The 57,671-nt window shown below is 33.8% G+C and carries 55 protein-coding genes, 1 other RNA gene and 1 pseudogene (2 of these 57 running past the window's edge); 10 read left to right on the top strand and 47 right to left on the bottom strand.

Annotated features, from left to right (window positions below; translation table 11 throughout):
• From argH (O1A01_RS13055) to O1A01_RS13030, 6 genes are all read right to left on the bottom strand, one after another.
• Positions 1-262, bottom strand: the 5' end (the start) of a protein-coding gene (gene argH, locus O1A01_RS13055; RefSeq protein ID WP_270064314.1) for an argininosuccinate lyase. 1,211 nt of this gene lie to the left of the window's left edge; the window shows 262 of its 1,473 coding nt (coding positions 1-262); the start codon lies at positions 260-262; its stop codon lies off the left edge, out of view.
• 1 nt (position 263) lies between these two features.
• Entirely contained in the window at positions 264-1,478 is a 1,215-nt protein-coding gene (locus O1A01_RS13050) for an ROK family transcriptional regulator (protein ID WP_270064313.1), read from the bottom strand.
• A gap of 170 nt (positions 1,479-1,648) precedes the next feature.
• Positions 1,649-3,034: a COG1470 family protein gene (locus tag O1A01_RS13045; RefSeq protein WP_270064312.1), complete on the bottom strand. Its 1,386-nt coding sequence runs from the start codon at positions 3,032-3,034 to the stop codon at positions 1,649-1,651.
• Positions 3,035-3,084: 50 nt separating this feature from the next.
• The gene (locus O1A01_RS13040; protein ID WP_270064311.1) at positions 3,085-4,176 is read right to left on the bottom strand and encodes a PIG-L family deacetylase; all 1,092 of its coding nucleotides are present in this window, start codon (positions 4,174-4,176) and stop codon (positions 3,085-3,087) included.
• A gap of 272 nt (positions 4,177-4,448) precedes the next feature.
• Positions 4,449-6,053, bottom strand: coding sequence for an ABC transporter permease (locus O1A01_RS13035; RefSeq protein WP_270064310.1), 1,605 nt, complete (start codon positions 6,051-6,053; stop codon positions 4,449-4,451).
• Between the two features lie 2 nt (positions 6,054-6,055).
• Complete coding sequence (locus O1A01_RS13030) at positions 6,056-6,964, bottom strand: ABC transporter ATP-binding protein (protein WP_066414233.1); 909 nt, start codon at positions 6,962-6,964, stop codon at positions 6,056-6,058.
• A 151-nt stretch (positions 6,965-7,115) separates the two neighbouring features.
• Between O1A01_RS13030 and O1A01_RS13025 the strand changes: the two genes are divergently transcribed.
• Positions 7,116-7,709 (top strand): TetR/AcrR family transcriptional regulator, encoded by a 594-nt coding sequence (locus O1A01_RS13025; RefSeq protein WP_066414240.1) that lies wholly within the window; start codon positions 7,116-7,118, stop codon positions 7,707-7,709.
• A gap of 150 nt (positions 7,710-7,859) precedes the next feature.
• On the opposite strand, the gene O1A01_RS13020 is transcribed toward O1A01_RS13025, so the two are convergent.
• The gene (locus O1A01_RS13020) at positions 7,860-8,225 is read right to left on the bottom strand and encodes a DUF2512 family protein (protein WP_066414243.1); all 366 of its coding nucleotides are present in this window, start codon (positions 8,223-8,225) and stop codon (positions 7,860-7,862) included.
• Between the two features lie 152 nt (positions 8,226-8,377).
• Here O1A01_RS13020 and O1A01_RS13015 point away from each other — a divergent pair, with 152 nt between their 5' ends.
• Positions 8,378-8,662 (top strand): SdpI family protein, encoded by a 285-nt coding sequence (locus O1A01_RS13015; RefSeq protein ID WP_066414246.1) that lies wholly within the window; start codon positions 8,378-8,380, stop codon positions 8,660-8,662.
• Positions 8,663-8,774: 112 nt separating this feature from the next.
• On the opposite strand, the gene O1A01_RS13010 is transcribed toward O1A01_RS13015, so the two are convergent.
• The 9 genes from O1A01_RS13010 to O1A01_RS12970 all read right to left on the bottom strand — a co-directional run bounded on the left by O1A01_RS13010 (position 8,775) and on the right by O1A01_RS12970 (position 17,523).
• Positions 8,775-8,912, bottom strand: coding sequence for a hypothetical protein (locus O1A01_RS13010; protein ID WP_094366121.1), 138 nt, complete (start codon positions 8,910-8,912; stop codon positions 8,775-8,777).
• Between the two features lie 74 nt (positions 8,913-8,986).
• A complete protein-coding gene (locus tag O1A01_RS13005; protein WP_270064309.1) occupies positions 8,987-9,799 on the bottom strand; it encodes a sulfurtransferase in 813 nt (270 codons plus the stop codon).
• A gap of 3 nt (positions 9,800-9,802) precedes the next feature.
• Complete coding sequence (locus O1A01_RS13000; protein ID WP_066414250.1) at positions 9,803-10,072, bottom strand: YpbS family protein; 270 nt, start codon at positions 10,070-10,072, stop codon at positions 9,803-9,805.
• A complete protein-coding gene (locus O1A01_RS12995; RefSeq protein WP_270064308.1) occupies positions 10,059-10,262 on the bottom strand; it encodes a hypothetical protein in 204 nt (67 codons plus the stop codon). Before O1A01_RS12995 ends, O1A01_RS13000 begins: the two co-directional genes overlap by 14 nt.
• 94 nt (positions 10,263-10,356) lie before the next feature.
• Positions 10,357-11,109 carry a nucleotidyltransferase domain-containing protein gene (locus O1A01_RS12990; protein WP_270064307.1) on the bottom strand — a complete coding sequence of 251 codons (753 nt, stop codon included), beginning with the start codon at positions 11,107-11,109 and terminating at the stop codon, positions 10,357-10,359.
• A 1-nt stretch (position 11,110) separates the two neighbouring features.
• The gene (locus O1A01_RS12985) at positions 11,111-14,776 is read right to left on the bottom strand and encodes a dynamin family protein (protein ID WP_270064306.1); all 3,666 of its coding nucleotides are present in this window, start codon (positions 14,774-14,776) and stop codon (positions 11,111-11,113) included.
• Positions 14,777-15,086: 310 nt separating this feature from the next.
• Positions 15,087-15,653 (bottom strand): isoprenylcysteine carboxyl methyltransferase family protein, encoded by a 567-nt coding sequence (locus O1A01_RS12980; RefSeq protein ID WP_333482938.1) that lies wholly within the window; start codon positions 15,651-15,653, stop codon positions 15,087-15,089.
• Positions 15,654-15,659: 6 nt separating this feature from the next.
• Positions 15,660-16,742: a type III polyketide synthase gene (locus tag O1A01_RS12975; protein WP_066414262.1), complete on the bottom strand. Its 1,083-nt coding sequence runs from the start codon at positions 16,740-16,742 to the stop codon at positions 15,660-15,662.
• A 241-nt stretch (positions 16,743-16,983) separates the two neighbouring features.
• Positions 16,984-17,523, bottom strand: a complete 540-nt coding sequence (locus tag O1A01_RS12970) for a GNAT family N-acetyltransferase (RefSeq protein ID WP_066414264.1) — start codon at positions 17,521-17,523, stop codon at positions 16,984-16,986.
• 240 nt (positions 17,524-17,763) lie between these two features.
• On the opposite strand from O1A01_RS12970, the gene O1A01_RS12965 reads away from it, so the two are divergent.
• Positions 17,764-18,219 (top strand): chemotaxis protein CheX, encoded by a 456-nt coding sequence (locus O1A01_RS12965; protein WP_066414266.1) that lies wholly within the window; start codon positions 17,764-17,766, stop codon positions 18,217-18,219.
• A 121-nt stretch (positions 18,220-18,340) separates the two neighbouring features.
• Here O1A01_RS12965 and O1A01_RS12960 read toward each other — a convergent pair whose 3' ends face one another.
• Complete coding sequence (locus tag O1A01_RS12960; RefSeq protein ID WP_066414269.1) at positions 18,341-19,105, bottom strand: class I SAM-dependent methyltransferase; 765 nt, start codon at positions 19,103-19,105, stop codon at positions 18,341-18,343.
• A gap of 303 nt (positions 19,106-19,408) precedes the next feature.
• On the opposite strand from O1A01_RS12960, the gene O1A01_RS12955 reads away from it, so the two are divergent.
• From O1A01_RS12955 to O1A01_RS12945, 3 genes are read left to right on the top strand one after another with little or no spacing between them, the layout of a single operon-like run.
• Positions 19,409-19,558, top strand: a complete 150-nt coding sequence (locus O1A01_RS12955) for a cytochrome c oxidase subunit 2A (RefSeq protein ID WP_066414278.1) — start codon at positions 19,409-19,411, stop codon at positions 19,556-19,558.
• 16 nt (positions 19,559-19,574) lie between these two features.
• Complete coding sequence (locus O1A01_RS12950) at positions 19,575-20,054, top strand: cytochrome c oxidase subunit II (protein ID WP_066414281.1); 480 nt, start codon at positions 19,575-19,577, stop codon at positions 20,052-20,054.
• On the top strand, positions 20,044-21,687 hold the full coding sequence (locus O1A01_RS12945; protein WP_066414285.1) for a b(o/a)3-type cytochrome-c oxidase subunit 1: 1,644 nt from the start codon (positions 20,044-20,046) through the stop codon (positions 21,685-21,687). Before O1A01_RS12950 ends, O1A01_RS12945 begins: the two co-directional genes overlap by 11 nt.
• A gap of 46 nt (positions 21,688-21,733) precedes the next feature.
• Here the strand turns inward: O1A01_RS12945 and O1A01_RS12940 are convergent, their stop codons facing one another.
• The 16 genes and pseudogenes from O1A01_RS12940 to O1A01_RS12865 form a co-directional block, all read right to left on the bottom strand.
• The gene (locus O1A01_RS12940) at positions 21,734-23,248 is read right to left on the bottom strand and encodes a carboxypeptidase M32 (RefSeq protein ID WP_270064304.1); all 1,515 of its coding nucleotides are present in this window, start codon (positions 23,246-23,248) and stop codon (positions 21,734-21,736) included.
• A gap of 135 nt (positions 23,249-23,383) precedes the next feature.
• Positions 23,384-25,303, bottom strand: a complete 1,920-nt coding sequence (locus tag O1A01_RS12935; protein WP_066414287.1) for an ATP-dependent DNA helicase — start codon at positions 25,301-25,303, stop codon at positions 23,384-23,386.
• A gap of 131 nt (positions 25,304-25,434) precedes the next feature.
• Positions 25,435-25,626 carry a hypothetical protein gene (locus O1A01_RS12930; RefSeq protein WP_066414289.1) on the bottom strand — a complete coding sequence of 64 codons (192 nt, stop codon included), beginning with the start codon at positions 25,624-25,626 and terminating at the stop codon, positions 25,435-25,437.
• A gap of 251 nt (positions 25,627-25,877) precedes the next feature.
• The gene (locus O1A01_RS12925; RefSeq protein WP_066414291.1) at positions 25,878-26,837 is read right to left on the bottom strand and encodes a DUF6612 family protein; all 960 of its coding nucleotides are present in this window, start codon (positions 26,835-26,837) and stop codon (positions 25,878-25,880) included.
• Positions 26,838-27,236: 399 nt separating this feature from the next.
• On the bottom strand, positions 27,237-28,388 hold the full coding sequence (locus O1A01_RS12920; RefSeq protein WP_066414294.1) for a THUMP domain-containing class I SAM-dependent RNA methyltransferase: 1,152 nt from the start codon (positions 28,386-28,388) through the stop codon (positions 27,237-27,239).
• A 133-nt stretch (positions 28,389-28,521) separates the two neighbouring features.
• An RNA gene (rnpB, locus tag O1A01_RS12915) (RNase P RNA component class B) lies at positions 28,522-28,915 on the bottom strand.
• Positions 28,916-28,979: 64 nt separating this feature from the next.
• Entirely contained in the window at positions 28,980-29,279 is a 300-nt protein-coding gene (gene gpsB / locus O1A01_RS12910) for a cell division regulator GpsB (RefSeq protein WP_066414314.1), read from the bottom strand.
• A gap of 76 nt (positions 29,280-29,355) precedes the next feature.
• Complete coding sequence (locus O1A01_RS12905) at positions 29,356-29,922, bottom strand: SLOG family protein (RefSeq protein WP_066414296.1); 567 nt, start codon at positions 29,920-29,922, stop codon at positions 29,356-29,358.
• Positions 29,923-30,174: 252 nt separating this feature from the next.
• Positions 30,175-30,405: pseudogene (locus tag O1A01_RS12900) on the bottom strand (CotD family spore coat protein); the annotation flags it as partial.
• 301 nt (positions 30,406-30,706) lie between these two features.
• On the bottom strand, positions 30,707-31,936 hold the full coding sequence (locus tag O1A01_RS12895; RefSeq protein WP_270064303.1) for a ribonuclease H-like domain-containing protein: 1,230 nt from the start codon (positions 31,934-31,936) through the stop codon (positions 30,707-30,709).
• A gap of 10 nt (positions 31,937-31,946) precedes the next feature.
• On the bottom strand, positions 31,947-34,178 hold the full coding sequence (locus tag O1A01_RS12890; protein WP_412766295.1) for a DEAD/DEAH box helicase: 2,232 nt from the start codon (positions 34,176-34,178) through the stop codon (positions 31,947-31,949).
• Positions 34,179-34,435: 257 nt separating this feature from the next.
• Positions 34,436-35,239 carry a cytochrome c oxidase assembly protein gene (locus O1A01_RS12885; protein WP_270064301.1) on the bottom strand — a complete coding sequence of 268 codons (804 nt, stop codon included), beginning with the start codon at positions 35,237-35,239 and terminating at the stop codon, positions 34,436-34,438.
• Positions 35,239-35,694: a DUF2243 domain-containing protein gene (locus O1A01_RS12880; protein WP_066418897.1), complete on the bottom strand. Its 456-nt coding sequence runs from the start codon at positions 35,692-35,694 to the stop codon at positions 35,239-35,241. The genes O1A01_RS12885 and O1A01_RS12880 overlap by 1 nt, the downstream gene beginning before the upstream one ends.
• Before the next feature lie 105 nt (positions 35,695-35,799).
• Positions 35,800-36,309, bottom strand: coding sequence for a DUF3231 family protein (locus O1A01_RS12875; protein ID WP_066418894.1), 510 nt, complete (start codon positions 36,307-36,309; stop codon positions 35,800-35,802).
• 212 nt (positions 36,310-36,521) lie between these two features.
• The gene (locus O1A01_RS12870) at positions 36,522-37,649 is read right to left on the bottom strand and encodes an MBL fold metallo-hydrolase (RefSeq protein WP_270064300.1); all 1,128 of its coding nucleotides are present in this window, start codon (positions 37,647-37,649) and stop codon (positions 36,522-36,524) included.
• Between the two features lie 47 nt (positions 37,650-37,696).
• Complete coding sequence (locus O1A01_RS12865) at positions 37,697-37,993, bottom strand: rhodanese-like domain-containing protein (protein WP_066418888.1); 297 nt, start codon at positions 37,991-37,993, stop codon at positions 37,697-37,699.
• A 215-nt stretch (positions 37,994-38,208) separates the two neighbouring features.
• Between O1A01_RS12865 and O1A01_RS12860 the strand changes: the two genes are divergently transcribed.
• Entirely contained in the window at positions 38,209-38,772 is a 564-nt protein-coding gene (locus O1A01_RS12860) for an FAD-dependent oxidoreductase (protein ID WP_270066410.1), read from the top strand.
• 33 nt (positions 38,773-38,805) lie between these two features.
• Here O1A01_RS12860 and O1A01_RS12855 read toward each other — a convergent pair whose 3' ends face one another.
• The 4 genes from O1A01_RS12855 to O1A01_RS12840 form a co-directional block, all read right to left on the bottom strand.
• Positions 38,806-39,663, bottom strand: a complete 858-nt coding sequence (locus O1A01_RS12855; RefSeq protein ID WP_066418886.1) for a DUF6671 family protein — start codon at positions 39,661-39,663, stop codon at positions 38,806-38,808.
• Positions 39,653-40,138, bottom strand: a complete 486-nt coding sequence (locus O1A01_RS12850) for a carbonic anhydrase (RefSeq protein WP_066418883.1) — start codon at positions 40,136-40,138, stop codon at positions 39,653-39,655. Before O1A01_RS12850 ends, O1A01_RS12855 begins: the two co-directional genes overlap by 11 nt.
• A 1-nt stretch (position 40,139) precedes the next feature.
• Positions 40,140-41,150 (bottom strand): sodium-dependent bicarbonate transport family permease, encoded by a 1,011-nt coding sequence (locus tag O1A01_RS12845; RefSeq protein WP_066418880.1) that lies wholly within the window; start codon positions 41,148-41,150, stop codon positions 40,140-40,142.
• A gap of 179 nt (positions 41,151-41,329) precedes the next feature.
• Positions 41,330-41,704 carry a Na-translocating system protein MpsC family protein gene (locus O1A01_RS12840; protein WP_066418877.1) on the bottom strand — a complete coding sequence of 125 codons (375 nt, stop codon included), beginning with the start codon at positions 41,702-41,704 and terminating at the stop codon, positions 41,330-41,332.
• Between the two features lie 393 nt (positions 41,705-42,097).
• On the opposite strand from O1A01_RS12840, the gene nagA reads away from it, so the two are divergent.
• The 3 genes from nagA to O1A01_RS12825 are packed head-to-tail and all read left to right on the top strand — an operon-like array spanning position 42,098 to position 44,764.
• Positions 42,098-43,279, top strand: coding sequence for an N-acetylglucosamine-6-phosphate deacetylase (gene nagA / locus O1A01_RS12835; RefSeq protein WP_270066357.1), 1,182 nt, complete (start codon positions 42,098-42,100; stop codon positions 43,277-43,279).
• Position 43,280: 1 nt separating this feature from the next.
• Positions 43,281-44,018 carry a glucosamine-6-phosphate deaminase gene (nagB, locus tag O1A01_RS12830; protein ID WP_174522385.1) on the top strand — a complete coding sequence of 246 codons (738 nt, stop codon included), beginning with the start codon at positions 43,281-43,283 and terminating at the stop codon, positions 44,016-44,018.
• A 14-nt stretch (positions 44,019-44,032) separates the two neighbouring features.
• The gene (locus O1A01_RS12825; protein WP_270066356.1) at positions 44,033-44,764 is read left to right on the top strand and encodes a GntR family transcriptional regulator; all 732 of its coding nucleotides are present in this window, start codon (positions 44,033-44,035) and stop codon (positions 44,762-44,764) included.
• A 45-nt stretch (positions 44,765-44,809) separates the two neighbouring features.
• Here O1A01_RS12825 and O1A01_RS12820 read toward each other — a convergent pair whose 3' ends face one another.
• The 10 genes from O1A01_RS12820 to argJ all read right to left on the bottom strand — a co-directional run.
• Entirely contained in the window at positions 44,810-45,682 is an 873-nt protein-coding gene (locus O1A01_RS12820) for a MurR/RpiR family transcriptional regulator (RefSeq protein ID WP_235858220.1), read from the bottom strand.
• Positions 45,683-45,750: 68 nt separating this feature from the next.
• Positions 45,751-46,701: a GNAT family N-acetyltransferase gene (locus O1A01_RS12815; RefSeq protein WP_066418871.1), complete on the bottom strand. Its 951-nt coding sequence runs from the start codon at positions 46,699-46,701 to the stop codon at positions 45,751-45,753.
• Positions 46,702-46,869: 168 nt separating this feature from the next.
• Positions 46,870-48,243 carry an argininosuccinate lyase gene (gene argH, locus O1A01_RS12810; protein ID WP_270066355.1) on the bottom strand — a complete coding sequence of 458 codons (1,374 nt, stop codon included), beginning with the start codon at positions 48,241-48,243 and terminating at the stop codon, positions 46,870-46,872.
• 435 nt (positions 48,244-48,678) lie between these two features.
• Complete coding sequence (locus O1A01_RS12805) at positions 48,679-49,890, bottom strand: argininosuccinate synthase (RefSeq protein ID WP_066418903.1); 1,212 nt, start codon at positions 49,888-49,890, stop codon at positions 48,679-48,681.
• A 76-nt stretch (positions 49,891-49,966) separates the two neighbouring features.
• Positions 49,967-50,935, bottom strand: a complete 969-nt coding sequence (argF, locus tag O1A01_RS12800) for an ornithine carbamoyltransferase (protein ID WP_066418868.1) — start codon at positions 50,933-50,935, stop codon at positions 49,967-49,969.
• A complete protein-coding gene (gene carB / locus O1A01_RS12795; RefSeq protein ID WP_066418867.1) occupies positions 50,904-54,125 on the bottom strand; it encodes a carbamoyl-phosphate synthase (glutamine-hydrolyzing) large subunit in 3,222 nt (1,073 codons plus the stop codon). Before carB ends, argF begins: the two co-directional genes overlap by 32 nt.
• Positions 54,112-55,185 (bottom strand): carbamoyl phosphate synthase small subunit, encoded by a 1,074-nt coding sequence (locus O1A01_RS12790; protein ID WP_066418865.1) that lies wholly within the window; start codon positions 55,183-55,185, stop codon positions 54,112-54,114. The genes carB and O1A01_RS12790 overlap by 14 nt, the downstream gene beginning before the upstream one ends.
• Before the next feature lie 3 nt (positions 55,186-55,188).
• Positions 55,189-56,343 (bottom strand): acetylornithine transaminase, encoded by a 1,155-nt coding sequence (locus O1A01_RS12785; protein ID WP_066418901.1) that lies wholly within the window; start codon positions 56,341-56,343, stop codon positions 55,189-55,191.
• Between the two features lie 16 nt (positions 56,344-56,359).
• On the bottom strand, positions 56,360-57,163 hold the full coding sequence (argB, locus tag O1A01_RS12780; RefSeq protein WP_066418862.1) for an acetylglutamate kinase: 804 nt from the start codon (positions 57,161-57,163) through the stop codon (positions 56,360-56,362).
• Positions 57,164-57,178: 15 nt separating this feature from the next.
• Positions 57,179-57,671, bottom strand: partial view of a bifunctional glutamate N-acetyltransferase/amino-acid acetyltransferase ArgJ gene (gene argJ, locus O1A01_RS12775; RefSeq protein WP_066418860.1) — the end only. 746 nt of this gene lie beyond the right edge of the window; 493 of the gene's 1,239 nt are visible here — the last part of the coding sequence; its start codon lies off the right edge, out of view; its stop codon occupies positions 57,179-57,181.

The following is a 57,671-nucleotide window of genomic DNA, read 5'->3' as shown; positions in this document are numbered from 1 at the left end:
TCACTTTACTGAGATCATCTTCTAGCATAAAAAACAGATCTTCAAAATTACTATCGTATTTTTTTTCGTAGCCTTGTTTATATAATTTATGAGTTGCTTCTAAAATGGAACTCGCATGCTCTTGCTCGATAATTTTTTGATTTCTTAGCATTAACACATGAGCTAAGTTTATTTCCATTATATGATGATAGTAATGTTTTTTAGTAAATGAATATGTTGGGCCTAAAGTAGCGTCTATATATATTTTTGAGCGTTGGGTCATTCTAAATTACTCCTTCTTCTTTAAGTAATGATTCATGCTCACGTAAAACTAATGCTCCTGCACCTATTAATGACAAACCTTCTAATTCTGAAATGAAAATATCCGTTCGAATGGGAAGATGTTTCTCAATTATTGATTGGACTTTTGGTAGAAACCATTTCCCGGATTTCGATATTCCCCCACCGATTACGACACATTGAGGGTTAAATATACATATTACGTTTACTAATGCAAAGGCTATATGTTCAAGCGTTTCATTTACAACTTGTAGACTAAGAGGATCGTTATTAATTGCATAGTGGAATATTTTTTTTGCAGTTAACTTTTCTCCCTTTAATGGATGATCATAGGTGGCGTTTTGTAAATGCATTTCCATTCTTTTTACAATCGATGGTCCACCAACATGACTATCTAAAAAACCATAACCTTGAAAAATATGGTCATACTCTTCCTTTGCTTCATTTTTATCTGTAACCATATAACCAATTTCACCAGCAGCAAATGCTGAACCGCGATATAATTGACCATTTACAATTATCCCACAGCCTACTCCTGTTCCAAGCGTTATTAATATAACATGATCTTTATTACTCGCTTGCCCTTTCCATTGTTCTCCTAATACAGCTATATTAACATCATTATCAACATAGACTGGGAATTCGATTTTTTCTTCTAGCTTATGTTTAAGTGGATAATTGATCCATCCTAAACTTGGTGCATCTATCACAATTCCTTGATCAGAATCAGTTATACCTGGTGCACCTACTCCGACAGCCATGACAAATTCACTACCAATATTATTTTTCTCCAATAGAGAATAAACTGTTGTACAAATTTCATTAATGAAATCTTTCTTTAGCGCTGCTTGCGTTAATAACTGATCTCTTGCGATAAGTTCCCCAGTGAGATTAACGATACCAACTTCAACATTTGTACCTCCAATATCTATTCCTATTAGAAAATATGCATTTTTATTAAAAAATAGATTAATTGGTTTCCGTCCACCTAGTGCACTAGATTCATTACTCTCCCTCTCAAAAATCCATCCTTCTTGTAATAATTCATCTACTATTAAAGATACAGTAGGCTTACTGATGGAGAGGTTGAGTGAAATTTCTGCTCTTGAAATTTGGTCATTATCTCTAATAAACTGTAAAATTTTCTTTTTGTTTAAATATTTTAAGTAATTTGGAGTATTACTTCTCGATTGTTTCATATACGTGCCCCTTGAAAGAATTCGACGTTAGTTCGTAAACTTTCCTTACCAACTTAAATTCATCTTATTTTCTTTTCATGTTGATGTCAACAGAATTTTCAGAAAAATATAAATTTGTGTATTTTTACCTAGAGAGGTATTACTCATTCCTAATACCTCTCTGTACTATTTTAGTCTTTAAATAACGGGTAACTAATTAAGTTTGTAAAGATGCGATACCCACCTGCAACTTGCCCTTGAATTTGGCGATACCATACTAAATTCGTATATAAATAAGTACCCTCGCCATATTCAGCCATTAAAATTCCACTTTCAAAAGGTTCTTCACCAGGATCAGCCATACTTATAAATGTTTCGTAACGCTCATCCCATTCACTCGGAAAATATAGCGCTCTTTCCTGTACCCAATTTTCCCAATCAGATTCATTTAGGCTATTTGGATGGTTAAAAAGTGGATGTTCTGGGTCTTTAATTTCAACTTGAGCATTTTGATCTGTAACTCTCCAACGAATAGATGGTGTACCTATCGTAAGTGGATACGGAGGATGGTTTTCTCCATGATAACTATCATTAGGTGTATGATACTGTACAACTAAGTGTCCACCATTATTTACATAGTCTAATAGACGGCTATTTAATTGTGGTAACCCTTCTCTTCTATATGCTCTAATTCCTAAAGCGATAGAATCATATTGAGCTAAATCTCCACTTGCAATTTCTTCATTTGATAGTTTTGTTATATCCATGCCAATATTAATTAAGTAATCGGCAATTTGATCAAAACCACTTTCGATATACCCGACCTTTATCCCATCAGGAATAGTTAATTCAAATGAAATACCTGCGGATTTTGCGTTATACAAGTAATACTGAGTACGAATATGGTCATAATTTATTGTTTGAACAGTTGTAGAAAACTCTTTATTATCTACTAGTACTTTACCTAACACTTCAAATGTTTCTGGTGCAATATTATTCGGATTAACAGTAAAAATTACCGTTTCTGTTTGTCCTTGCTCTTCAAAATGCACCGAATCTTGGGAAACAGATACTTCCCATCCGCTTGGCACTTCTAGTAAAGGAGTTGCTACAGACGGGCCATCAACATAATTAGTTAATGTCATTTCTACTTCTATTTCTTCTGGAATATCCAGTTGATTAATTGCAATTTGAACTGGATTTAATGCTACAGCTACGTCTGGTAAAACAGCAACTGTATTTTTAGGTGTTACAGTAAATGAAGCGCTTTCTTTTTTAACCTCATACTGAACGTTTGCTAAAATAATCGCATCTTCATATGGATGGTAGAATTTTTCATCGTCATTAACTGTCACTTCAAATGTTTTTGTAACAGACTCATTAGGTTTTAAAGTTATCTTTTCTACTTCTCCTCTAACTGTCCAACCTTCTGGAATAAGAAGAGAAAGTTCAACATTATTTAACGTAACTTTACCATCATTAGTAACGTTTAGTTCAACTGGAGTTGTAGCTCCTCTAACTAAAGTAGAATTATCAACCGTTACATCAATATTCAACGAAGATGCTATTTTACTCACTTCTACTAACTGCTTTTGTTTAACATTAAGTTTAAATAGTATATCTTTCTTTAACTCTTTTGAAATATTACTTTTTCTACTTTAACAATTGCTTTTTTTACTTCACCTATAGCCCCGTGTGCATTTACTAGTACTTCTTCACGAGATGGGTAACTTTTAACTACTGCATCTAGTGCACTTTGTACATTTTTAAGTACACCTTTTATTTGATTATCGCTTCTTTCTAATCTTTCTGCTACTTCTGTGAAACTAAAGTCGAGGCTATCAAAAATCGTTTCTTCTTTGTCTGGAATTGGATGGACAGACTTAACTAAATCTAAATGCACGTAAAGTGGAGCAACAGGTACTTCTCTTCCCATACCTTGACTTTTATGAAGATAACGAGAATCTTCCCCTAGTTGCGCATAAGTTTTCCCATAAACATCATCAATTTCATTTCCTACTTCAATGGAAACTGTAGCATTACTGTTAGATTGGGCAGGAAAGTATAATTTTTTTATTTGCCAAGGAGTTAATCCTTCTTCTAAATGTTCTGGAAATACGGTAGGATCTGCTGCATCTTCAAAAGCTCTTTCTGTTAAAACATTTATTGCACGATGGTGACCGTGTTGAGAATCAACATCTAAAAATGATGGGAATACAATTTCCGGTCGATATTCTCTAATTTTTCTAATTAATCTTTCGTACGCTATTTCTTCTCCCCATTCATGTAACGTTTCTTCTGTTGATTTAGAAAAACCGAAATCATAGATAGGGTCACTAATGTCTTCACTTAGCATAATTAAGTCTACATTCGTTACATCTGATGCTTCTATTAATTCTTCGGAACGAATAATTCCTAATCCATTTCCTAACTCAGTTCCAATTTCATTTTGTCCACCTTCACCCCTATTTGCGATAAGGCTTCCAGTTCTTACACCTTTACCTAAAGATAAATAGGCTAATAAATGACTACGTTCATCATCTGGGTGAGCACCTGTATTTAGAAAACTTGTTGTTGTCGTTAACGGTGTTACCACTTTCCATAAATCTACATCATGATTCCCGTTTTTAACTGCCATCGTTTTTACACTTTCAGTAAATACGAGCGGTAATAGTAAAATTACTGCCATTAGAGTTAACAAAAGCTTTCTTCTTAACATGTAAACATTCCCCCTAAAAATTAATGGATTCGTAATAAGCCCCCTTTCAGTAAGTTAACTTGTTAGTTAGTAAAGTTTCCTTACCATCTACTAATATACAAAATATTAAGAATTTTTAAAAATGTATTAATACCTATATATCCTACAAGTTTTTATAACGCTTCTTTCCTAGAGAATATGAATTGTACTGTGACAATCGTCATATAACAACAAAAAAGCGCTCTGTCTACTTAACTGACATAACGCTTTTTTATATTATAAAATAACCGCTGTTACACAGAAATATCTCTTATTCTAAAGGCTCTCGCACCAAAAAAAGTGACTATAAGACTAATTAGGAATAAAGTCATTAATGGTGCAACATGAATATTCTCGACCGGAAACTGTGGAATATGACCGAAAGGACTTAACATACTCATCCATTCCGGCAATTGCAATAGTCCTCCTAAATATACGACAAAAAATGAATAGCCTAAGTAGATCCAAATAACCGCTGTAAGTTGAGGTTTAAATCCATATATAAAAATAGTAATACTAATCATTAGCCACACTGATGGTAAATATACCATTCCTGATTTTAGTAAAACAACGATTTGTATAGGCTCCTCCATTACTAAACTACTAGCGAAAAATAATCCTAATATAGATAGTAATAACAACATTACACTACTTAGTATGGATATGAATACATACGAAAATAATAATTGATTCCGTGAAACTGCTTTAGATAATAGATGATCAATTCGGTTCTTTTTTTCTTCTCCCTTTAACTTTAAAAAGAACATCACGGGTGGAACTGTACAAATTAAAGAGATAATACACATTAACATCGTTAAGAATTGCTCCGTTAATGATAATCCGTCTATCGGAGCTAGCATTTCAGAAAGCATTTCATTACTTCCGAAAAAATTTTCAAGATCACCAAAAACAGAACCGTACGATAACCCTAACATTAACATTGCAATGGACCAAGCAATAATACTTGTTCGTTGAAGTGTAAATGCTAAACCTAGAGTTGATAGTAACAAAGGAGAAGCATTCTTTTTTCCGGATTTAGTTCGGAGAAAACTAGAGCCAACATCTCGTATTGCTTGTAAATATAAAGATATTAGGCTTAGTAAAACCGCTAATAAAATCGTCCAAAATATGGGTGTCCAATTGTTTTGCACATAAACTTCAGTAGATAAAATCCAGCCTAATGGAGAAACGTTTGAAAGTAATGGGTTACTAACATCACCAATCGCTCTTATTAAATATCCGAAACCTAACAGCATAAATGATAGCGTGAGTGTTCCTCTACTAGTTTGAGAGAGTTGTGCCATTAATGCTGTAATGGCTGAAAAAATGAGACCTGTCGCCCCTAAACTTGCACCATAAAGAAAAGATCCTTGTGCGTCCATACTAGAAATATTTAAAGACGTTAAACCAACTCCGATAATAATAGCAAGCAAGCAATTTAGAATAATCATTAATTTAAATGTTGCAAGTAAATTCGCTAAACGTCCAACGGGCAATGATCTTAACAATTCAAGTTGACCATCTTCTTCTTCCGATCTCGTAAGACTCGTTACAAATAATATGCTCATAATTGCCACTACTATAGCAGTAAATAACAACATTTGATGTGCCATCATCGCACCGGTTGTGTAATTATCTAATCCGTAACCAGGACCAACCATCGCTATCATTGCAGGGTTTTTCATTGTTTCCGCAATCGCTTGCCTTTCCACATCCGACTTATATAGACCTTCGAATGAACCAGCTGTAGCAATCGATATTAGTAAAAAAGAGAGTATCCATATTACCATCCGATATCGATTACGTTTTAACATAAACTTAAAAAGTAATTCATTATTAGAAAATAGCTGATACCACACTTTTACTCACCCCTATCTCCTCTTGAAGCGGATGAAATATCATAATGTCTCATAAACAGATCTTCTAAAGTCGGTGGTGCACTTTCAAGCTTTACTATACCGTATTGTCCTAAATACTTTATTACGATATCTAGCTGATCAGCATCAACCTGGAAGCTTATAGAATCACGAGAGTTCTCAACTTCATGTACTCCGTTTAGTTTACTTAAGTCGGTAATTGGTTCTTTTGTTTGAACTATTAGTCTAGTTCTTGTTAAATGACGTAATTCTGTTAAACTTCCACTTTCAATAATTTCGCCTTGGCGTATGATTCCTACTCTATCACACAATTTTTCTACCTCTGATAAAATGTGGCTTGATAGGAGGACGCTTTTTCCGGCTAGTTTTGCTTCCATCACACAGTCCTGAAAAGCTCTTTCCATTAATGGGTCTAACCCTGATGTTGGCTCATCTAACAGATAAAAATCTGCATCGGCTGCAAACGCTGATACTAATGCTACTTTTTGTCTATTTCCTTTTGAATACGTACGGCACTTTTTGGATGGATCTAATTGAAACTTTTCAATTAATTGTTCACGCCGGCTAACGTTTATGTCCCCTCTTAACTTCAAAAATAAGTCAATTACTTCGCCACCTGTTAAATTCGGCCATAAATTAACGTCACCAGGAACATAAGCAACTCTTTTATGAATATCAACAGCATCTTTCCATACATCTTTTCCAAAGATTTTAGCATCACCACTTGATGCTTTTAATACTCCAAGCAAAATTCGAATGGTCGTCGATTTCCCAGCCCCATTTGGCCCAATAAACCCATAAACTTCTCCTTCATGCACTTCCATATTTACTCCATTTAATGCTGAAAATTTACCGAAACTTTTTTTTAATTCAGTAATATTAAGTACGGTCATCAGTAGGACCTCCTCTTTAAAGAAGTTTTGAAATATTACACGTTATATATTTCATAATATAGGAGATGATGTCCACTTTCAACACCTTTATGAAATATTATATTTGTTTTATTTCATAACTTTTATTAAACTTATATATGAGGTGAATGTAATGGACGGGTTTCAGCGCCGTAAAGAAGAAAAAATGAACAATATATTAGAAGCAGCTCTCCAACTATTTATGGAGTTTGGGATTCAGAAAGTGTCGATATCACAAATAGCAAAAAAAGCTAACGTATCACAAGTTACCATTTACAATTATTTCGATAGTAAACATAATCTGATTCGCGAAGTGTTTATATATTATACAGATAACGTTACCCTTGAATTTGAAAAGTTAATAAATAGTGAATTGCCCTTTCCTGATAAAATAAAACAAATTATATTTAATAAGAAAAAAGCCGCTAATCAACTACACGAGGAATTATATGAATATTTTTTGAAAGAGTATAGAGAAGAAGGGAATCATTTGCAAAAATTGTACGCGGAAAAAGTACTACCACAAATAATGAGTTTTTTCGAAGATGGTAAGAAGGAAGGTTTTATCAATAAAAATCTGTCAAATGAAGCAATATTGTTTTATTTTCAAATGATGACAGACTACTTTAAAAAGGAAGAAACCTATCAACAACTACTTCCTCTAACGGAAGACATTATGCAAATATTGTTTTACGGTATATTGGGAAAAGACCCAAGTACAAATTAAGAACTAATACAACCCGACTTCTCTTCACATTTCCTGGGGAAGCGCACCAAATGACAAATTTCCTTCATAAACTACAGTTCATTCAACTTATAATTTTGCATTAAAAACTGCCCTTTTTTTAATAAGGTCAGTTTTCTCTTTTCAATGGTATTATGAAATGGGACTAGGATTATTATTTAGTAAGCCATTGGCAACAAATTTGTGGAAGAACCATTCACCAACTCCGATGATTAAAGCCGAAATGAATGCTGCTCCGAATGGTATTCCGACACCGTAAACGATTGGAGCAAGTAACCATAATGCAAAGGTTGTAATTGCTAAGTCAGCAATTGTTGCAATTATGTTATTGGAAATCCTTAATATTCCTAAGTCCCCTATTAGATAACTTATCCCTACAATGAATAGAGAAAGAACAAACGTTCCTCCAATAGGGTAATTATATAATCCTGATAATATAAACCATAAAACAAGCGCTACCATCGCTGTTTTAATTACGATCGCTGATAAATGTCTCAAATGTAGCACCTCCTTTTATTTAGGTTGCTCTGATAAATAATTTTCTTTCTATATACATTTTACAAAAGAAGTAAAGTATTTCTATCCGTATTGAAAATTGAAACTTTAATACTTCTGAAACGTATTTATATTTATTAGGAGGTGTTATTTAGATGGAGGATATTTTGCTTGGATTTATTCTTTTCATGGCAGGACTAGTATTATTCACGTTCCCGCCAAAAAGAATTAACTCCTTTTACGGGTATAGAACTCATAATTCCATGAAAAATATAAATAATTGGAAAACCGCTAATCAATTTAGTAGTAAGCTATTAATGTTGATTGGACTAGTCTTATCTATGGTAGGTTATTTCACATCTCCCATCTGGGCACTCGTTACATTAGTTCCTCTAATCGGGATATTGTTTTTACTTGTTGAATGGCGTATAAGCAAATAATATACAGGATTAATAAGTCATTTAGTAGTTAAATGATACAAAAAACAAGTGGAAAAAAACGCTCGTTTTTCCCCACTTGCTTAACGTCTTATTGGACAAGACTTTGTTGTTTTTATTCTTTATCTTTATGTTGGTTAGTCATTTTAGCTGCTTCAAATTCTGCATATGATGCAAATTCCGTGTTCATTTTTCCTTTTTTCGCGTTATTGTTTCTATTAGCATTTGCATTTCCTTTTTTTGTTCTACCCATTCTTAACCCTCCTCTGCTCAATGGCTTCGGAGTTAGTATGTGAATATAATGCGCTTTCGATTAAGGAAAAATAATCATGAATCTGTACTTACTGGATTATCATTATAGGAAATCCAATCACTCCAACTACCTGCATAAAGTTTTACATTATGAAAGCCAGCTTCTCTTAGTGCAAGAACATTTGGACAAGCTGTTACTCCAGAGCCACAATATACAATAACTTCTTTTGTTGGATCTAAATCTTGAAAAGATTCCTTTCCTTTCTTTATATCTAACCAAAATTTATTAACTGCTCCAGGTATATGGCCTCCGATACGATCGATTGGTTCTTGTATTCCTTTGTATCGTACTTCTTCTCGAGAATCAATAAGGACGATTTCTCCTTTATTAATCGATTCTAGTCGGTTACGGACATCTTCCATCGTGACTAATAAATCCTTTTGTAAATCTACTTCAATCGATACTTCTTCTTTACTAATTTTAGGTAGTACATCTGTTGTTGGAAAGCCTTTTTCTTTCCATTCTGCAAAGCTTTCTTTCATAATAAATGTATTTTTATGCCCTAAATACGTTAATAAAAACCAAAACCTTGAGGCCATTGCTCCTTGCTGGTCATCATAAGCAACAATAGTAGAAGTATTATTTATGCCACACTGCTGAAGATTACTTACAAATTCAATCATGTTGGGAAGTGGATGACGGCCACCATGAGTACTTATATCACTTGACAAATCTTTATTTAAATCAAAATAAAAAGCATTCGGAATATGTTCCTTTTTATATTCTTCTTTTCCCTTAAGTGGATCTTGCAAATGAAAACGGCAATCGATGAGGACAATTTCATTTAAATGATCATTGACCCACTGTGCGTTAATAATATTGGACATAGTTTAACTCTCCCTACGCTTTAACCTCATAACATATTCTTTTACCATTTCAATACTAACTAATTTTCTTTGTGGAGCAATTCCATTTCTTGCAAGATGATTCATTTTCTCTGTTACTGCATTTATCTTATCTGTGGAAAAAGGTTTACCCTCCATACATATTTGAATCGCTTCATCAATATACTGTTCCCTTTTTGCTTCAAGTGTCAAAAATGTAGTTACTATTTCATTTTGTTTTTTTGCATGTGCTGAAATTTCTTTATGTACGCTCATAATTTAATCCTCGCTTTTTCATAAGTTGTAGTACTACGTCTTTCGGATCCCAACAGTGGAATTGATACGCTGGCTTTGTTTCGTATCCGAGCCTGCCGCACTTATACGTAGTTTTAGTTGATTCTTTATTTACTCTAAAATGTTTACAGGTGGCACAAGCGTGGAAGTGACCTACATCATTTTGCTTCATTTCCCCACCTTCTCTTTACAGATATAAAAGAAATTTTCCATTTTCTTTCGGTTATGACCAACTCGGAGTTTAATCATATACAACCTTTACGTTATTATTGTTTAAATCCAATTTGTTCAAGAAAAATATGTTCTAAGCTACTCCACTGCACTTTGTTCGTATCGAGCTGTTCAAGATGGTCAATTAATCGTTTTGCTTCAACAACATAAAGTTGAAGCTCTTTTAATAATCTGTTCATACTATCTTCATTCGATATAGTACCATTCTTTTTTATTTCTATCACTATGTTTAAATCATTTTGCGAGAACATTTCACTACTATTTATTAATTGTGATAATGCTATGGGAGGAAGTTGATGAAACTTCAACATATATTCAATCATAAGTGCAGAACGAAATGAATGATACAAATAAGAGCTCTTCTTCTTTTCATTATACAGCTTTATATTTTTAGCCAGCAGCTGCGTATAATGACTCGCTAATACTTTTTTCGAATAGGTATCATTTATGATAGTCCGAAGCGAACTTACTAAGGATGAATTTGCTACATAATATTCATTCCCATTGATCATTTCATATAGAGAAGGATTTGATTTCTTCGCTAATAGTAGTGCTTTTCTCAAATCCCACCCTTGAATATCAAATTCACCATTTATATAAGTGAATGAATCATTATTGTTAGGTTTTAGAGATAAATATTCCTTTATAGTTCGTTTGTAAATGATTCTAATATCGAAATCACTGTTTTCACCAGCTGTACCATACGTTCTACTGCCGGCTTCGCAAGCGAATAAAATTTGGAAATTATGTTCCTTTTCTAGTTGTGAAAAAAGATTAGAAAAATCCATCTTATCCCTCGTTTGTTTTCTTTATATTCAATAAAACGTTTGACCACATATCCATATCTAAATCTTGAGATAGTCCAGCGATAATTCCATCATAATACTCTTCAACTTGTTTAGTAATTACATTTTGTACATAATAAAATTGTTCATCCAAAACACCACAATAGTATTGAGCTAACTTGCTATTTTGTTCTAATATAAACTGTTCAACAACCGGTTGAAATACTTCCTCCATATAGTCTCTCATTTTTTCTTTCTCATTTTTTTCAAAGAAACTTTTAGAATTTCGGTAAAACGAATAAATATTTTTCTTTTCCTTATCAGAAATTTGCTTTAATCCAGATTGAATTGTTAACGATTTCACACGGTTATTCTCAACTAGTGCAAAGTTGCAGTTTTTATCAAGCTTTTGAATTTCGCTTTTTACATTATGTTGGTAATTATTTAACGTCGTACTAATATACTTTTCAAGTCTTACAGTTGTTGCTCTTACTTCTTGAGTGAGATCATGCTCCATGTCAACGAAGAGTTCATTAAATGAAGATTGTAGCTGCTCTTTAATATTAAGGTCATCACGTAAAACAGACGGATTAAACGCTTCTTTAAAAAATTCACGATAACGTAAAAACAAACGTTGAATTACGTAATAAAGGAGTTCTTTGATTTCTTTTTCTAGTAACACCTTATAATCAGTAACTTGAAACTGATCAATTCTATCTAACATCTTCTTTGCAACATTTCGGTAGTAATTTAACTTTTCTTTTTTCTCTTCATCACTTTCTTGGGCAGAACGAAAAACAGTGTCTACATTTACTATAATACGTTTCAGTTCTTCTTCCGCTGCGTTAATTGACATATGAACAAGATCGTCCTCAATGAAACGATAAAACGCATTTTCAAATTGAGGGAGCTGTGAATCCCTCATAAATGACGGTAGTGACAAAGGAATTTCACCGGTTTTTTCTGTCAATCCATGTAGACTAGAAAGTGCAAATAATCTTGGGTTTCGAATACCATACGAAAGAAGTTGTTCCCCAACATAGTTTTTCACTAATTGTAACTCTTCCGCTGTGTTTGCTAGGTCAGCAGCATTAATAATAAAGAACATTTTATCTAGCGAGAATGCGTCTTTTACGCGTCCAAGCTGGATTAAAAATTCTCTATCAGCTTTTGAAAATGCATGTTGATAGTACGTAACGAAAAGAATAGCATCAGAGTTTTTAATATATTCAAAGGATACTTCTGTATGTCTTGCGTTCACAGAGTCAGCACCTGGAGTATCAACGATTGTTATACCTTGCTGCGTTAAGTGGCAATCATAAAATACTTCAATCCATTCTACAAAACACGCTTTTTCTTCCGTTGCTACGTAATCTTCAAATTCATTTAAGGAAATAGTGAGTAAATTTCCGATATGAGATTTCATGGAAGAATATCCTTTAGCGAAAGCTTGTAAAAAACTTATATGCGGTTTACTTTTTGGATCAACTATATTGATTGATTCTAAACTTTTTATGACTTCCTTCGCTTCTTCCAATGTACTTGCCTGTAGTCGAAATATCGAAAGAGCAAGCTGTACATCTTGTAATAAATGTTGTTCTTTTTTCATTTTAACATGAACAGTTCCGTGGCTATTTTCTGCTGTTACTGGTGAAATTTTATTAATCGATGCTGTAGTTGGATTTGGCGAGACTGGCAAAACTTTTTCGCCGAATAAAGCATTTGCGAATGAAGATTTTCCAGCACTAAATGCTCCAAATAACGCAACCGTAAATTTTTGATTATTTAACCTATTGGACCGTTCCCTTAACTCTTTGGCAATTCGTTTGAATGGCGGTAGCTTGCTTATTTGCTCAGATACTAAATTTAAATTTGTAATGGTATCTGCTAACGTCTTTTGAGATGAATTAATATTTGTATAAGTTTCTAAAGCATTAGAACTGTACTCTTTATTAACAGTGATACTGTCCAAATCATCTCCACTTACTTGCCGTTTTACTTTGCTTGCATACATTGCTGTTGCACTCTTTAACTCTTCAGCACTTGCACTTTTAGAAGGATTCCCTAACATATCTAATAAATTGTTGTGCGTTTGCTGGATATTGTTAACGATTTTTTCATATTGCTCTTGTGCGTTAATTTTTTTCTCTAATTGTTCTAATTCTGATTTTAACTTTTCAATAGTAGCTCTTTCATTCATTTCAAGCTCTTTAAAGCATTCATTCATTAAAGAGAATGTTATATTTTTATACTCTTTTCGAATAGAACTTGCAAGATCCTTTGTGAAATTCAAGACTGCATCACCACTATCGCCCGCTCCATGTTTTACATGCTTTTCAATAAAGTTACGGTCAATTGCAATCGTAATCGTTTGTATTCTTTGCATCCAAGTAGGATTCGTTATCCCTTCTTTTTCAATAAAAGCTAACATATATTCTTGAACATGCTTTTCTACGTGTGTTTGTACTCTGTTTTTTATATCCTGAACAAAAGATGTTTCCCTTTTTTGTCTTTCTTCTTCCGTTTTCTTTTTTGAAAATAACAACCCAACTTTAAATTCCTTTTGCATAGATTGTAAGTATGCTTTTGATAACTCTCGCATTTCATACGGTGTAATATTAGCATTGTCTAATATTTTTTGAACTTCTTCTTGAAAAGAAAGTTGTTTTTTGTTTTGTTTTTCTAGTAAACCATTATACAAATTTTTCTTTTCCGTAAGTTCGTTTTGCAATTGTTTTAACGTTTTATTTTCGTCCAGCTGTTGTTTTAATGAGGCGAGCCTTTCCGCTTCATTTTCATACTGCCATTCAATGTGCTCGTTAATAATCGTTTCTGTCGCCATTTTGATTGTCGTTTTTACAATAGTTTCTTTATCGTTTAATAATTTTGATAACAACAGTTTTACTTTTTTAAGTTCGTTTAATGGATGAGCTTGTTGCTTTAAACTTGTAAAGAACATCGGACATTGTTCTATATTCCACTCATGGAGTGACTGCAATATTCTTTTTTTATAAACAGAAAAAGGCAATTCATTTTCTTGATGTTTATCGATTTGGTTAATAATTAAATAGAGCTTTTTCCCTTTTTGTTGTAAATCTTTAATAAATTGTAAGTTAACTTCCGATTGAACATGATTATAGTCCATCACGTAAAAGGTTACATCTGCTAAATGTAGTGCTGATTCGGTTGATACGCGGTGTGCGTCGTCTGTTGAATCAATACCAGGTGTATCTAGAATTACTAGTGAGTCATCCAAATGTTGAAAAGGAAATTGATATAGAACACTTTCTACTTGGTCTCCAGCTTTGCAATATTCTTTTATTTTACTGAATTCAACAGGAGGAAGTATTTCTAAAGGTTCGTCTTCAAAAAATTGAACAATAGCCTTTTCGTTCCCCTTTTTAATGGTGACAACATTAGCTGAGGTTGGAATTGGACTTGAAGGCAATACTTGCTCTTGTAACAACTCATTTATAAATGTTGATTTACCTGCAGAGAAATGACCACAAAACGCTATCATTAATTCCTTCTTATTCATTTTTTGAAGCAACTGCGCTAATTTTTTGGCACGCTGGCGATCCCCACTATTGTGAATATTCATAAATACGTTCGATGTTTTTTGTTGTAAATCTAATAAAGTTTGCTTTTCTACTTTTGTTGTAACTCCCATATTATAAGTACCCCTTGTTTGCATTTTTCTAATATTATTTTACTTGAAAATTAGTTTTTTTCCTATAATTTCTGCAATGTTTCATAAAAACTAATAAAAAAATAACAAAAAACCACCAAATGACGGTGGTTTTAGTTAGATACTTTACATGTATTATGTAGCACATATTTTAATAAAACAGAATAAGTAATAATTGTTGCTCCAACAAAAAGTATAGTCATGCTAATCACCTTCACTTTTTATAGTTGTGATATTGATAATTATTTTCATTTCAATTCTAACATAGAATGATTCTCATCATCAATACAAATTATTCTGTAAATTTATTAAATGTAGGTGAAAACCTATTTTTGTGCTCTATGTATTCATCATATTTTGTGTTCGCTTCGCTTAATGCTCTCTCTTCTAACGGAATTCTTATTGATAATACCCATGCATTTAAAATAGTAAATACTATGGCCGTCCAGTATGCTTGAAACATAATCGGAATAAGGATAATTTCTAAACAAACAATGATATAGTTTGGGTGCCGTACAAACTTATATGGTCCCCTCATTACGATATTAGCTCCTGGTAACACAATAATTTTGGTATTCCAATAATTGCGTAATGAAAAAAGCACCCATATTCGAATAGCTTGTGTTACTAAAAACAGTGCTAAAATAGCTGGCCAAATTGTCGATAATTGTTTATTATAAAAACTAACCTCTAACAAGAGTGAAAGAAAAAAACTAATATGGATAAGGACAATATACTTATAATGTTCTGGAAAAAACTCAATTGCTCCTTTTGTTTTCATCGATATTTCGTTACGTCTTGCAATTATTAGTTCCACTAATCTTTGCGTAATAACTAAAGATATAATTAAGGTAAACACCAACCCTCAGTCCTCCCATTTAAGAAGTACTTGCTCAGAACAAAATCCAGGTCCTAGCGCTACGGCAAGTCCGGTATCGCCTTTTTGTGCTTCTTTTTCCATTACTTCTTTTAAAACGTAAAATATAGTCGCAGAAGACATATTTCCATAAAGGTTTAAAATAGTTTGAGAGCTCTTTAATTTATCTTTAGATAACTGTAAACTTTTTTCATAAGCATCTAACACTTTCTTTCCACCTGGATGAAATATGCATTGATCTATTTCGTTAGTAGATAAATTATGTTTTAGAAGGAATTTTTGAACATTAGTATGCAACCATGTTCGTATAATGGTTGGAATATCACGTGAAAATACGACGTATAATCCATCATTTTTAATATCCCACCCCATTACCTCCTCTGAATCTTTCATTAACGTTGAAAGTGTATCTATAATGGACGGGCATGTTATTTTGTTATTAAATTCTACTAAATCGCCCACAATACATGCACACGCAATTCCATCTGCAAAAAGTGATGTACCGACGAGATTACTTTTTGAAGGATCCTGTCTTTGAAACGTTAGCGAACAAAGCTCGACTGTCAAAACTAAAACTTTATGTTCAGGAAAAGCTTTACAATATTCAAAGGCTCTCGTTAATCCTGCCGCTCCACCAGCGCACCCTAAACCCCATATTGGAATTCTTTTCACATGTTCAGAAAAACTTAATTTATTCATTATTCTTGCTTCAATACTAGGTGTTGAAATTCCAGTAGATGATATGTAAAAAATAGCATCAATTTCATCCAAATGTATAGCCTCATGTAACATGCTTTCATTATTTAAACAGTTGTTAATTGCTCTAACACCGTAAGAAATTGCTTCTTGTATATATACATCATTTTTTTCTTCAAATGAATGATTTTCTTTAAACCAATCGAGTCCTTTTACAAAATGACGCTTTGATATATTACCGTTAGAAAATATCGATAATAATCGTTCAATATCACTATAAGAATGAGAAAAAAGTTCACGAGCAAACTCAACTACAGTTTCTTGATTTAATGCAAATTTAGGTACTGCAGTCCCAACAGAAACTATTTTTGGCATTTTTTTAAACTCCTACATAATAATTAAGATTATTTTCACCAAAAAATAGTATATAATTCATTTATTTATTTTTATTTTCTTTTGAAAAATTGTTCTTAGGATAGGTTTTTACTAGAAAAAAAGCTTTCCCATAGTTGAAAGGGAAAGCAACGTTTTAAAGGAGTTGTGTTGTTGTGCAGTTTTATTATATCTGAAAACTAACATAACTACATTACTCATTTTATGGAAATTTATTTTTATTTTATTTGTCTGAGTAAAATTGGGCCATTAATATTTCATCTACATATTGGCCGTTAATGTATGCTTGTTCCTTTTGTACTCCTTCTTCAACAAAGCCATAGCGTTCGTATAATTTATAGGCTGGTTTATTCGTAGAGAAAACCGTTAAACATAATTTTCGTAACTTATACTGTTTACACCAAGCATTCGTGTACTCCATTATTTTTTTGCCAATTCCTAGACCTTGAGCGTCCTCTATAATCCAAGTTCTAAACAACCCAGTATGACGCTTCATTTTTATATCTCCTCTAATAATTCGTGCGATACCAATTACTTTTCCTTCTCGCTCCACACCCATATACATATTTTCATTATCCATCATACTTTGGATAAATTGTCTTTCTTCTTCAACAGTCCGAGGTACATCTTTTTGAATATATTCTCCCGCTTCTATTATAGACGTTACAGCTGTAACGATATCTTCTGCGTCTTGTAAAGTTATAGGCCTTAAAACTACTTCAGATTCATCTTTTGCAGTAAATTTCATTGTTAGTTGTGACATGATGAACACTCCTCAAAATTCTTTTAAAGGGAAACTATAAAATAACTAACATTAATTTTCAACTAAAACGTGTTTTTTAATAGTGTTTTTTGTAGAAATTTGTTGAAAAATAATCTGATATTTATGATAATGAAAGAAAGTTTAACTAAATGAGGAAGTTCGGTCTTTATCTCTCATCCCTAATATAGTCTTAATTTACTTTATGTTAGGATAATTAAATGTAGTTGGAGTGTGGTTTAAATGTCATTAGATTTATCAATTCAGCATGTAATTACAGGAGCTATAGAATCCGTTAAAGCGATTATTCCAGCCTCCATTAGCTATGCAGAGCCAAAGCTTTATATACAAGAAACGACTGATATTTCATTAGGTGTATTAATTACGTTAATTGGCGATATTCATGCACAATTAATTATTCAAGGAGAAAGTACAGTATTTCAAAAGCTAGCTGGGATGTTGTTTGGTATGGAGGTAGAAGGTGAGATGTTACTATCATTCACTGGAGAACTAGGAAATATGATTGTTGGAAATTTAACAATGCAAATTTCGGAAATTGGAATTAAAACAGATATTACTCCACCTAATGTTTTAAGTGAACAGAAAGAGTATTATCTACATTCTGAGACTGTTATCACTTCTATATATGTCCAAGATTATGGCAAAATGGATATTTTATTAGGGTTAAAAGCATCTTGATGAAAGAACCCAATAATAATTAGGGATCATTTCCTTTTAAAAGATGTATTGTTATGTACATAGTACGCTACAAAGGCATTCGTTTAACTTATTGCGAACACCTTTGTTTTGTTCATTATATTTAAAATAATTTTTTTACAGTTGCTTCAAACGTAATAGTATCCTCATTATTAGTTGGGTATTTTCCATACTTATAGTTAGCTGAAATAACAATATCTTCGAATCCAACTTTTTCTAAAATCATCTTAAATTCCTCTACCCCGTACCATCTAATCGGAAACTGTTCTAATTCTGTTTGAATTAGTTTCCCATTTCTCCACTTTTCATATCTACCATGCGATATGCTATATTGCTTAACATAATCAATTTTCACGGTATTATATCTTAAAGTAATAATTTCTCCGTTACTTAATTCCCAATATCGTTCGCTGCTATCATTGAGTGACAGATTATCTGGAAGATGTATATCTATTATTAATTTTCCGTTATTCTGTAAATGATTGTAAAAGTTTTTCAAAGCTCTTAATGATTCTTCTCGTTCAAACAACAACAAAAAAGTACCTGTCGGAACGATAATTGCTTCATACTTGGAATCCGATGTAAAAGATTCCATCCTATCAATAAATAATTTAGTAGAAACCCCGTTTTCCTCGCAATTCTTTTGACAAATGGAAAGCATCTCTTCCGAAACATCAAACCCTTCCACTTTAAAGCCTTGTTGTAAAAGTGGTATAAGTATTCTCCCTGTTCCTGTTGCTGGCTCTAATATTTTCCCATTACAATTTTTAAGCCGATCCATGTAATATTCGATATCACCAAAAGAATGTCCAACTGGCTTATCGATGTCATACACTTCCGAAGACAACTTACTATAAAAACTAAACATGTTTTTCACCTCTATTATTAAAATGCTGCTTTGTGATATTTTACGTAGCATATTACTAGATTAGCATACATGAATACATATTGTACCTCGCTTAGGAATAATCATTTTATTTTTCACACTTTTTTCACATTCCTCAAACTGTGAAACTAGTCACTATTATTTACCTATCAATTTTCCCCTATTTTTATAGTGTAAACATTAAGAATGAACCATTTGTGAACATAAGAAAAAGCGCTATCATTTGCAATTTGATTTTGTATGATGAGAGTAAGCAGCAATTAATGACAGAAAGGAGATTGAAAGATGGCGAAACCTGAACTAGTAAAAAAGACGGTTGTGAAGACGGAAAAACCATCTAACTTAAGAGGAACTTTAGTTTCCGTGTTTATCCTTGGTGGTTTCTTAATTATTACTTGGTTTGGCGTTTACTTTTTATTTTTAAGTCGTATATAAGGGAAGGTGAATGGATATGCACATCCATAAGTTTGAAAAAATTTGGTTAATTTTTGGTATTGCTACATTGTTAGTTTTTTTATCAACCATTGGTGTAAGTGCCTTTTACTTAGGAAATCAACCACCTAGTTGTTTAGTTACGATTGATCCAGAAAAAGTGGCAGAAACTCCTCCTTTTAATGAACCTGGCTTAAAGCAAGTTGGGGAAAATGAATATGAATTAACGATGGTTGCTTCTGCTTTTCATTATGAACCGAGTCATGTACAGATTCCACTTGGAGCTACTGTTCATATTAGTGTTACAACAGTAGATGTAATCCACGGTTTCCAAGTACCTGGTACAAATATCAATATGATGGTTGAACCAGGTTACGTCAGTACACTTACAGCTCAGTTTAATCGCGAAGGTGAATTTTTAGTGTTATGCAATGAATATTGTGGTGTCGGTCATCACATGATGACGTCAACTTTCGAGGTGATTAAAAATGTGGAGTAATAAAGTAGACCGTAAAGATGGAAAATTAGCTATGGCTCACTTGTATGTCGCTTTTATCGCATTATTATTAGGTGGTCTGGCAGGATTACTACAAGTGTTAGTTCGAACAGGGGAATTTCAACTTCCAGGAAATATTGGCTATTATCAAATTCTTACTGTACATGGAGTTTTATTAGCCCTTGTTTTAACAACCTTTTTCATCATAGGCTTTCAATTTGCTGGGTTAAGTCGAACTGCTGGTACATTATCCAGTGGTGTAAGAAAAGCTGGTTGGATTGGCTTTTGGCTAATGACGATTGGAACAGCTATTACTGCAACTTTTATCCTTTTAAATGAAGCTAGTGTTCTTTATACATTTTATGCCCCACTACAAGCTCATCCTGGCTTTTATATTGGTTTAACTTTAGTCGTAGTTGGTAGCTGGGTTAGTGGCTTTGGAATGTTTACACATTACTCTAAATGGAAAAAAACAAACAAAGGAAAAGTAACTCCTTTATTAAGCTTCATGGTTATTATTAATATGGTTATGTGGCTTGTAGCTACGTTAGGTGTAGCTGCTGCTATGTTAGTTCAGTTCTTACCGTGGTCTTTAGGCTTTGTAGACACGATAGACGTATTAGTAAGTAGAACGTTATTTTGGTATTTTGGTCATCCGTTAGTATATTTTTGGTTATTACCTGCTTACATGGTTTGGTATGTTATTATTCCAAAGATTATTGGTGGAAAAATATTTTCAGACGCATTGGCAAGACTGTCATTTATACTTTTCTTACTATTTTCCATTCCGGTTGGATTCCATCACCAATTAACAGAACCTGGGATTGATCCAACGTGGAAATTTATACAAGTAGCTTTAACTTTTATGGTTGTCATTCCATCATTAATGACTGCGTTTTCTCTATTCGCAACTTTTGAATTATACGGTCGTTCTAAAGGTGCAACCGGACTTTTCGGTTGGTTTAAAAAGCTACCTTGGGGAGATGCACGGTTTTTTGCTCCGTTTGTTGGGATGCTATTTTTCATTCCAGCTGGTGCGGGTGGATTAGTAAACGCAAGTCACCAACTAAACCAAGTTGTTCATAATACAATTTGGGTAACTGGACATTTCCATTTAACGTTAGCAACATCTGTCATTTTAACATTTTTCGGTATTGCATATTGGCTCATCCCTCATCTAACAGGACGAGTAATGACAAAAGCGATGAACAAATTAGCAATTGTTCAAACAATCGTATGGTCAGTTGGTATGTTCTTTATGTCTAGCGCTATGCATGCTGCTGGATTACTTGGTGCTCCAAGACGTTCATCCTTCTCTACTTATGGTGATGCTCCACAAGCTTTAGAATGGATTCCATACCAAATGTTCCAAGCAATCGGAGGTTCTATTCTCTTTTTAGGCATCATCCTAATATTAATTATTGTCATAAACCTTTCCTTCTTTGCTCCTAAAGGAGAAACGGATTTCCCAATTGGCGAAACTGCTGAGCAAGCTGAAAAAACACCAGCTATTTTCGAAAATTGGAAGCTATGGATAGGTGTAACAATTGCGTTAATTTTATTTGCCTATACTGTACCTTTTATCGATATGATACAAAACGCTCCTCCTGGATCCAAAGGATTTAAATTTTGGTAATGCTTTATAAAAAAAGAGGCTAAACGATAATGTTTAGCCTCTTTAATTATACTAATTTATAAATAGTACGATATTTATTTTCTAAGTAATCAATTAAGTATTGAACGTTTAATTCTTCTCCTGTGACATCTTTCACGATTTCAAGTGGTTTCTTCATCTTACCGTATTGATGAATGTGATCAGCCAACCATTGCTTTATAACCTTAAGTTCCCCATTTTCTAGTAATTGGTCAAAATTTGGAATATCTTTTTTCATCGTGTTAAAAAACTGAGCAGCGTACATATAACCTAATGCATAAGAAGGAAAGTAACCAAAACTACCTCCAGACCAATGAACATCTTGAAGTACACCTTTCGCATTATTTGGTGGTGTAATATTTAAGTATTGTTCGTATTTTTCATTCCAAGCATTTGGCAAATCTTTTACTTCTAATTCATCATTAAAGAGAGCTTTTTCTAATTCATAGCGAATAATGATATGAAGAGCATATGTTAACTCATCTGCTTCAATTCGGATTAACGATGGTTTCGCAACGTTAATAGCACCATAAAAGTCATCTAACGAAACATTTTGAAAAGCTCCAGTCGCATATTCGTTTAATTTATTATAGTGCCTTTTCCAAAATGAATAGTTACGCCCAACAAAATTTTCATAAAATAATGATTGAGATTCATGTATTCCCATGGACGTTCCAGAAGCTAATCCTGTTCCAATTAAATCGGATGAAATGTTTTGTTCATAAAGAGCGTGTCCACATTCGTGAATCGTACCAAATATGGCAGAGCGAAAATCTTCTTCATCGTATTTGGTAGTGACACGGACATCACCTGGATTAATCCCTATTGCGAATGGATGCACCGTTTCGTCTAATCTACCAGCTGAAAAATCATACTCCAACTCTTTTAGTATATCTAAGCTAAAGCTGTGCTGATTTTCTTTTGGAAACGAAAAAAATAACACTGAGTCGTCAGGGTTGTAGTTGGATTCTTGAATTTGCTTTACGAGTGGAACTATTCGTTCTTTCAGTTGATTAAATACTTCATCTAATTTGTCAACCGTCATACCTGGTTCATACATATCTAATAAAGTGTCATATTTATTACCATCGTATCCCCAATATTCAATAAATTTCTTATTAAAAGAAACGAGCTTTTCTAAATATGGTTGTAACATGAAAAAATCGTCATTTGCTTTTGCTTCTTCCCATACCGCTTCTGACTTTGAACTTAGAATTACATATTCTTTGTATTCTTCTTGAGGGATTTTACTATTTTTCTCGTAATTTTTTTTTGTTTCATCTATAGATTTTTGTGTAATTTCATTTAATTGATTATATATTTCAGGTTGCGTTAATTGAGTGATATACTCTAGCATTTCTTCAGATGTTGTTAATTTGAAAACGTCTGATGATAACATCCCTATTACTTCGGAACGCTGTTCTAACCCTTTTTTTGGTGCACCAGTGCGCATATCCCAAAACATAAGTGAAATAGCTTCGTTATAGCTTTCTATTTTTTTCATTAATTGTAAGTAATCTTTTTCTATCGTTTGAATATCCATTATTTTCCCCCTTCATTGCTTTATTATAGGATACAAACATTCTCTTAATTTATCAACTATTTGGAAAAAATTATATAGTTAAAAACCATCATTGCTAGTTATTGAAGTGTTTAACTGCTTTGATGGTTTTTTGTTTTATTTATAGGTTGGGTTAGTTGGTAATATTACCTCTATCTTTTCTAATACGGATGGATCTATTTCTTGTGAGAGAAGAATTGTTACTTCTCCTTTATCTTCGCTAGTTCTTATTAAACGACCTATCCCTTGGCGTAATCGAAGTAACATGTAAGGAACATCTAAGTCCATATATGGATTGTTTAGCCCTTTTCTTTTTGCAGCGAATACAGGGTCATTTGGTGGGAAAGGTAATGACCATATTATTACGTTACTTAAACTCTTCCCTGGAACGTCTAAGCCTTCCCATAGATGATAAGCGCATAATACGCTGTTTTCCTCGTTTTGAAATTTAGAAACTAGTTCACTTATTTCTGCATCACCTTCAAAGAAATAAGTATAGTCCGATTGATTAGTCTTTTCTTTGAATGCAAGTAATTCTTCGCGTGTAGCAAACAGTATAATTGCTCTACCTTCTGTTCGTGCAATAGCTTCCATTGTTTTTTCAAATTTAGTAGCGATATCATCTGAAACTTTCTCTAAATAAATCGTCATATTTTCCTCGTAATCAAATGGTGAAGCAATAGTAAAGGATAGAGCCTTTTCAATTCCTAATGACTGTGAAATGTAATCAAAGGTATTGTTCTCTGAAAGTGTTGCAGAAGAAAAGATAAAAGGTATATTTTTTGAAAATACATTTTCCTTTAATACAGATTCTACTGTTTTTGGCATTACTACTAATGTTGTATCTTGATTTGATTGTTCAGCCCAAAATATTACATCATCTTTTGTCAGCAATAATTTTAATAAAAATTCAATAGAGTCTAAATATTCCTCGACGATATGCAGTTGATAATGATCAATTGTATGCAATTCACCTTCATAAACTAACTCATTTCCAATTTGTTCAATCTTGCTTAATAGTTGTTCGATTGCACTGGTAAGCTCCGCTGATTGCTTTACATCTTTCCTCTCCGAACCAGATACTTCATACAAACTTTGCTCTAATTTTTCAAAGAAGTGTTCATTAACATCTAACGTATCTTCAACTAGTAAAGAAAATTCTTCTCGAAGATCATTCCCTAATAATCGAGTTAACAACTCTTCCACTGTTTGATTTTTCATTTTATATGTTAAAGCTTTTTGAGCAGCAAATTCTAGCAAATGTCCTTCATCAAAAACAACCGAAGACGCTTCAGGTAATAATGGTAGTTGACCTTCTCTCTTTCTCTTCTCAACTGTCCATACATGTTCCATATAAAAGTCGTGTGAACAAATTATAATATCCGCGGCTTTTCGATAATGTTCACGGGATAATGTTTGTCCACATCGATGACGCTTTGCACAACTAAAACAATCTTGAAAACTATCCCACCCAATTAAATTCCACTCTTCATCATTTAATTCAGCATGATCTTTTCGATCCCCGTAAGGAAAGAATGTTTGCATCGTTTCATGTTTGTTCACAAACGCTGGGAGCGTATCATACACAACATCAATTTTTTCATTGTTCTCAAAAGTCATGGCACGATCTAGCTTATTTAAACATATGTATTGATCCGGTGATTTGGCAGTTCTTACATCAACAGTAATATCGAGAACTTTTGAAATCTTTTCAATATCTCCACCTTTTTTGACAAGTTGTTCTATTAACGTTTCGTCTGCACAAGCGATTACTGCGGGTTTACCGATATAGCGGGCGTAGCAAATAGCATATAGTAAATACACGATTGTTTTTCCAGTCCCTACACCAGCTTCGGCAAATATTACCTGTTTTTCTTTGTATGCTCGTTCTAGTTGAAAGGCCATGAAAATTTGTTCATCGCGTAGTTCAAACCCTGCTTCAGGAAGGATGTCATAAAACACATCACCGATCCACTCATTTAATTTATCAAAGAATGATTCTCCTTTATTCATCGTAAAAGGTAAACGGTTATTCATTAATAATATACCTCCGAAAAAAGTAAGACATTTCAACATTATTAAGGAAAGGTTAGTTTATTGTCAAGTATTATTTGTACTCTTACTTTTTCGCCACTATAAAAAAAATCCCTGTTTTCCAGGAATTTTTTTTAGTCATTTAAAAATTTTACTATTTTTTGATCTTTAATAGTTGCGTGTAAGATAGCTTTTTGATATTCTTCTTTCGCTTTTTTTAGTTTTTCCATACATAATTCTTCTGAACTAAACTCTGTTTTTAAGCTTTGAAAACTATTTTCTAATGCCTTTGATATTTTCAAAAAATCCTTCATTTGTAATGTCATAACATTTCTCCTTTCCTATCATTGATTTTTAGTCCATACTAATTATCCCATTACAACGAAGCAGTTTTGCAAAGGATTAAATGGTGGGGAAAATGAAAATGTAAAAAATAAATACCATCAGCACGGTTTCTCAGCTCATGGTTAGTTACATTATATTTATTTTTTTCTAGTATTAGTTTATGCGCTTTACTTTCTTTTATTCCAAAAAAAAAAAAAGCACTCTTCATGCAAGAGTGCTTTTTATCTTTTATTTAGTTTTCCTCTTCTTCTTCTTCATATTCGAAGTCAAAATCAAGGTCTTCAAAGTCATCGAAAGAAAATTCTTGTGCATTATCTAATACTTCTTGAGGAATTACAATTTCGTCAATTTCATTGTAGTTATAAAGGGACATATCCATTTCTTGATACATGCTCATTACTTCACCTTCAATTTCCATTTCCATGTCCATTGTAATAAACATCTTTGTTTGGACTAACGTCTCTTTATCTACATGAATTTTGTAGCTAATATGATTAATTTTCATCATTGATAATACTTCTTCTAACATTTCACCCATATCGTCGCCCATCATAGGAATAGTAGCATTAATTAATTCCTCGTATTGGTCACCATTTCCTTCAAACGTTAAAATGTACTCATTTCCTTCTTCTGTCATGGATAGTTCATCAGAAAAACTTTTCAAAATTTCTAACTGTTCTGCAGGGTTTTGCTGTTGCATTTCAGTTAATTCAATTAGTTCTGCTGTGAATTCTGAAGGAAACTTATACCACTCTCCAAACGTTGGATCATAAGTAAAAAACCCTTCTTCTGTGAAATATGTTTCAGACTCCATTTCAATACCCATAGTAGGATCGTTCATCTTCGTTGATTGGTACATTGCTAATGGACTTAACGTTAGATCCGATTTACTTGTAGTTTTCATTTCAATCGGTTCTTCATCGTTTAATGTGATTTTTTGATTAATATTCATATCCATAGAATAACTTTTAAGTTCAGCTGTTGCCTCTGTCGTTTTTTCTAAAACTTGTTCAGCTGTCAATGCAGGCTCTTCTTCTATTTCATCAGCTGGTTCACTTGCATCAACTTTTTCCTCTTCTGGTGGTAATGAGACATCTTCATTTTTATTAACAGTTTCTGTACTACTCCCACACGCTGCTAACAGAAGTACCATAAATACCACCGTAAATAATTTTAATAATTGTTTCTTCACACAATCCTCTCCTTATTCTCTATTTACTATTTGGCTATGTTAAATGATAATGTTGATTTCTACATTAAGAAATGGATACTTATTGGAGAACACTACTATATTCAAACTTTTCCCCTATTCCCCAGATAATGGTTACCATCTTCTGTTCATCTTTGTATTGTAAAAAATCCACACCATTTTTTAACAAAGCCGCTCCTTTTAAGTGTTCACTTAAAAAGAGATGGCTTTCTTGCCCCATCTAATAGTACGATACAAAAATAAAAATGTATTCAAAAAGTTATATTTTCTTTAAAAATAGGAATAAATAACCATTATTGTTGTTTATAATTTATGACTTAATAACTAAAAAAACTAGTGGACAAAAGGTGTTCCCTCTGTTCACTAGTATCTTTAATTTGATTATTTATTTAATCGCTTCGGCTTTTGCTTTGCCCAATATTGATAAAGATCCGTACGGATAAACCCGTTAAATAGTTTTCTTTTTTTTGTAGCCTGTCTACCGTACAATTCTTCAAAGCCTTCATGAGAAGTTAACATATAGATAGACCATGTATCTTCATATGGTTGAAATGCTTGTCCCATTTGCTTGTACATTTCTTCTACTTGTTTCTTTTCTCCTAAACGTTCTCCATAAGGTGGATTACCTACTATTACTCCAAATTGTTTGTTAGTTGTAAAGTCAACAACTTGCATTTGCTTAAACGAAATTATTTCTCCTAATCCAGCCTCAAACGCATTTTCTTTTGCAATGTTTATCATTCTATGATCAATATCATGTCCGGAAATATCTAACGGTTGGTCATAGTTAGCCCTATCTTCCACTTCTTCTCGAGCTTTATCCCAAACATCGCTACCAATCCAATTCCATTTTTCTGAAACAAAATCACGGTTAAACCCAGGAGCGATATTTTGACCTATTAAGGCTGCTTCAATTGGAATAGTTCCAGAACCACAGAAAGGGTCAACAAACGGTTTATCTGCAGTCCAATTTGTTAACATTATTAATGCTGCTGCTAATGTTTCTTTTAATGGTGCTTCACCTTGATCCGTACGGTATCCTCTCTTATGTAATCCAGCTCCACTCGCATCTAGTGTTATGGTGGCAACATCTTTTAGTAGAGCTACTTCAATACGATAAAGATCCCCAGTTTCCTCTAACCAAGATGTCGAAATGCGATAATGCTCTTTTAGTTTTTCAACTACTGCTTTCTTTACGATTGATTGACAATCCGGAACGCTTGCTAACTTAGACTTTACAGATTTACCGATTACCGGAAACTCCGCATCTTTTGGGAGAAAATCTCCCCAAGCAATTTTTTTAACACCTTGAAAAAGTTCTTCAAACGTATAAGCTTTAAATTGAGCTACTTGAATTTTTATTCTATCAGCTGTTCTTAGCCATAAATTTGCTCTTGCAATTGCCAGCTCGTCGCCTTTAAAAATCACTTTTCCGTTATCAACTTGACATTCATAACCTAAATTTCTTACTTCTTGAGCAACTAATGCTTCTAGTCCCATTGCAGCAGTTGCGATTATTGTATATTTACTCATAAATCTCACCCTATTCTTGAATTCACTTTATGTATAGCCTATCCTTTTTACATAAAAAACAAAAGTCCTCCTAACATATTGCAGGAGGACCTCTCAAAATTTTATAGTAGTTGTGACATTCAAACCAACAACAGTTTGTAAGCCATGTTCTGTTCCTTCGTACTACAAACGGATTGCTCCTTGTACTCCGGTGGTAACCATCTGTCTACAGATTCATGTACAATGATCTGTCCTTCTCTTCGTTCAATTTCCTTTGAGAAGGTGCCCCTACCATTGTTTGGGTTTCTCGCTCGAGGGGTTTACCGCGTTCCACTCCAATTATTTCTAATTGGACTACGTCACTGTGGCACTTTCAAGGTATTCACACCATATCGCAAGCGACTTAGGTGTTTTCCCTGCCGTTAGTCCAGTGTAATACCGAACTACCCTAGCTTATTTTTTCGCTAGGCACGAACACTACAGGCATCTCAGCCTGTGCGAGCATGGACTTTCCTCTATAGTATATACTATAGCGGTTACCCAACTGTTATTGATGTCAACAAAGGATAGTATATCAATTTTAAACAACAGAATCAACTGTAAAATTTTGGTTCAGTCGTATAATTTACTTCCGAACACATGTTTCTCTAAATTAGAAAGTCTTCGCAAAATATCAAAATTAGTAGATCCTGCAGAACTTGTAGCAGGTTTTTTGCTAGATTCCTCTAGCTGTTTTTTAAGTTTCGCATTTTCTTGTTGAAGTAATTCATACTCATAATAAAATGTTTCATAGTCTTTTATTATTGTATCTAAAAATTTGTCCACTTCTTCTGGTTTATAACCACGCATTCCTGCTTTAAATTCTTTTTCCAATATTTCTTTTGCCGTCAATTTTATTTTATCTGATAGCATTATATTCACCTCAGTAACATGCACATTTTCTCTACTATATTCTTTCAAAAAAAGTCCATCTTGTCAATTTCTTTTGTTACCAATCACTATTTTGATTATAACTTATTTCTTCCATTAATACTTGTAATTCATAAAAATCAATTGTATAAATCGGGAAATGTTGTTTTTCTGCCTTTGTTTTTGCAATTTCTAATATAAATTTTGTATTACCCGGCCGTTCATCATCATAAACAGCTAGTAGACAATTGGCTTTATTAATGAAAAATAAGTTTTTTTGCTTAAATTGCGCGGGGCTCTCATATTTTTTTCTCGAAACAGAATCAATAAAATCGGCTTGAGATAAAATAAATTCATAGTATTCCTTATTAGCTTCACTCCATTTTTCTTCTTGTCCTAAAAATGGTGTTATAACTGCAACTTTTAATTGTGGATAATATTCTTGAAGTTCGTACACAACTTCTGCTCCCCAAAGCTCTACACCTAGTTGGCCACTAATTAATATCCATTCTAGATCGTTACCTTCCTCTAATAATTCAACAATTTTTTTTCGGATTGCAGCTTTAATTATTAATGCAGGAGGATCGTCGTTTTTAAAAATTTGTAGCTCGTGTGATTTATACCCTGTTAACGTCATGACTTTCATTGTATTCTCTCCAAAATTATGTATATTCCTTGTCCTAAAATTTTAGAATTTATAATGGTATTTATTTTACCATAATTTTTGTAGATAATATAAAAAAGAACTGGCGATATACCAGTTCTCTTTTTATTAGTTATTGAATTATCTACCGAAACCGTAGCCTGGACCCATACCTGGACCCATTGCTCCCGGTCCTGCCATACCTGGTCCCATTCCTGGACCCATTGCCCCTGGGCCTCCCATTCCTGGTCCCATCGGAGCCATTCCAGGTCCTCCAGGTCCACAATTAAAATGTTGATGTGAAACAGAGTCTACCATAGAATCCGTATGAGGATAATAATGTTTATGCTGGAAGTGTTGGTTGTTCACATATGTTGTATGTGATGGATGAATATGAGGTACTTCCGTTGTTGAGTGTAAATTTTTCACACAGCATTTAGTTGGATGAACGATAGGTGCCATTACATTTGGTCTGCAGTGATGCATACTTACAGTCTCCTTTCAATTCTTGTTTTTCTCTTTACATTAACAACCTATGAAAAGACTGGTATACATGTACTAGTACAGACACCTATTTTTAACATATTATACGAATGCCTACTAAAGAATCGTATAAATACTATCTTTAATATTAGTTAGTACGAAAAGGGTTAAGAAAATCATAATAAAAAACATGCACAAAATAAATCTAGACACGAAACTTCTCTCCATTGCTCTAAGATGAATAGTACAAAACTTATTTTACATCCATTATTAAAAGATGACAATGAAGGAAAAATTGGTAAATTTATTTTTCTATTTTTTTATATAACCTCTCCAACCGCTTTACAAAATTCACTTCTTTTAAACTTTTATTATTTGAATTACGATAAAATGTATACGATTTTTCTGTATAGAAAAGAGCTTTTTCATATGCTTTAAACTGATGCTCATATAATTTGGCAAGTTCTATCCCTGCTAGATATTTTTCGTTATTATCATTTGCATGATACGCTTGAAGAAAATGTTGTTCTGCCTCTTCGTTTCGTTTCATTTTCTTCTTCAATTTACCAAGGTTATAAGCGGCCTTCCAAGATTCGTTTACCAATAGCTCATACCTCTCAACAGCCACTTCATCTTCTCCTAAAAAGTCAAACCAACGTCCTACTTCGTATCGTTCATTTTCTGTAGTTGGCATTTCTTCTTTTAACAGGAGTTTCGATAAATGAATGTACAACGTTATTAACGTTAACACATCCCATTCGTTATGCTTTAATATCCCTTTCATTCCTTCAGGATTTTTCGATTCAACAAAATCAAAATAAATCATCGGTGCTAAAAAGCCCGGTGTGTCACCTTCACGATGGATTTGAAGCTTTTCTTTCTCTACTAATGAAAGCCGAACAGAATCCATCTCTTTTTTCCAAAAACGTCTTGCTGCATGAAGTAGATCAAAATGTCCGAAAGACGGTAGTTTTGGCACGTGTTCTTTTATTAAAGTATGTCTCGTTTTTACCTGTGGCCAATCAAACGCTTTACCGTTGTATGTTACTAGCGTAGTATAATCGACGTTTTTTAAAAAACTTTCATATAAGGCGATTTCGTTTCCTGGACTAGGTAATATATGTTGCCTTACTACTACTTTATCATCATATACTCTTGCATATCCTAGTAAAAAAATAGTAGTTCCTGCACCTCCACTTAAGCCAGTTGTTTCGGTGTCGAAAAAAAACAAATCACTTGTTTGATGACCTTTACTAGATAAAGGATGTTCAATATTACTATTATTCCAATTTTCAACTACATTTTTAAGTTCACCTAAACTGTATAAACCGTGTTTAAAATTTAGTGAATATTGTACTTCTCGAATTAGACAGTATTCATTCTCGTAAAAATATGGTTTCGTATCATATTGAAGCCACTCTTGTAAATATTCATCATCGATTCTCTCTTTCGATTGAACACCTTTCTGCTCATTACTTACTGGTTCATGGCTCATATGTTTTTTTAATCTATTTAGTTTATTTTTTAGTTTCATATTTTCTCACTCACTTTAAAATAGTGCGTATTAAAGTAACTACTAATTCTTTAGTATTTTCTGCCCCTTCATCGTTTCCAACACAAGAAGGACAGCCTGAATTACAAGGGCATTTAGTAATTAATTTTAGACAAGATTGAATAAATTCCTCTAAATGAGAATACGCTTTGTCACTTAACCCTACTCCACCTGGATAACGATCATACAAATAAATTACTGGCTTTTCATCATGTGTTGATTTAACTTGTGGTACAACATGTAAGTCAGAAGGTTCACACATTAGCAATAGCGGGGCCACATGTCTAAGGCCGTGTGACAATCCTACAAGCGCCTTTTCCAATTCATCTTGACCGAAAGAAGATACAGCAGCATCCTGCAGTTGAATCCATGTTGCTGTTGTATGTAATTCTTCTTCTGGTAAGTGAATAGGTCCTGACCCGATATTTTCATGAGTTTCAAATTTTATCTTTTTAAAAATTGTTGCCATCGCTTTAACAGAAACATCCCCAAATGAAATAACGCAATTGGAAGTTCGTCTTTCTTTATCTACTTCTAACACGTCGAGTTGAACAGCCAGATTAGCATCTGTAAAATAATCAACATTTACTTCACGTACAAACGCTTTTTTTTCTTCCCAGTCTAATTTTTCTACTTGAAACTGAATTCCTTGATGAAGGTAAATTGCTTCATCATGTAATAAAGTCATTGCACTGAAACGGTCCATTTCGCCTATTACTTTATTTGCAGGCGCCTCTGTTTGATCAATAATGATGACATTTTCTTGTGAAGCTGAACGAAGACTTATATTATGGGCTGGAAATGCATCATTCATCCAATACCACTTACCACTATTTTCATGAAGAACTCTTTCTTCTGTTAAATATTCTAATATGTCATCTAGCTCAACACCATCAAACGTTTCTCCTTCTTTAAAAGGGAGTTCATATGCAGCACATTTAATATGATCAACTAGAATAATTAAGTTGTCCGGGTTAATTCTTGCAGATTCTGGATTACTTTTTAAGAAATAATCCGGGTTTTGAATAATATATTGGTCTAAAGGATTAGAGCTGGCCACCATTACGATAACAGCTTCTCCTTGTCTCCTCCCAGCTCGACCTGCTTGTTGCCAAGCACTTGCTATCGTTCCAGGGTACCCTGTCATAATACATACTTGAAGCTGTCCTATGTCCACACCAAGCTCTAATGCATTCGTACTTACAACTCCGTATATATCTCCATTACGAAGTCCTTTTTCAATTTCTCGTCTTTGTGTAGGTAAATATCCACCTCTATAACCCGTAATTGCTTTTTTACCTAATTGACCCTTCACTAACTCTTGTAAATATGTTAATAGTATTTCAACCCGTACTCTACTCTTCGCAAAAACAATTGTTTGTATTTTTTGTTTCAAAAATTCACTCGCTAGTTTTCGTACTTCTAGAGTTGCACTTCTTCTTATGTTCAGAGGTTTATTGACAATAGGAGGGTTGTAAAAAACGATATGCTTTTTACTTGATGGAGATCCATTATTATTAATTAGGTTGAAATTTTCCCCTATTAAATGCTCCGCTAATTCTTTTGGGTTTGCTATTGTTGCCGATGTACATATAAATATTGGGTTGCTACCGTAAAATTTGCATATTCGTTTTAATCGACGAATTACGTTTGCTACATGACTACCAAACACACCTCTATATGTATGCAGTTCATCGATTACAATATATTGTAAGTTTTCGAATAGTGAGACCCATTTCGTATGATGAGGGAGTATTCCCGAGTGAAGCATATCTGGATTTGTAATAACGATATGACCTGCCTTGCGAACACGTTGACGAATATTTGGAGCAGTATCACCATCATATGTATAACTATTAATCGGTACACCAAGTTCAGAAATAATATCATTGATTTCACTTTTTTGATCCTGTGCTAGTGCTTTTGTAGGAAATAAGTATAAAGCTCTGCTTTCTTTATTTTCTAATATTTTTTGTAATACAGGTAAATTATAACAAAGTGTTTTCCCAGATGCAGTTGGTGTGACAGCTACAAAGTTCTGTTGGTGGACCGCAGCATCAAATGCAGCATGTTGATGTGTATATAAAGATTTAATTCCTCTCGTTTTCAATGCCTCTACTAATCTAGTGTCAACATTTGAGGGAAATGGTAACGTAGCTCCTAACTTTTCAGGGATCGTCTCCCAATGAACGATATTAGAAGCAATATGTTCTTCACTCCTCATCCAATCAATAATGTCTGTTACAGATTTCTTATTAAACATCTCCCACACACTCCTTCATTCTCCCTCCATTTTACGAATAAACGTTCTCCTAGTAAAGAGAAACAACCAAAAAAGAAAAAATTACTAGAAAAGCGGAGGCGGCTCGTTTAGGTCCAATCAAACTGGAGCCTTTCCGCAGGAGATAAAGGAATCACGGCGAACGTCAGTGAGTCGATGATGACTTATCGTACGGAGGAAAGGTGAAGTTTGAGCCGAACCTATTCTCCGGTCATTAAACTTTCCGACTGTTTTGGCCTACATGCTTTATACCATTGTGCAAAAAGTATAACAATAAGAATAGCTTCGATAAAATCGCCTCCATAATACATTAATTGTGCGCCTCGCTCTGCTTCATATAAAGGAACACCTATTGGCGGTTTTGAATAAATGATTTTTGTTAATATACCATGAGCAGCTAGCGCAACTATAAAAATTGAAGTGCGAAATATAAAACTATAGCGATGAAAAACTGGTTCTACATATATTATAGAAACAACAAATACATACCCCGCTAAAAAAACATGAAAATGAATCGCTATATAAATGAATGGATTAGAATGCATCCATTCAAACAGTTTTGTCATATATAAAATCCATAATCCTCCTATATTTAATAAAGTTGTTATTATTGGATGTACAATTATTTGAAAAGGCATAGTTCGTAATACTCTAGTTAATTTCCTAGATTGATGAACATGTAAAACTCTAAATAATAAAGTCATTGGAGTAGATAAAGCGATTAATAGTGGTGCTAACATCCCTAACAAAAGATGTATTAGCATATGAAATGTAAAATTATAATGAGAAAGTTCCGTCAACGGTTTGGAAACAGATACAATAGCAATAAAACATCCTACAATACAGAGAATACTTTTGTATATTGGCCAATTGCTATATTTTCGGTTTGAAAGAAATACTCCAAAACAGTATAAAATTAATAGAATACTGAACGGTGTACTTAAAAGAAGAGAAGGTAAAAAAACTTCAGCATTATCGATCATTGTCCCACATAGGTTGTACATTAATATACTACCTTTTCATTTTTCGTATTGCCACTTCGAAATAACAAATATAAACCAGCAACTAACATTAAAATGGCAATAATATTCCAAACAAAATCATAGATGAATACATTTTCTACATATCTAATTTGATGGATTCTCATTAATTTATGTTGAATAATACCATCATATAATTGAAATGCGCCGCCACCAATTAAAACACTAGCAATCCATTTAATCATTGACAATTCATTTTTACGTCTTAAATCAGCAAACAAAAACAAGCCACCAATAGTCGCAAACCAACTAAATGCATGAAACCACCCGTCTGATATTAACCCTACATTTGTTGTTGATTTATCATAAAAATGATGCCAATGTAATAACTGGTGAAATATAGTTTCATCAATAAACGCAACTAGCCCAAGACCAAATAATATTCCAGACAAAATGTTACGATTTTTTACAGTACTCATAAATATCTCCTTTACATTTTTCCATTATGTTATATAAAGACAGACAGAATTATTCAAAAAAAGAAAATGTCCTACTGAATAACAGTCAGTAAGACATTTTACCTATTATTTCTCCACTTTATTAATATGAAGCGGTGGAGGAATTAACCAACCCTTTTCTTTTTGCATTTTTAATAGTTTTCCACCAAGTGCTGCTTTTTGCATGTGAAATTGTCCGAACATTGCTATTACGTCTTCTCGGATACCTTGACCCATTTGTTTACTACAAGCTATAAGGCCAGCAGCTATGTCTGCTCCAAGGCTAGCCGCAATTTCTGGATCGTTAAACCTTGCACCAACAGGTATATCTTCTAAATTAGCTGTTGGTCTTTCAGGTGGGCTTGGTGGTAAAGGAACTTCATTTTCCTTTAAAATACCTTCCATTTGCTCCACTTCTTGTTTCGTATTATCCATAACATTTTCTAATAGTTTTCGTAAATCTTCATCACCCGTATGATTAAATAACGTTTGGTGAGCCACTATAGCAGATTTTGCTACTAATAAATTCGTCCACAAACCATATACTTCACCGTAGTGTAAAGGTTCATCTTTTGGATTTCCATTTAAAATACCCATTACCATCCTCCTAATCGAATGTAAACTCATATAATCAACCACCTATTAAGTATGCATCCATATGACACAATGTATAATGTCCCCTCCATTTCATAATCAATACATACAATCCCACAAGTTTATGGAAGTTATAATTTGGATTAATTTTAGAAGTATAAAAGAAGACTGAAGGATTTCATTCCCTTCAGTCTTCTTCCGTAATATATTTTTCATTATCTAACAGCACAGCGGTTTGGACCAATTTCCATTTCACGTTGCTGTTCTACATCCGGGTTTATTTTCCCCATGTTCGTTTCGCGAATTTCTTGGTATGCATTCGGTTGCGGTGGTAGGTTTTCAGTTACAATTTTTCTAAACTCTTGTTCATCTTCAATATTTAGACCGTGATTTTTAGCAAATAAGGTACCTAATTTTGCTGCAACAGTTCCATCCTCATTTAGCTCTTCAATCATCATGAAGTGAGCTGGAAGAACAATTAATTCCTCGGATAACTCACGGTATCGAACGTATAAGCTTTCTCTTAAATCTGAAACCCAATCTTCGGCCAAACCCGCTAAGTCAGGTCTCCCAATAGAATCGATGAATAAAATATCTCCTGATAATAAATATTTCTCATCAATAACAAATGATGTTGAACCAATTGTATGTCCCGGTGAGTATAATGCATGAATATTTATCGTAGAATTACCGATTTTTACTTCGTTACCACCTTCTAAAGCGTTGTAATTAAAAGTTACGTCCGTAGCATCTTTCGGCGGTAACCAATATTGAGCCCCTGATATTTCGGCAATTCTTCTTCCTCCAGATATGTGATCGGCATGTAAGTGGGTGTCAAATACATGCGATATTTTAACGCCTTTTTCTTCCACAAGCGATATATAGCGTTCAATCATTCTCGTAGGATCAATAATTGCTGCTTCTTCATTAGAAATTACCATGTATGACAAACAACCTTTACCAATTCGGACAAATTGGTATAATTCTCCCCCTCCGTTTAAATCTCCAACTTTAACCGGTTCTAAATACTCACTCCAAGCTTTCATTCCACCTTCTAAATAATATACGGAAAATTCTTTTTCAGCTAACATTTCTGCTACCATAACAGAAGACCCTTCTTTAGCACATACAACTAAAACATCCATGTTTGTAGGAAGTTTATCGACAATTTCTTCCACTCCATCTAATAGATCAAAGTAAGGTATATTTAAATAATTAAAGTTTTCCCCTTCTATTTTCCATTCTTCAAAATCATTAACATTTCTAACGTCTAATATAAACAACTGTTCCTTATTTATAACTTTTTTTGTAACATCTTTAGCAGTCATTACTTTAATATTCATACTCAATTACCCCCTATAGTATATTTAAATTTTTTTGTATTAAACAGTTATTCAACTTTACCTTCCCAAGCTAGCATTCCGCCATTCATATTTATAACTTTAAAGCCATGTTGCTCTAAAAGTCGACAACCATTTGCACTTCTTCCACCAGAGCGACATACTACTACATATTCTTTAGAATTATCTAATTCATGCATACGAAATTCTAATAGGCCTAGTGGAATATTCGTAGCGGTTGGAATTTTGCCACTTGATACCTCTTCCACTTCACGCACATCAATGATATTTAATTGCTCTCCATTTTTTATAGCATTTTCTACTTCTATCGCTGTCATTGTTTTCATTTAAATACCTCCTAATATATTTCTTGTATTATATTTTAATTTATTTACGCTACAAGTCATATAATATACCCTAAGGGGTATAGTGTCAACTGTATTATTACGATATAATTAATGGAGTTAATATAGCATAATAATTTTATGAGCATATTTGTTTCATATTAATTTTTTTAAAATTATAATAAAATATGAATAAAATAAATTGGAGGTTTTAAATGATGTTTGATGTAGTTATTATCGGAGCAGGTCCAGCTGGTGCAAGTGCTGCACTATTTACGGCTAAAGCTGGCAAGAAAACAGTTTTAATTGATCATGATAAAAGTATGACAAAACGTGCTTGGGTTGAAAATCATTACGGGGTAATGGAAATTACCGGACCTGAATTAGTTGAAATTGGTCAAAAACAAGCACAAAAATTTGGTGCTGAATTAGTAAATGAAGAAGTTGTAGACGTTACAAAAACAGAAACAGGATTTCAAGTTCAATCTAGTTCGCAAACGTTTGAAACAAAACATGTTGTGCTTGCAACTGGTGCGGTAGCTGGCCTTGCTGAAAAAATCGGTGTTAATTTAAAAGATGGTACAGAACCTCGTATTAAAGCAGTAGCTGATGTTGACTCTACTGGGCGCACGAATATTGATGGTGTTTGGGCTGCTGGTACAGTGGCTGGTGTAAGCGTACATACGATTATTACTGCTGGTGACGGTGCAAAAGTATCAATTAATATCGTAAGTGAACTAAATGGTGAACGTTACGTTGACCATGATGTATTAAAATCCTAATAAAAAAGGCGCATTAATATCAATGCGCCTTTTTTACGGATTACAAAAATAACAATTACTAGCATCTTCTTTTTCTTTTCCATTTGGAAAAAGCCGTTCCTCTCTCCAATCACATTTTTGACATTGATAAATCGATGCTTTAATTCCTTCTGTTGGTAATTCACAATGATTACATAATAATCCTCTTCTTTTTTCAACGATATCAAACCCTGGAAAATCACAAGATGGACAAAGTTGAAATATCTTGTTGACTAAATTTTCCGTTGCTGCTTTTATATTTTCCATTCTTAATGGGTTATACATAGCTCTCATGTCCGTTTCGATAACAACTTCCCCATATATTTTATAGACTCTATTATATGCTCGCTCTAATTCATCCCAATCCGAAATACCTTTTAAACTTAACTCATAATGTTTACTTCTAATAATTACTGCATGCTCTGGGAATTTAGCAGTTTTACAAAAAGCTACAGCTTCATCTATATCGTATATTTGTTTTTGATTATAATTTGTGCTCGTTGTAAGTGCCTCTCCAAAAATCTGAATATCATGCACAACGTCAATAAACGATACAATTTCTCGATTTAAAATAACGAATGGAACTTGTGGGTGAGGATTAAACGCTCCTTCACTACTAATACCGATTGTATAATTTAATTTATAACACGCCGATATTGATTTTTCTATTGCTGTTTCAAGCTGTGTTCCTACCCTTCTTATTTCATTCGTAAATGTTCCGAAATGATCAGTATCAAAGTTACTCGGAATACGTACATCCAAGCCTAGTTGTTTTTTAAATATAGGAGCAACCACTTTTTCCTTTCCGTGCATTGTTGCTAAAATTGCAGCTCGGCCTTCAAATAATGAAATGGCTTTGTTTCTATTTACCATCGTTTACACATTCCTCTACCTTCTTCCATACTTTTGTCTCTGAATTAAAGACGATTCCAGTAACTTTTACAGAAGGTGCAATTAAAGGATGATTTTTTATGAGTTTCATATTTTCTGCTATCCCTTGTCTAATGTCTATCGCTGTAGTTAACCACTCTTCGACTTCCATATTTAATATGTTAACATAATTAAAAGTATCGATTACTTCTTTGGAAATTCCTTTATTGTAAAGAATATTTGTTATTGATATATTTTTGAAACTTGGATTTATCGTATTACCTACTATATAAATACTTTCTACTTCTTCATATACAATCGCTTGAATAATACTACGAATTGAACAGCCTAATGGATGAATAATTGATGTTTCATAGTTTTGAATTAAAATTAGTTCCGAAAGCTCTTTTTCAATAATTTTTGGGAGTAAATAACAATCCTGCAATTTTAAGCTAGTAAGAACTATTGTTTTTTTCATCTTATATTCCTCCAAAAGTTAAAAATTTTGCAATATGAAAGTACATTGGTATTCCAATTATTAAATTAAACGGAAATGTAATTCCTAATGATAATCCTAAATATATGGAAGGGTTTGCCTTCTTTACTGATGTTTTTAATGCCGCAGGAGCAGCAATGTAAGAGGCACTTCCAGCTAAAACTCCCATTAATGTGGCTCCACCAACTGATAATCCAACAATGCTTCCTATCACAACACCGAAACTTCCAAACACTATCGGAAACAATATTGCAAGACCGATGAGAGAAATCCCGTGTTTTTTAACTTCTGTTATTCTTTCACCAGCTAGTAATCCCATATTTAATAAAAATAGTATTAACACGCCATTATACAAATCGAAGAATAAAGGCTGAACAATTGGAGCGGCAGCATCCGCACTTATAAAACCGATTAATAAACATCCTAATAGGATAAATACACTTTTTCCAAAAATACTCTCTTTTATAATTTCTTTATCTATCATTCTCGTGTATGGTGAAGAGAAGGCAACACTAGAGACCTGAATTGATTCATTCTTTTCCATAACTTTGTATAGGAAGATGGACACAATGATAGCAGGGCTCTCCATCAAAACGACTAAAGCATTCATAAATCCTTCATAGGAAACTGCACTATGTTCTAAAAATGATATAGCAGCTCCGTACGTCACGATACTAACGGAACCAAACGACGCTGCCAATCCAATCGAGTTGGCGAAATCAAGTTTCGTCCACTTTGTTATTATTAAAACGAATATAGGTATGAAGAAACCTAACAACAATGCTCCACCGATCGGCGCCATTATCATTGTAATATCGTATTGTGAAAGAGCAATTCCACCTTTTAGTCCTATAGCGATTAACAAAAATAAACTTAATACTTCACTAATACTTGAAGGTATTTTTAGATCAGATTTAAAAATAGTAGCAATCATACCAAGTAAAAATATTAAAACAAATGGTGATGTTAAATTATGAATAACAATTTCCGACATTTCCCCACCTCTTCTAAGTAACTATTTGCAAATCAGAAACAAATAAAGTGTAAGTCATAACAAGACTCCAAACATAAAATTTCCCACTAAAAAAACCGACAATTAATCAAAGCGGATTTAATCGCTCATGAAAAATTGTCGGTTATTTTCAACTCACCTTGTGTTTTGAAAATCTCCCACTATTCTTTTGTTGTAAAACTTTTTTCCAAATTACTGTCTAGCTTAAATACCATTACTCGTTCACCGGTTTTAGTACTAATATCGGTATGAAAGGAAAGAACTTCTTTTTCTGTTATAGCAGCAATCATTCTCTTTAATTCTTCTACTCCACACTCAACTAAATCAGACCTCATTCGTTTAATCGAGAGCATACCTTCCTTTGTTTCACATACTTTATATTCTGCTGGTGTAAGGATTCCGCGTAAATTTACAATTATCATATCCCTTAATACATCTGTTTTAACGGATATTGAACCACGGCTTAAAAAATCCTTCTCCCATTGTGTTAGTAATTTACTGATCTCAGCTTCTAAAGCACCTTTTGATTTTTCCATTTTCCCCCTCCTCCTATTCGTTCTTTTTACATTTCCCGTAAAAAAATCGGTATATCCCTTATTTACTAGTAAGTAAGTAAAGAATATACCGATTTATAAGTACCTTACTACAAACAAGCTGTAACTTTTTCATACTGTCAATTTTACAAGAAAATTTACAGTATGCTAAAGATAGCCTAGTCCGAAGTATTGTATTAATCTCTCGGATATGAAGTTAAATAATACTTTAACTGGAACTTAACATTCTGTCAATTATTTTTTATAGTATTGATGATTACATTTTGTTTAATTCCAGAGAAACTGTCATTCATTTAATATACATTGGTCTATACAACTATACAAATTAAATGGTAAAATAATCTTAGTATGTTAGTTAAAGAGGAGATAAAAGCCATGCAGCACAATTATTCATTTGTAAACGCAAACATTATAAGAAGTGAAGAGCTTATTCGAAATGGATATGTACACATTTCTAACGGAAAAATAGAAGATATTGGTGACATGAAGTTTTACGAAAGGCAAGATGGTTATGATGAAATCTATCTAACAGAAGATGAACTCCTACTACCAGGCTTTATTGATATTCACATCCATGGAATTAACGGTGCTGATATGATGGATGCGACGGAGCAATCATTAAATGATATGGCTAAAAAGCTCCCACATGAGGGCACAACGTCGTTTTTAGCCACAACGATAACTCATAATCAAGAAAATATTGAACTTGCACTAACCAATGTTGCTAAATATACAAATAGTCATAATTCTAAACAAGGAAGTGAAATGCTAGGCATCCATTTAGAAGGCCCCTTTCTCTCAAAAAAACGAGCTGGGGCACAACCGTTACATCATATTATTTCACCAAGTATTTCACTTTTTGACCAATGGCAACAACTCTCAGGGAACAGTATAAAAATAGTTACACTAGCACCAGAGCAAGAAAATGGTTTGGAATTAACGAAATATTTAAGTGAACATAAAGTAATCCCTTCTATTGGACATTCCGATGCTATTTATGAAGAAATGAAAAAAGCTATAAATCTAGGAGCAAAACATGTTACCCATTTTTATAACGGAATGAGAGGTATACACCATCGAGAGCCTGGCGTTGTAGGTGCAGGCTTGGCTCATGATAGTCTCTTTTTAGAATTAATAGTCGATGGAATTCACGTTCATCCTGCTGTAATAAAATCCACCTATAAAACGAAAGGTGCAAAAAAAATTATATTAATTACTGACTCGATGCGCGCAAAATGGTTAGAAGATGGTGAATATGAACTCGGAGGCCAAAAAGTAAGTGTTCGTAATAATACCGCTTTGTTAGAAGATGGGACTCTAGCTGGGAGCGTACTGAAGATGAATGATGCTGTCAAAAATATGATGCAATACACAGGTTGCACAATAAATGAAGCCATCCAAATGGCTGCAGAAAACCCAGCCAAACAATTATCTGTATGGGATCGAAAAGGTAGTATCACAATTGGCAAAGACGCAGATATTGTAATTGTAAAAAATGATTTGACCGTACAAATGACGATGTGTAATGGCATTATTGAATATAAAGGAGCGGAATAACTTGAATATTATAACAGCAGAATCGTATGAAACGTTAAGTAAAATGGCCTCACAATTTATTATAGATGAAGTTAATAGTAAACCGAATGCAACAATTGGTATGGCGACCGGTGGCACTCCATTACAAATGTATCAGTTATTACAAGAAGACTATAAACAAAATGGTACATCGTATTGTAATGTGACAACCTTTAACTTAGATGAATATGTAGGATTAGCGAAGGACAATCCGAATAGCTACTATCAGTACATGAAAAAACATTTATTTAATCACATTGATATTGAACAAAACAATGTATTTATTCCTAACGGAGAAAGCAAAGATTTAGTAGAAGAATGTAATTTATACGAACGATATTTACTAGAAAAAGGCCCGATTGACATACAGATTTTAGGATTAGGTTCTAATGGTCATATAGGATTTAATGAGCCAGGTACACCATTTTCTAGTAAAACACATGTTGTAGAACTAACAGATTCTACGCGAAAGGCAAACGCTCGATATTTTGATAATTTAGACCAAGTTCCTACTCATGCGATTACGATGGGAATAGATACAATTATGAGGGCAAAAAAAATATTACTTTTAGTTTCTGGAAAAAATAAATCAAACGCTTATGAGCAATTACTTCATGGCAAAATTTCCGAACAGTTTCCTGTTTCCGTTCTAAGAAACCACCCCTCTGTTCACATAATAGCAGACATGAGCTCGCTCGAATCGGTAACAATTCGCGTTTGAAAGGAGGAACACTTATGATAAATAAACGTTCCCCACTACCGATTTATTATCAGTTAGAAACATATATTAAAAATTTAATCGAGTCCGGACAATTAAATCCTGGAGATAGTTTACCTTCTGAACGGGAATATGCAGAACGATTCGAGATTAGTAGAATGACAGTAAGACAAGCCATTAATTCCCTCGTACAATCAGGACTTCTTTACCGAAAAAAAGGAAGTGGCACATATGTTGCTGAAAAAAAACTAGAACAAAAGCTACAAGGTCTTACAAGCTTTTCAGAAGATATGAAAAATCGTGGAATGAAGGCTAGTAGTACAATAATAAAGTTCGAAGAAATAGAAGCAACTCCTCTAATCGCAAATGAGTTACGGTTAAAAGAAAGTAGTAAAATTTACGAAATTATGAGAGTCCGCCACGCTGATGACGAACCGATGGCTATCGAAATAAATTATATGTCACCTACTATTGTAAGTGGCCTAACGGAAGATGTATTAACTAAATCCACATATGCTTTTTTTGAAGCGAGTGGTTTATACATTGAACATGCTACACAAATTATTGAAACAGCAAAAGCAACTAATTATCAAGCCCAACTGTTAAATATAAATGAAAATGATTCGTTACTTCTAATTCAACGTAAAACATATTTACAAGATGGTACACCTTTGGAATTTGTAAAATCATATTATCGTGGCGATCGATATAAATTTGTTGTTACGATTGACCGACACGGAAAGACGTAAAAAGGAACTGGTGAAATACCAATTCCTTTTTTTTACTCTAATTTTTTACTTGTTTTTTACATTATCACGTATTGTTTCGATAATCTCTCTCGTTTCGTCTAAATGTCGAACTGTTTGATCGTACTGCTGTGAAGCAACCGACATAAATAAAATGTCAATAACATGTAACTGGGCAATACGTGAAGATGTTGCTCCACTTCTAAATGTCGGTTCTCGAGTTGCAGAAGTGTAGAGCTTAACATCCGCTTGCTCATTAACAATAGAGGAACCAAATTTAGTTAAGCTTATTGTATGTGCTTTTTTTCTATTCGCAAGTTCTAATATTTTTGCAACTTCAAATGTTTTTCCCGAGAAAGATATACCTACAACTACATCCCCCTCTTGAACGTTTGCTACTTGAGTTGCAGCCATATGGAAATCACGGAAAGCCGTGGACCGTTTGTTAATTCTTAAAAATTTTTGATGGGCATCTTCTGCGATAATTGCAGACGCTCCTACACCAAAAAAGTGAATCGTATGGGAATGCATTATTAGTTCAACTGCTTTAGAAAGCTCTTCAATATTTAATAGTTGTGAAGTTTCTTCAATTGTTTGTATACTATTATTCGTCATCTTTTCGATAATAGATGATGGTGATTCATTAGGTTCTATATCTCGAAACCCACTAGGGCTCGTTGTCTTTTGTAAGTCCCCTGCGATTCTTAGCTTCAAGTCTTGAAATCCTTTTAAATCTAGTGATTTGCAAAGTCTAATAACTGCCGCTCCACTTGTGGAACTTCTTTTACCTAGTTCATTTGCAGTTAAGGAGATTGTTGCTTGTGGATTTTTTAATATATATTCTGCAATCTTCTTTTCAGAAGGAGGCAAATCTGGAACCATTTCTTTTAGCATAACTAATCCACCTGACATAAAAGGCATACTGACCCCTCCTTATTGTTCATTTTCTATTTATATCCGTTCCTACTAATTAACTCTTTAAAGTAAGTTTATAAATGTTTAGAGTACTGTTGATATTCTTTCCAAACATGGAAATTTAACTTTCCGTAAAAATCTGTTAAAGTAGTCCAATCAATTAACATAGTTCGAATGTTGCGCTCCCATAAAATATTGATAGCTGCTTTTACAATTCCTTCGCCAAAACCTTTTTTTCTTTCTTCTTTTGAAATTCCGAGTGGACCTATACCACCGAGTTTACCGTTCCATAATGGTGACCAGTATACATTTTGGGCTATAAAGGGAGAATTCGCATCATTTATACGACAAAAGCCTATTATCCTACCTTCTTTTTTCATCACTACAAATTCTCGACCGTCACCATTTTTTTCAAAATATTGACGTGCTTCATACTCCCAACGTCCTGGAAATTCTCTATGTAAAAATAAAAGGAATTTTTCCTTTTCGTTTATATGTAATATTGAGATATTAATATTTTTATACCTTAGAAAAAATGGTTGTGTATTATTAAATGTTTGAATTAGATCATATTGTAATTGTCCAATGTTATAGCCATGCTTTTCAAACCATTTTTGATAGGTTTTATATTGTGTAGGTATTCCAGGAAAGTAATGCCATGGATCGCGGCCTAAATGAACAACTTTTGCCCCGTTAGATTGCATTGCATTTTCGGCTAGTACAAGTAATTTCGTGCCAATTCCTTTTTTTCTATATTGACCTTTTACTAATAGAGCTTGGATCCAACCTACTTCTCGATCCATTTTATAGTCTTCGTTTTCTTTCCATACTTTGCTTACAATAAAAGCAATGACTTTATCTTCTTCATCTGTTACTACAAAAGAACCTTCTATTAATGTATTATTATCTTCAAACGTATTTTGACGAAATAATTCATTTCTCATCGGAAAATCGCTACCTATTTCTTCATTCCATAGTTCTACTATTTGCTCCAACCATATAGGGTGTAACTTATTAATGTACATCTCACACCAACTTCCTCATTAGTGTTTCTATTTCATTATATAACTATTTAAATTTCATTTCAATTTTTATCTTTTTATATGAAATATAATTTTACTATTTTGTTATATATTTTTATTTATTAATAAAAAAGAGCAGCACCCCTGTTAAAGGTACTACTCTTTTATCCATTATTGTAAACTCTGTTTTGCTACTATTATTTGTAATTTTACTTGTTCAGAAGATGTACCACCTTCACTATTTCTAGCTTCTACAACGTTTTTAGGTTGTAGTACGTCGTAAATATCTTCCTCAAACAACTCATGAAACTGTTTATATTCATCCATCGTTAATGCTAATAAAAATTTCTTTTGTTCAATCGCATATAAAACAGTTTTTCCAATTACTTCATGAGCTTGGCGGAATGGTAAACCTTTTGTTACTAAATAGTCGGCAATATCTGTAGCATTGGAATAATCTTGAGCTACCGCTGCATACATCTTATCCGTGTTTACCGTCATCGTTTCAATCATTGGAGCTAGTAAACGTAACGAACCGTCCAGCGTTTCTACCGTATCAAACATCCCTTCTTTATCTTCTTGCATATCTTTGTTGTATGCTAAAGGAAGTCCTTTTAACACTGTTAGAAGCCCGACTAGATTTCCATATACACGTCCAGTTTTAGCTCTTAATAATTCTGGTACATCAGGATTTTTCTTTTGCGGCATAATACTCGAACCGGTACAGAAGGAATCATCTAATTCGATAAATTGGAACTCTTGACTTGACCATATTACTAACTCTTCCGATAAACGAGAAATATGAGTCATTAATAAAGACGAGATTGATAAAAACTCGACAATAAAATCGCGATCACTTACTGCGTCCATACTGTTTGGATACACTTTATCAAATCCTAGTAATTCGGCTGTTTTTGAACGATTAATTGGAAAGGTAGTTCCTGCTAGTGCTCCAGAACCTAGTGGTGACCAATTAATACGTTTCAGGCTGTCTTGTAATCTATCTTTGTCACGTTCAAACATCCAAAAGTAAGCCAATAAGTGATGTGCAAATGATACTGGTTGAGCTCTTTGTAAGTGAGTATAACCAGGTAAAATCGTATGAACATGTTCTTCAGCTTGTTGTAAAAGCGCAGTTTGTACTCCTTTAACTAATTCAATAATATTTAATGTTTGATTACGAAGGTATAAGTGCATATCTGTAGCAACTTGGTCATTACGGCTTCTACCAGTATGTAGCTTACCACCGACTGGTCCAATTTCATCAATTAGTAATTTTTCAATATTCATATGGATGTCTTCATTTTCTACTGAAAATTGGACTTCACCGTTTTCTATTTTTTGCTTAATTGTTAGTAAGCCGTTTTTAATTGTTTCTGCATCATTTTTCGGGATGATGTTGCATTCACTTAACATTTGGACGTGTGCTAAGCTTCCTTCAATGTCTTCGAATGCAAGTTTTTGATCGAAATTGATGGACGCTGTAAATACTTCCACTAATTTGTTTGTTTCTTTTGTAAAACGTCCACCCCATAATTTAGACATAAATATGTTCCTCCTAATATGTTAGTTGTTTCTAGTTGGTTGTTATTTTATTTGGGACTACCGTGAAAAAGTTAGCTTTTATTAAAAATTAGAAGCTAATCATTTTACAACATTGAATGTTGCTAAGCGTATAAAGTTAGTCCGTTTCACTTCGCTGCAGGCACTCGCTTTCCGTGGGGCGTGGCTTGAGCCTCCTCCTCGCTTCGCTCGTCCGGGGTCTCAAGACTCACGCTTTCCCCCCACTGGAGTCTCGCACCTTCCGCTCCGTTCCACTCACGGGTCTAAATATTGAAAGTAAAACATTATAACAGTTCTACACCGAACTGCCTATCTTCATTCGCCATGGTGCCAAATTATTACTTGCATAGGTATCTAGCTTCTATGACTTGATTCCACCTTTGATTGGACCTAAGCGAGCCGCATACGCTTTTCTTATTATTTTAATACTTTGTCTTTTGATGTTACTTCGGCGTATACTTTTGTTGGGAGTCCCCATAGTTTGATGAAGCCTACTGCTGCGTTGTGGTCAAACGCATCTCCTTTTGAATAGGTTGCTAATTCTTCATTATATAAACTGAAATCAGATTTTCTGCCAACAACGACATGGTGCCCTTTATGCAATTTAATGCGAACCTTTCCAGTTACCGTTTGTTGTGTTTCTTCTACGAATGCATTTAAAGCATTCATTATTGGTGAATACCAAAGACCTTCATAGATTACTTTTGCAATTTGTTGGTCAACAACTGTTTTAAATTGTGTTACTTCACGTGGTAATGTTAAAAATTCTAATTCCTTATGAGCATTAATTAAAATTAGTGCTGCTGGGTTTTCATATACTTCACGAGATTTTATCCCTACCAGGCGGTTTTCAATATGATCAATTCGACCAATCCCGTGTTCTCCACCAAGTTCATTCAATTTCTCAATTAACGGCACAATGTCCATTTCTTGATCATTCAATGCAACTGGAACTCCTTTTTCAAATGAAATTTCAATATATTCAGCTTCATCAGGTGTTTTTTCAATAGGATTCGTCCAATCAAACGCTCCTTCTGGTGCCTCATTCCAAGGGTTTTCTAATACTCCAGCTTCACACGCTCTTCCCCATATATTTGCATCGATAGAATATGGATTATCTAAATCAACCGGAATCGGAATGTTTTTTTCTTCTGCATAAGCAATTTCTTCGTCACGTGTCATTCCCCATTCACGAACAGGAGCAATAACTTTTAAGTTTGGATTTAATGCTTGAATAGAAACTTCAAATCGAACTTGGTCGTTTCCTTTACCTGTACAACCGTGAGCAACTGCGACAGCGCCTTCTTGCTCTGCAATTTCAACGAGTAGCTTTGAAATTAACGGTCGAGATAGTGCAGAAGATAAAGGATATTTCCCTTCATATAAAGCATTACCTTTTAATGCTGGTAATATATAGCCTTTTGCTAGCAATTCTTTTGCATCGATCATAATAGCTTTTATAGCACCAACATTGAGGGCTTTTTGACGAATAGCTTCTAGGTCTTTCCCTTCTCCAACATCAAGCCCCAATGCGATGACATCATATCCGTATTTTTCTTGAATCCATTTAACTGAAACCGAAGTATCTAAACCTCCAGAATATGCTAAAACCACTTTTTCCTTTGCCATATTCATACACAACCTTCCCCTGAATAAATATCTACAGTATAGTATTTTTATACATTAATGTGAAAAAAAATAAACATTACTTTGTTTCCATTAATGCTTTTAATATTGCTTTTTGAGCATGTAAACGATTTTCCGCTTCGTCAAATACGACTGAATGCGGTCCATCTATAATCTCTTCCGTTACTTCTTCCCCTCTATGTGCGGGTAAACAATGTAGAAAGATATAATTGTTTCTCGCATAAGAGGTTAATTGTTTGTTAACTTGATAGTTTGCGAATTTTAACAAACGATCCTTTGCTTCATTTTCTTGACCCATACTAGACCATACATCAGTTATGACTACATCTGCTTCTTTTATCATTTTAACAGGATCAGTAGAAAATTCTATGTTTGAACCGGTTATAGAAGCTGTAACTTTTGCTTTTTCCCATACCGTTGTATCAGGTTCAAACCCTTCAGGACTAGCAACCGAAATGTGCATCCCAACTTTTACTGCACCTTCAATTAAAGAATGACTCATATTATTGCTACCATCACCGATAAAACACATTTTCAACCCTTTTAGTGTACCTTTATGCTCTAAAATTGTCAACAAATCTGCCAACACTTGGCACGGGTGATGTTCATTTGTTAAGCCATTAATGACCGGAACAGTTGCATTCGTTGCAAACTCTTCTATTGTTGAATGACTAAATGTCCTAATCATTAGTCCGTCAACATAACGTGATAATACTTTTGCTGTATCATGTGTTGTTTCTCCGCGGCCTAGTTGAATATCGTTTGAACTTAAAAATAACGCATTTCCACCAAGTTGTAACATCCCTACCTCGAACGATACACGTGTCCTTGTAGAAGATTTTTCAAAAATCATCCCTAACACTTTTCCCTCTAGATAACGATGCGGTTTTCCTTCTTTTTGAAGCTTCTTCATTGTTACTGCTTCATTTAACAAATAAAGTATTTCATCTGTTGTGTATTCATTTATAGTTAAAAAGTCTTTTTTTTCTATTTGATTAGCTTTTGTATTCACTAATGTTGGTTGCATATTGATCTTCCCCTTCTACTTGATGTATATAGTAATCTTTCATAGAACGGAAGTCTCGATTAACTTTGTTTATTTTAATCGCTTCAGAAGCTGTATCCAAGCTAGTAAAGCAAGGTACTTGATATCGAGTACAAAGTTCTCGTAATTTTGCACCAAGTCTAATTAAGTTTCTCCCTTTTGTTGGAATAATGATAGCTCCTGCAATTTCTTCCTTTAAAAACAATTCTTCTTCATACGGCTTCGTTTCTATTCCTTTTTGCGATAAATGTTTGGCAGTGCCATCTGTAGCTACAATTGAAAATCCTTTTTCGATTAACTTAATAGCAATTGGTACTACATTTTCCTTTTCACGTTCCGTAACGGATAAAAGGAAACTTTTATTATTTGTATAGTCAAATGGATTTACTTTATAGAATAGTGCTTTAAATAACGCTTCTTCATAACTAAATCCTAATCCTAGTACTTCCCCTGTTGATTTCATTTCTGGACCTAAAACATGATCAACACCTTTAAGTTTGGTAGCAGAAAAAATCGGTGCTTTTACACTATAAAAGTGCGGGAATTCCTTCAATCCAACTTCAGCTAGTTCATTTCCTAACTGTGCCTTAACAGCTAAATCTACTAAATTTACTCCTGTTACTTTGCTCACAATTGGAATAGTTCGAGATGCTCTCGGATTAACTTCTAAACAATAGACCGTGTTATTTTTTATGATAAACTGAATATTGGCTAGCCCTACAATGGATGCAGCTTCACAAATTCGTTTTGTATAATCTACAAGTACTTCTTGTATTTCTTTTGATAGATGTACTGGTGGGAATACTGCTATACTATCTCCCGAATGAACACCGGCTTTTTCAACATGTTCAAAAATTGCAGGAATGTATATGTTTTTCCCATCACTTACGACATCTAACTCACATTCAGTTCCAGGTACAAACTGGTCTACTAAAAGAGGCCATACATGATAGTTTTCTTCCTTTAAATGATCGATGTAAAATGTTAATTCATCCTCTTCATAAAATGTATACATCGATTGTCCACCGATAACATAAGATGGTCTGACTAATACTGGGTATCCTATTTTGTCTGCTGCATCTTTTAAACTGTTAATATCATAAACGATTTCACCATCCATATGCGGAATGTTTATCTCGTCTAATAGTTGATAAAATTGTTGACGATCTTCAAGCTTATCAATATTTTCTACAGTCGTACCGACAACATTAATCCCTTTTTCTTTAAGAGCTGCCGCTAAATTGATCGCTGTCTGTCCGCCGAACTGGATGAATACATAGTTTACGTTTTCTTTTACAATAACGTTCATAATATCTTCAACTGTAAGTGGTTCAAAGTACAACTTATCCGCAATTGAAAAATCTGTACTAACTGTTTCAGGGTTGTTATTAACTACTACTGTTTCTAACCCTAATTTCTTTAATGCTTTTACAGCATGAACGGAACAATAATCAAATTCAATACCTTGACCAATTCTTATAGGACCAGATCCAATTACAAGTGCTTTTTCCTTATTACTTACTTCTACTTCATCTACTCCGGACCATGTAGAGTAATAATATGGAGTTAATGCATCGAATTCCGCTGCGCAAGTGTCAACTAGTTTATAGGCGGGTTTTAAACCGAAAGCTTCTCTCTTCTCTTTCACTTCTTCGATAGAGCAAGATAATAACTCACTTAAATATTCATCACTTATATTTTGATATTTTGCTAATGTTAACAACTCTTTCGTAACAGTATCAATTGTAAAGGTTGCTAATTGTTCTTCTAGTAATACCATTCCATTTAGTTTTTGTAAAAACCATTCATTTATTTCAGTGAGTTCATGAAGTTCCTCTATCGACATCCCTTTTTGTAACCCTTCCGCAATTGCAAAAAGTCGATAATCGTTCGGCGTTGCTAATAATTTCTTAATTTCATCCAAGTTTTTATTAGAAAGTTTATTTGTTTTTAAACCTTTTACATTCATTTCTAAAGAACGAATTGCCTTATTCATTGCACCTTCAAACGACCGATCTATTGATAGAACTTCACCTGTTGCTTTCATTTGAGTGCCTAATGTGCGATCTGCTTCTGTAAATTTATCAAACGGAAATCTTGGAAGCTTAACTACAACATAGTCTAGAGCAGGTTCGAATGAAGTAAATGTATTTCCTGTTATTGGATTTATAATTTCATCTAAATGATAGCCTATTGCACATTTCGTTGCTATTCTTGCAATTGGATAACCAGTTGCTTTTGATGCAAGTGCAGATGAACGACTAACCCGTGGATTTACTTCAATAATGAAATACTCGTTTGATTCTGGATGGAAAGCAAATTGAATATTACAACCACCAATTATTTTTAAAGCGCGAATAACTTTTAATGAAGCATTTCTTAAAATTTGATATTGAACGTCTGATAAAGTTTGTGAAGGAGCTACGACAATGGAATCACCTGTATGAACTCCTACTGGGTCCATATTTTCCATATTACAAACGATAATACAAGTATCATTCGCATCTCTCATAACTTCATATTCTATTTCTTTCCAACCTTTTATACTTTTTTCTAAAAGTACTTGATGTATCGGACTTAAAGAGAGTCCCCTTTTTAAAAGTTGTTGTAACTCAAGGGGGCTATTTGCAAAGCCTCCACCTTCTCCGCCTAGAGTATAAGCTGGACGAACAATGACAGGAAACCCAATTTCTTCTGCAAAATTTAGTCCTTCTTGTTCTGTATGAACAATTTTTGATTGAGGAATCGGTTCATTAATGTCTAACATTAGTTGGCGGAACTTTTCACGATCTTCCCCTTGCTGGATAGAAGGAACAGATGTACCTAGTAACTTTACATTATATTTTTCTAAAATACGTTCTTCTTCAAGTTGTACTACTAAATTAAGCCCTGTCTGACCACCGAGAGTTCCAATTATCCCATCAGGTCTTTCTTTCTTTATGATCACTTCTAAACTTTCTACTGTTAGAGGCTCCATGTATATTTTATCTGCAATCTCTTTGTCAGTCATAATTGTTGCTGGATTACTATTAACAAGGATTACCTCTAAACCTTCTTCTTTTAGCGCAATACAACTTTGTGTCCCTGCATAATCAAATTCAGCGGCTTGCCCAATAACAATTGGACCTGAGCCAATTACTAATACTTTTTTTATCTGTTTATTGAGCGGCATATGTTAATTCTCCTTGGTGAATATTCTTTATAAATTTTTTAAAAATATGTTCGGTGTCCTGTGGACCAGGATTAGCTTCCGGATGAAATTGTACAGAAGAAATTGGTAATTGTTTATGACGTATTCCTTCTACAGTTCTATCATTTATATTGAAATAAGTAATATGGAAGTTTTGATTATTAATAATTGATTTTTCATCTACTACATATCCGTGATTTTGGGATGTAATAAATACTTTCCCAGTTTCCACTTCTTTAACTGGGTGGTTTCCACCTCGATGACCGAATGGTAATTTCGTCGTTTTGCCCCCATGCGCTAATGCAATTAACTGGTGCCCTAAACAAATACCAAGCGTTGGGTACATTTCTGTAATTAATTTAATGTCCTTTAAATACTCACTTAATGCCATTGGATCTCCTGGTCCGTTACTTAAAACTATCCCATCAGGATTCAATTTTTGAATTTCTACAAGAGTAGTATTGTAAGGGACAACCGTTACTTTACAATTTTCATTTAGTAACGCTCGTAGTATAGATTTTTTACTACCATAATCAATTAAAACAACATGCGGCCCATCATTCGAATATTTCTGAATCGATTTAGTTGATACTTGGTCTATAAAGAACGTTGTATCAGCATTAAAAGATACGTTTGAAGGATTGGTAGTGATTTTCCCTTTGACGCTTCCATATTTTCTAATTATCTTTACGATTTGACGTGTATCCACTCCGGTTAATCCATTAATCCCATTTCGGTTTAACGTGTCAACTGTTGTTTCTTTCATTTGGAAATGTTGAGGATTCACACATATTTCACCAGTAACAATTCCTCGAATATAGAGTTTATTAGATTCAAAATCGGCTTCGTTAATTCCGTAATTTCCAACTAACGGATAACAAAAAACGATAATTTGGCCGGCATATGAAGGATCAGACATAATTTCCTGATATCCTGTCATACTCGTATTGAAAACTACTTCACCTGTTGATTCCAAAGAATTCCCTAAAAGGGTTCCTTCAAAAACATGCCCCGTCTCTAGAAGTAAATAGCCTTTTTGCACTTTTTAACACTCCTTCGCTGCTTTTAACGCTTTTTCAAATTTTTCGACAAACAGCAGAATTTCCTCTTCGGACACTGTTAATGGTGGCAAAAGTCGTATAACATCTGGACCAGCTGTTAAAATTAACAGTTCATTTTTTATTGATTCTAATACGACTGTTGAGGCTATTTCACGGTTAAGTTTTAGTCCAATTAATAGGCCTTTCCCTCTAACTTCTTCAATAAAATCATATTGACTAGCTATTTTTTGTAGTAATAACGTTAACTGCTTACTTCGGTCACTTATAGTTGTTAATAGTTCATTGTTTAAGATGTATTGTATTGTGGATAATCCTGCAGTTGTTGCTAGTGGATTGCCTCCAAACGTACTTCCATGACTGCCCGGACCGAAAAGATAAGAGACGTGCTCTTTTGCTAGCATCGCACCGATTGGAAAACCTGAACCTAATCCTTTCGCAATTGTCATAATATCAGGTTCTAAATCATATTGTTGATAGGCAAATAAAGTCCCCGTTCTACCAATCCCCGTTTGCACTTCATCCACTACAATTAAACTATTATTTTTTTTGCAAATCTCGACTAACTTTTTAATCCATGTTTTATGAGCAGGGACGACTCCGCCTTCCCCTTGTACTAGTTCGAGCATGACAGCAGTTGGTTGCCATTCATTTAACTTTTCAAGTGCATCTTCGTCATTAAAAGGTAAGTAATGAAAACCTTCTACTAATGGCGAAAAACCAGTTTGTATTTTTTCTTGTCCTGTAGCTGTTAACGTTGCTAAAGTTCTACCGTGAAATGACTTTTTAAATGTCACAATTAACGGTTGTTTGTTTTCACTATTAGCTTTAGCACGAACTAGTTTAATTGCTGCCTCATTCGCCTCTGCCCCACTATTACAAAAGAATACTTGGTCAAAGCTCGTTACTTTTGTTAACTGTTTTGCTAACTTTTGTTGGGGTTCAATATGATAAAGGTTAGAAACATGCCATAGTTGATCCAATTGATTTACCAATGCATTTTTTACAAATTCGGGAACATGACCAAGGTTACATGTCGCAATCCCTGAAGTGAAATCTAAATATTTTGTGCCTTTATCATCCCAAACGTAACTTCCTTTTCCCTTAGTGACCGTTATAGGAAATCGACCATACGTATTCATAATCGGTTGTGTTGTATCAGCTGTTGTGCCCACTATAAATCATTTCCTCCTCTAAATAAAAGAATGTCCCGCTATGTTCACCTTTAGTAAAACGTGTAAGGGATTGTTTAGTCGTTCCATCTATTATTACTACATTAGAAACTCCATTTTCTAAGCAATCAATTGCACTGTGTACTTTTGGAATCATTCCACCTGTTATTTGTTGTGACTCAATTAACTGTTCTACTTGTTTATTTGACAGGGAGCTTTGTACTTCACCGTCTACTAACACTCCTGCAACGTTCGTTACTAAACATATGGTCCCTTCAAGACTTTTCGCAATTGCCGCTGCAGCTAAATCAGCGTTAATGTTATAATGTTGACCGAATAAGTCAACCGCAATAGGGGATATTACAGGTATTCCGTCCATATCGGTAATCATCTTTACTATTTCCGTCCGAACGTTGGTAATTTCGCCAACCAAGCCAATTTCATCAGCATTTTGTACCGGTTTTGCTTCTAGAAACATTCCATCAACGCCACTAATGCCAATCGCTTTTCCACCAGCTTTGATAATGTTACGAACAATTTGCTTATTTAAAGAACCTGAAAGTATCATTTCTACAACGTCTAAAACTTCAGGGGTAGTCTGACGCAGTCCATTAACAAACTTTGTTTCAATCTCTAAACTGCTGAGTGTTTTTGTTATAGAAGGTCCACCTCCATGGACAATGATTGGTACAAATTCTTTTTCTTTTTGGATTTGGACAAGTTCTTCAAAAAAGCTAGGTGATAATTGTTCAAAAATACTTCCCCCGCATTTTATTACGAGATAATTCATTGTATATTCCCTCCATTACGTTCGGTAAGAAGCGTTGATTCTAACGTAATCATATGACAAATCACAGCCCCAAGCAGTTGCTGTCTTGTCGCCACCATTAAGATCAACTGTCAGTTGTATTTTCTCGTTAGCTAAGTAAGATGTTGCTTCTTCTTCTGAAAATGGATGTGGAACCCCATTTTCTACAACTTTATGAGGGCCGATAAATACAGTTATGTTGTTAGGGTCAATGGTAGTCGCACCACTATACCCAGCTGCACATATGATTCGACCCCAATTTGCATCACATCCGTAAACGGCCGTTTTTACTAAGCTCGAGCCTACAATAGATTTAGCGATTTTTTCTGCATCTTCTTTTATTACTGCCCCTTTCACTTCGACCTCTAAAAGTTTCGTAGCACCTTCGCCATCACGAGCAATTTGTTTTGCTAGTGATTGACATACTTCTTTTAAAGCCGATTGGAACAGCTTAATTGCTGCCTCATCCTGTAGTGTCCATTCAACGTTG

It is taken from the genome of Sutcliffiella sp. NC1 (assembly GCF_027594365.1).
GTDB lineage: Bacteria > Bacillota > Bacilli > Bacillales > Bacillaceae_I > Sutcliffiella > Sutcliffiella cohnii.
This window is presented reverse-complemented; position numbering and strand designations above follow the sequence as displayed.

Bases quoted from the DNA above. Each gene is read 5' to 3' on its own strand.
- O1A01_RS12875 (WP_066418894.1), bottom strand. From the start codon at position 36,309: ATGGGTATTTTAAATGGAAATCCAAAAGATGAACCTTTACACTACGGT.
- O1A01_RS12945 (WP_066414285.1), top strand. From the start codon at position 20,044: ATGTGGAGTAATAAAGTAGACCGTAAAGATGGAAAATTAGCTATGGCT.
- O1A01_RS13030 (WP_066414233.1), bottom strand. From the start codon at position 6,964: ATGACCGTACTTAATATTACTGAATTAAAAAAAAGTTTCGGTAAATTT.
- O1A01_RS12905 (WP_066414296.1), bottom strand. From the start codon at position 29,922: ATGAAAGTCATGACGTTAACAGGGTATAAATCACACGAGCTACAAATT.
- O1A01_RS13015 (WP_066414246.1), top strand. From the start codon at position 8,378: ATGGAGGATATTTTGCTTGGATTTATTCTTTTCATGGCAGGACTAGTA.
- O1A01_RS12885 (WP_270064301.1), bottom strand. From the start codon at position 35,239: ATGTACAACCTATGTGGGACAATGATCGATAATGCTGAAGTTTTTTTA.
- O1A01_RS12930 (WP_066414289.1), bottom strand. From the start codon at position 25,626: ATGACATTACAAATGAAGGATTTTTTGAAAATATCAAAGGCATTAGAA.
- O1A01_RS12895 (WP_270064303.1), bottom strand. From the start codon at position 31,936: ATGAAACTAAAAAATAAACTAAATAGATTAAAAAAACATATGAGCCAT.
- O1A01_RS12970 (WP_066414264.1), bottom strand. From the start codon at position 17,523: ATGTCACAACTAACAATGAAATTTACTGCAAAAGATGAATCTGAAGTA.
- O1A01_RS12985 (WP_270064306.1), bottom strand. From the start codon at position 14,776: ATGGGAGTTACAACAAAAGTAGAAAAGCAAACTTTATTAGATTTACAA.
- O1A01_RS12990 (WP_270064307.1), bottom strand. From the start codon at position 11,109: ATGGATTTTTCTAATCTTTTTTCACAACTAGAAAAGGAACATAATTTC.
- O1A01_RS12890 (WP_412766295.1), bottom strand. From the start codon at position 34,178: ATGAGGAGTGAAGAACATATTGCTTCTAATATCGTTCATTGGGAGACG.
- O1A01_RS13050 (WP_270064313.1), bottom strand. From the start codon at position 1,478: ATGAAACAATCGAGAAGTAATACTCCAAATTACTTAAAATATTTAAAC.
- O1A01_RS12865 (WP_066418888.1), bottom strand. From the start codon at position 37,993: ATGAAAACAATGACAGCGATAGAAGTAGAAAATGCTATAAAAAATGGA.
- O1A01_RS12955 (WP_066414278.1), top strand. From the start codon at position 19,409: ATGGCGAAACCTGAACTAGTAAAAAAGACGGTTGTGAAGACGGAAAAA.
- O1A01_RS12825 (WP_270066356.1), top strand. From the start codon at position 44,033: ATGATAAATAAACGTTCCCCACTACCGATTTATTATCAGTTAGAAACA.
- argF (WP_066418868.1), bottom strand. From the start codon at position 50,935: ATGCAACCAACATTAGTGAATACAAAAGCTAATCAAATAGAAAAAAAA.
- O1A01_RS13005 (WP_270064309.1), bottom strand. From the start codon at position 9,799: ATGTCCAATATTATTAACGCACAGTGGGTCAATGATCATTTAAATGAA.
- O1A01_RS12860 (WP_270066410.1), top strand. From the start codon at position 38,209: ATGTTTGATGTAGTTATTATCGGAGCAGGTCCAGCTGGTGCAAGTGCT.
- O1A01_RS12805 (WP_066418903.1), bottom strand. From the start codon at position 49,890: ATGGCAAAGGAAAAAGTGGTTTTAGCATATTCTGGAGGTTTAGATACT.
- O1A01_RS12960 (WP_066414269.1), bottom strand. From the start codon at position 19,105: ATGTTTAGTTTTTATAGTAAGTTGTCTTCGGAAGTGTATGACATCGAT.
- gpsB (WP_066414314.1), bottom strand. From the start codon at position 29,279: ATGCTATCAGATAAAATAAAATTGACGGCAAAAGAAATATTGGAAAAA.
- O1A01_RS12850 (WP_066418883.1), bottom strand. From the start codon at position 40,138: ATGAAAAAAACAATAGTTCTTACTAGCTTAAAATTGCAGGATTGTTAT.
- O1A01_RS12785 (WP_066418901.1), bottom strand. From the start codon at position 56,343: ATGAATACGTATGGTCGATTTCCTATAACGGTCACTAAGGGAAAAGGA.
- O1A01_RS13040 (WP_270064311.1), bottom strand. From the start codon at position 4,176: ATGTTAAGAAGAAAGCTTTTGTTAACTCTAATGGCAGTAATTTTACTA.
- argH (WP_270066355.1), bottom strand. From the start codon at position 48,243: ATGTCTAAATTATGGGGTGGACGTTTTACAAAAGAAACAAACAAATTA.
- carB (WP_066418867.1), bottom strand. From the start codon at position 54,125: ATGCCGCTCAATAAACAGATAAAAAAAGTATTAGTAATTGGCTCAGGT.
- nagA (WP_270066357.1), top strand. From the start codon at position 42,098: ATGCAGCACAATTATTCATTTGTAAACGCAAACATTATAAGAAGTGAA.
- O1A01_RS13010 (WP_094366121.1), bottom strand. From the start codon at position 8,912: ATGGGTAGAACAAAAAAAGGAAATGCAAATGCTAATAGAAACAATAAC.
- O1A01_RS12995 (WP_270064308.1), bottom strand. From the start codon at position 10,262: ATGAAGCAAAATGATGTAGGTCACTTCCACGCTTGTGCCACCTGTAAA.
- O1A01_RS12820 (WP_235858220.1), bottom strand. From the start codon at position 45,682: ATGCCTTTTATGTCAGGTGGATTAGTTATGCTAAAAGAAATGGTTCCA.
- O1A01_RS12840 (WP_066418877.1), bottom strand. From the start codon at position 41,704: ATGGAAAAATCAAAAGGTGCTTTAGAAGCTGAGATCAGTAAATTACTA.
- O1A01_RS13000 (WP_066414250.1), bottom strand. From the start codon at position 10,072: ATGAGCGTACATAAAGAAATTTCAGCACATGCAAAAAAACAAAATGAA.
- O1A01_RS13025 (WP_066414240.1), top strand. From the start codon at position 7,116: ATGGACGGGTTTCAGCGCCGTAAAGAAGAAAAAATGAACAATATATTA.
- O1A01_RS12920 (WP_066414294.1), bottom strand. From the start codon at position 28,388: ATGAGTAAATATACAATAATCGCAACTGCTGCAATGGGACTAGAAGCA.
- O1A01_RS12975 (WP_066414262.1), bottom strand. From the start codon at position 16,742: ATGCCAAAAATAGTTTCTGTTGGGACTGCAGTACCTAAATTTGCATTA.
- O1A01_RS12940 (WP_270064304.1), bottom strand. From the start codon at position 23,248: ATGGATATTCAAACGATAGAAAAAGATTACTTACAATTAATGAAAAAA.
- argB (WP_066418862.1), bottom strand. From the start codon at position 57,163: ATGAATTATCTCGTAATAAAATGCGGGGGAAGTATTTTTGAACAATTA.
- O1A01_RS12855 (WP_066418886.1), bottom strand. From the start codon at position 39,663: ATGGTAAATAGAAACAAAGCCATTTCATTATTTGAAGGCCGAGCTGCA.
- O1A01_RS12950 (WP_066414281.1), top strand. From the start codon at position 19,575: ATGCACATCCATAAGTTTGAAAAAATTTGGTTAATTTTTGGTATTGCT.
- O1A01_RS12870 (WP_270064300.1), bottom strand. From the start codon at position 37,649: ATGAATATTAAAGTAATGACTGCTAAAGATGTTACAAAAAAAGTTATA.
- O1A01_RS12880 (WP_066418897.1), bottom strand. From the start codon at position 35,694: ATGAGTACTGTAAAAAATCGTAACATTTTGTCTGGAATATTATTTGGT.
- O1A01_RS12845 (WP_066418880.1), bottom strand. From the start codon at position 41,150: ATGTCGGAAATTGTTATTCATAATTTAACATCACCATTTGTTTTAATA.
- O1A01_RS12935 (WP_066414287.1), bottom strand. From the start codon at position 25,303: ATGAATAACCGTTTACCTTTTACGATGAATAAAGGAGAATCATTCTTT.
- O1A01_RS12965 (WP_066414266.1), top strand. From the start codon at position 17,764: ATGTCATTAGATTTATCAATTCAGCATGTAATTACAGGAGCTATAGAA.
- O1A01_RS12815 (WP_066418871.1), bottom strand. From the start codon at position 46,701: ATGTACATTAATAAGTTACACCCTATATGGTTGGAGCAAATAGTAGAA.